The sequence below is a fragment of the Armatimonas sp. genome, assembly GCF_964826245.1.
In genome coordinates this window covers 1-56585 of record NZ_CBAYMC010000002.1, presented here as the reverse complement: position 1 = coordinate 56585, position 56585 = coordinate 1, and the positions used below count along the sequence as shown (strand labels likewise).

Sequence of the window (56585 nt, the reverse complement as noted above, 5' to 3'; positions counted from 1 at the left end):
GATCGGCGGGGCTGCCTGGCTTAAAGTGCAGAGTTTTACGAGCAAGGGAACGGTCTCGGTGCCAGCACAGGGCATCTCGGGGACGATGGAGATTCAGGCACAAGCGCCCAATAAGTTCGTCATGAAGCAGAGCCTCAAGGGCATGGGGGACTCGTCGAGTGCGTTTGATGGCACGGTGGGCTGGTCAAAAGATCCCTTCACCGGTCTACGGACACTCGCCGGGGCGGAGCTTGCCTCGCTGAAAGCCCAGTCGGCGCTCTCGATCCGTCCTGCCGATTGGAAGAGTGTCTATAGCAAAGCTGAGGTTCTGGGAACGGTCAAAGTCGCCGGTGCTCCAGCCTACCGGGTGCGCCTCACTCCCAAAGTGGGCAACCCGGAGACGCAGTACTTTGATGTGAAGACGGGGCTACAAGTCCGCAGTGACCAGACGCTGGAGACGCCCAATGGCAAGATCGCCGTCGAGAGCTACTTCTCCGACTACCGCACCGTGAGCGGCATCAAGATGGCCCATAAGATACGCCAGCTCGCGGGACCGACTGAGGTGGTCATCCTACTCTCCGACGTCAAGATCAACGCCCCCGTTGAGGCTAGTGCCTTTGCGAAGCCTAAAGAATAATGATCCACGTTGAAAATCTGAGCAAGACCTTCACGGATAAGAAGCGCGGCGAGGTATTTGCCGTGCAGGGGGTCTCTCTGGAGGCCAAGCCGGGGGAGATCTTTGGGGTTCTTGGCCCCAACGGCGCAGGAAAAACCACGCTCCTTCGCATGCTTGCCACGATTCTCACCCCGACTTCGGGCACGGCAAGCATCGGGGGCTATGATATCGTCCGCGAGCCCGAGAAAGTCCGGGCGCAGCTCGGCTATCTCACAGGCTCTGCCGGGCTCTATGAGCGGCTCACAGGCCGAGAAGTCCTGCGCTACTTTGGCGCACTCTACGGCATGGCTCCTGAGAAAGTCGAGGCACGAATCGGAGAGCTGACACGCGAGCTGGACATGTCCGAGTTTCTGGATGGCCGCTGCGACAAGCTTTCTACGGGCCAGAAGCAGCGCGTCTCGATTGCTCGCTCGGTGCTCCACGATCCGCCGGTGGTCTTCTTTGATGAGCCGACCAGTGGGCTGGATCTGATGGCGGCCCGAACCGTGGTGCGCTATATCCGGCGCTGCAAAGAGCAAGGCAAGTGCGTGGTGTTTTCCACACACATCATGAGCGAGGTCGAGGCGCTTTGTGACCGGATTGCGATTATCTACGACGGCAAAGTGGCGGCCATTGGCACGCTCGCGGAGCTACGCGCGAGAGCGGGTGCGGAGTTTTTTGAGACCGTGTTCCTACGTCTCATTGGTGTCGAGGAGAACTAAGTGATGACGATGTGGCAGATTGTCTTTAAAAAAGAGTTCAAGGAGATCTTCTCCGACTCACGGACGCGCTTTAATGTGGTTGTTAGCCCGCTCTTGATCACCCCCTTGATTCTTGCCTTGGTCGGGAGCATGGCGCAGCGCCAGGCCAAAGAGAGCCGGGCTGAGACGATTAAAGTGGGCGTGGTGGGGATGCAAAAAGCGCCCCAGCTTATGGAGGAGCTGAAGAACGCGAATAAAATCGAGCTGGAGCCGGTGGCGAGTGTGGAAGCTGCCGAGGCGAAAGTGCGCGATCGTAGCCACAAAGCCGCGATTCTCCTGCCCGAGGACGCCGATGAGCGGCTGGGAAACGGCGACTCTATCTCGATTCCCGTGGTGCAAGATGCAGGCAATGAAGCATCGGAGCAGGCGGCAAAGCGTGTGAAAGATCTTCTCAGTGAGCGCGGCGACCTGCTCGCGGCAAAGCGCCTGCAAGACGCGGGCCTCTCCAAGCAGCTTGTCAAGCCATTTCTCCTGGGGGATAAGAAGCTTGTTGGCAGTGGAGGGGCAGGAATGCAGCTCCTTGCGATGTTCTTGCCCTACACCCTGGCGCTCTCGGCACTCATGGGGGGGATCATGGCCGCGACCGACTCGGTGGCGGGGGAGAAAGAGCGTGGGACACTCGAAACGCTTCTCGTGGCTCCGCTCTCGCGAAGAGACATTGCGCTGGGCAAGTTCTGCACCGTGACGGCCACCGCTCTGGTGAGTAGCCTGCTCTCGGTGGTGGGGCTGTTCTGGCCGTTTTATGTCAAGCTGCCAATGTTTAACTGGATGACCTCCGATGGACTCAGCCTGGGGCCCGCGGCCTTTGTTGCGATTTTGTTAGTACAGGTTCCGCTTGCCGTGCTGGGCTCCGGCGTCTTGCTGGCAGTCTCCACGATGGCGCGCAATCAGAAAGAGATGCAGACACTCACCGGGCCCATCGTGATGGTGGGGCTGGTGTGCTCGATGATGGCAATGCTGGTGCGTGCGGATGCGGCGCTCTACTGGTCTCTCGTTCCTATTGCCAACTCTGGCCTGGTGCTCAAGCAGGCGCTTCAGGGAATGCTCAATCCCACTTTTGTGGCCCTCGCCTGTGGAACCTCCGTGGTCTACGCCGGTATCGCCGTCGCCTTTGCCGCGAGCCTCTTCAAACGTGAGAACGTCCTCGCCCGGTTTTAGTCCCCTCGATCAGAACGAGGGGACTGGAGAGCCTTTGGCTACAAAGGCCGTTCCGGCCATCCCAATTTCTTATGGCCGGGACGGCCTTCGTAGCTTTAGCTCTCCAGCCCCGCCGCTCTAACCGGCGGGGGAACCTTTTGGCTCTGTTGAATGTATAAAGAGGCACGATGGGCGAGCAACTAGACAAAGAGGACGAAATGAAAACAGAAGAGACAATCGTAATCGCGGGTGGCTGTTTTTGGTGCATAGAGGGCATGTTCACGCTGCTCAAGGGCATCCTAAAGGCGGAGTCGGGCTACTGCGGGGGCTGGGTTCCCAACCCCACCTATGAGCAGGTTTGCAGTGGAACCACGGGGCATGCGGAGGCGGTGAAGCTTACCTACGACCCTAAAATCATCACGGCGCGTGATATCTTGTCCATCTTCATGACGGTTCACGACCCGACCACTCTCAACCAGCAAGGCCCCGACAAAGGCACGCAGTACCGCTCGGCGATCTTCTTTAAGAACCCCGCCGAGAAGGCACTGGCCGAGAAAGTAATCGCGGAGGTTGTGGCACAAAAAGTCTGGGGCCGCAAGCGGATTGTCACGACTCTAGAGCCACTGACGGTCTGGTATGTGGCGGAAGAGTACCACCAGAACTACTTTGACAAGTTCACTAAGGCAGACTATGCCAAGAAAATGAAGATGAACGCGGGCTACTGTCAGTATATTGTCGCCCCACATGTGATTGAGTTTCGCAAGAAGTTTGCCGACCGGCTGAAAAAATAGCCTTGGCGGAGCGCATTCTCCTCCTCGGGGCGAGCGATCGTGGCAAGACCTACACGGTTCATCAGCTCGCCCGCGAGGCCGCCCGCACCCATAAAGTCGCGCTGATTGATGGCGACACGGGCCAGTCCGAGCTAGGGCCGCCAGGGACGGTGAGCTGGGCGTGGATGCAGCCCGAAGGGCCGCAGCGGGGCGGGACGCGTTTTGTGGGGGCACTGAGCCCGGCGAGCGCCGCACTGGAGCAGATTATCGCCCTCACGGAAGTGGTACGTCAGGCAGAGACAGCGGGGGCGCAGCTGCTCTTTCTGGATACACCGGGCTACGTCGCCGGTCCCGGAGCACGCCGGTTTCTCGCGTCGCTGGTGCAGGCGCTCACTCCCAATCGAATCCTGGTTCTCGAAAAAGACGGTGAGCTCGGGAGCCTGCCGAGTCTACTGGCAACCTTGAGTGGAGCAGAGCTAAGCCCGCTGCCGGTCGCCGATGCTGTCGTACGCAAGTCTCCCAGTGTTCGTGCCACCCGCCGCCTCACGCGCCTTGCACGAGCGCTGGAGGGGGCAACCGAGCACCAGCTTGCTCTGGAGGGACTCACCACCCTGGGCGCGACTCTGGGAACGGGAGCGCCCATCGCGCCGCACCTTGCACGCTGGGCAGGTACCGCGCTTCGGCTCAGCTGCGTCTATGGGGAGATCGCCGAGGGAACCCTGGCACTCTTTGTCAATGGCCCGCTCCGCCCCGGCTGGGAGTCGCTGGTCGGGCTCACTCTGGATCACTTCCGCGTCACCCGTGTCCGTGCGATCTCCCTCACCTCACTCGAAGGCGTGTGCCTAGGCCTCCACGATGAAAAAGGCCGCTACCTGGGAATCGGTCGCTTTCTAGGCCTCGACCCCGAGACCCAGCGCCTCAAGCTCTCCACCACGGTTCCCCCGGAGTATCTCGCCCTCCTCACCTTTGGCCGCTTTCGCATCACCGCCGATGGGCAGATGCTCGGGGAACTCAAGCCTGGCGAGCTATAATGGGCAATGCGCCCCAGACAAGCCGGTTTACCTCCCGCAGATACCCTTGCTACGTTTCTTGAGCGGCTCTACTGGAACCCGGTGGAGCGAGGGCCGTTGCTGATCATCGCTCCCGAGTACTACCGCCGACAAACGCAGCCAAATGCTCCACCACCGAGCTTTAGCCGTGGAGTCCCTGCGACGACCGAGGCAGCGACGAAGACAGCTACTTTTGCGGAAGGCGGGCCGCTCAACCCCGCGCAGATACTCCCAGAGTTTGGGGCGCAGGTGCTGCGCTTTGAGGGAATCAGCGTGGTCGCTCCTGAGCGGATGCTCGTTTTCCATCCGCGACCTTTGCCACTGAACGATGGGAGTAGGGTTGATTTCTTAGGCTTATCCGATCTTGGGTGGCCGTTTCTTGCCTCGCTGAGTGCGGAGCAGTGCCAGGCGCTAATTGGCTCGGGGCTGGCTCTCTCGCGGCTAAAAGAGGATCAGAAAGCACTCTTGATCAAGCTGATCCCAACGCAGGGTCGGCTTCAGTTCACCGGAGTGTCGCCTTTTCCGTCGGATGCGAAAGAGACTCCCGTCTTGCCGCCTGACGTTCTAGAGAGTGGCCTGCTACAGCTCCGTCAGACCCTGAGCCTTACGAGCTTTGCAAGTGGGAAAAAAGACAGCGAGATCGACTTCCAAGACGCGACACCGACAGAAGTGACAACGCACGCCAGGCAACAACAGGTGGTGACCCTTCGGCCTGGCCCGGATCTTCGTCGCTGGCAGGAAGCGGATAATCCTTTTGAGGTCGCTCCCGCACGCACAAAGCCCCGTGCTTTGAATCTGGACACAAGTGCACGGGTCTTGCTGGAGGGGGCCTCTGATGTGCAGACGCTGGTGCAGCGCTTGGCCACGGCAACACAGCTTCCTCTGCTTTGTGATCGCCGTTTGGGTGCGCACTCGGTTGTGGTACGTGGTGGCGGGAGCGTGCGGGCAGGCGAACTACTCAAGGCACTCTGTCGGGGGCTGAACGCGAGTGTGCGCCGGGTCGGGTCTGTGTTTTTATTTACGGAGGATCAAGAGACCACGCGGGAGCTGGAAGAAAAACAACTGCAAGTTCGTGTGCTAAACCGCGAGAAAAACGCTTCGGCGAAGTTTCTGCAGACGGCGCTCGACAAAATAGACGCTCGTCGTAAGCTGATCCAGGGTAAGTTTCTCAGCACGGTGCCTCGCAAGAGTGGCTCGCTGGCCCCGGAGTCGCTCTGGAAGCTCGCCTGGGAGCGGGGGGCAGCTCCGGCTGACTCTGAGGAGGACGAGGACAAAGATCCTCCCTCGCTTGCGATGTGGCTTTTGCCTGAGTCGCTTCAAAAAACACTGTTGCAGCGCGTTCAGCGGGAGGAAGCCGCCGCACGTCAGCGAACGCCGCCTGCGCTTGAGCCGATAGCCATGCCGGATCGTGTGAGTGCGACGCTAGAGCTGGAGCTGAGGGTGAACCTGCCCACGCTGGGGGCACACTTCACCGTGAGGAAGTTCTCGGCTTCGGAGATCCACCCCGACAAGAAATTTGCCTCTGGGGAGCCGGTAGTTTGGCCCGAGGAGCTGAAAACGCGTGCACTACTGGTGCAGCTGCCTAAGAGCCTAATAGAGATTGAGTCGCTTGTCGGGCTTGCGAAACAAGCGCAAGTGACGGAGCTACGGGTGCCCGTCGGGGTGAGCGAGGAGCAAGTTCGGATACTGATGGAACTGGGCAAGAAAGCAAAAACTGCCGGGTTTGGCGTGCGCCCCGTCCTCTCGCCGCTGACTCCGCTCCAGCCTACGACACCGCGTGAGACAAGCCTTTTAGGCCAGACTCTGGTGCAGTATGCGCACTCCGCAAAGGCAGGCTACGAGAATGATATCCTGATCGAGCGTTTAAGAAAGCTTGACATGGCAATCCCCGAGCTTCTTGACCTTCGCGCCTTTGCCGAGCGTGCCCACCGCTTGCGTGCGCTTCCGGGCATCACAGGAATTAGCCTGCGCGACATCGCTTTCGGGCTGGGAGGGCGAACATCTGGCTGGGAAGCCTCGGGGGGCCTGGCGCGCCGCCTTGCCTTTTTAAAGCGCGAGCAGCTCGATCTGGCTGATCTTGACGATGTCCGGGGGGCTTGGACACTCTCAAACCAGCCGTCTGCTCCCGTCCAGGCGATGCTTCGTACGCGCTGGGAAGCTCTCCAGTTTGAGCGACGTACTCTGTTTCTGACACGCTTGCACAAGGCGCTGAAAGAAGCGGGTTTAGAGGCCGTGGATGCCGAAAAAGGCCCTTTTCAGGTAACCCGACGCTGGGAGCAGTTTCGGCCTGGTTTCTTTTTGCCGGGAGACGATAACCTGCTGGGCATCGCACCCTTGGTAGCCGCGGGGCGTCCCGCACTGGGAGTGGTGCAAAAAACACTCTGGCCATTCTTTTGGCAATACGCTCCCAGCGGCACGGAGCTGCTGGACGAGGTCGGACGCCTGCGCTTCTTCCTGAACCAATCGCTACGTGACCTTCTGAAGGAGGAGAAAGAGAAGAAGCTCGCCGGAGCGATTCTCGATCTGTCCGATCAACCACTTCCTGAAGCACTCGCGACTCTGACGAGTGCCTTTGGAAAATCCCCGCTCCTCAAGTAGCGCCTACTGGTTGTCTTTAAACTCCTCGTACCACGCCATCTGGATCGCTTCCAGCTTAGCTTCATTGGAGGCCAGTGGGTCGTCGGCAAAGTCCGGGAGTGCCACGACCATTTTGTGCAGATCCGTAAAGCGCACGGTCAGCGGATCGGTGTCCGGGTTCGCATCGTAGAGCTCAATCCCAATATCTTCTGCATCGGTCCAAGTCATTTTCATAGCCTGAAGTGTACCCGCCCACGCAACTTTTGGGAGTTTACGGAGACAAATACCCATGCAACAATCTCAACAGTCGCTCCCCAATATTCTCACAGAGACCGAGCGCACACAGCTCCGGCAAGCTTTCTTTTCGGGAGCAGGGCCACTGGGAATCGCAACACTTGGGCTCAGGGGGATTGTTTACTTCCTCGGAGGGCATTTCGAGAGCACCTTACCCATACGTCTCTGGAACGTGCTGGGAGAGCTCTGGGTTGTTGTCTTGCTGGGGATCGCGTTTTTGCTGGGGCGATGGCGTGTCAAAGAAGCCGGACTTCTGCGGGAAAGCGCTAGTGTAGAGGTTTGGAGCCGCACTCCACGCTCGTATGCGCCCAATGGATCACAGGAGCTTATCTCGCAGCGGAGCCTATGGCAGCTTGCCATGGTACTGCTTCTGATAGGCATTCTGGTGCCGATCTTTTCCTATTTGTGGTCGCATGCCAAAAATCTCCAGGGAGCGTATCTGGCCGCTCTTTTGTGCAGCATTCCGGGACTGCTGTGCTTGGTAGGACTACTGCGTTTTTTCTCGAAAGCATCTCAAACACTGGCCTCTTTGGACACCAACGGGGTGACATTTGGCGAGAGACAGGTGCTTTGGGAGCATATCGTCAGCGCTGAGGTAACGCATACCCCACTTTTTCTAGGGCACGATACCCAGCTCACTTTTCGTTTAACCAACACCGAGGGACAGCTTCATGTTGGGAAACTGACGAGTGATCCCACCCAGGCATTCTGTCGCATGGAGTAGCTCCAGGATTTCTACGGGGCGCTTCGAGCCACCTTTGACCAGCACAGTGTCCTCACTCATACATCGTCGCGAAAATGATGCAGAAACAGCGCACCCGCCAGAACCTCTGGCTCTTGAAAACCGCCTACTGGCTCGGCTATGGAAGTATCCCTGGGCTTGGGGGGCTTATCTACTACCTCTACCACGCGCTGCTCGCCGAATGGGGGCAAAATGCTATATTTTTCTTCTTCTACACTCTCCATCTCCTTCTGAGTCCGTATCTGGGAAATACGCTGGCGGGAGTCACGGGGGACTCGCAGGCACGGCGGCACAAAGAAGTCTGGACGCGTACTCCTGAGGCGCTTCCTACGTTTCCTACCCTGGAGATTTTGAGTGACGCGGCCTTTGCAGCTCGAATTCATCGCCGCGATTTTTTGGTTGCGTGGCTGATTGCTCTTGGAGGCATTGCCTATACTGCACTTTCGACACCGACCTACCTTGTACGCTCGCCGCTGCTGTTAATCTTGCCGCTCGCTGTCTATCTCCTGCGAGTGTCTTCCTCCAAGGCCATTGCCTGGGCGGGGGGCGAGGGAATTCGGGCCAGTGACCATGCCAGTGCCTGGTTGCCTTGGGAGGAGATTGCTCGTGTGGAGGTACGCCTGGAGTACGACTACCTCGGGGATCCGAAGCTACTCGCGCTCAGCTTCTTCGATGCGTTTGGAAAAAGCCTTGAACAAGTCTGGCTAGATACCGAGCGCTCCCAGCGCCCCGAGCGTGCCTCACTGGAGAACTTCTACGGAACCCTACGGGCAGCATTCGAGCGGCACGAAACGCAGGCAACGGAGACGCGCTAGCTTGCATACAGCTCTCTTGACTGGTACAAAAAGTTATGCTGCGGAAGCAAAATCACGTTCCTACACCACTGACACCTCAGGAAAAAAGGCAGCTTCAGTGGTCGTATTGGTTCGGGACAATCCTTACTGCAGTTCTTTGCCTGCTGCTCTTTTCAGGCTTTAGCTTTCTCAAGGGCGCCTTCCCCGATGCGCTTCCCAAGTGGCTCTGGAGTTTGCTTAAAGCGATCTTTTCTTCAGGGCCGCTCTGGGTGCTTCTTGCACATGCACAGGGCCATCGGCGAGTGAAGGAAACAGGACTCTCCCGTGAGGCAACTCTTCAGGAAAGCTGGAGCCGAAAGCCCCGCTCCCATCACGTCCGGGAGCCCGTCGCCGTGCTACGTCAGCTAGGGAACCCTGCGCGATTCGCGATCGGGTTTGGCGGGCTCTTCTTTGTGGGTCTGGGAACGATTGCGCTTTTGTTTGTCTTTAACCGCCACTGGCTCTCTTTTGTACTCACAGTGCCCGTAATTTTTATGGGGCTGGGCTGTTTGTACTATGCTGTCTTTCAGCAGCGAAACAAGCTCTTAGCTCTCCTCCAGAGTGATGGAATTGCTTTCAGCGCTGACGAAGTGCTACCCTGGAAAGAAATCTGTCATGTGGATGTCACACGGCAGTTTGATTACCTAGGTCGGGAGACAGAGCTAACCTTGGCGTTCACGGACACAAACGGCAAACTCTCAACGTATTCGATGACGACATACCAGCAACAAGAGCCAACGACCTCGGAGCAGCTTCAGAAGTTCTACGAAGCACTTCAGGCGGCTTTTGAGCACCGTGAAAATATTACATAGTAGAGCCTTTTTCACGAATCGCTCTCGCCGCCCCCTCGAAGGGGGCGTCTGCAATGGCTTCGTTCCTCAGCCGCAAAGCCCGTGCCGGGCTACCGAGTCCGTCTCCCCAGCCCGGCACGGGCTTCGCGGCCGCAGGCCACCCAGACGCCTCATTTCATGGGGCGGCGGAGCGATTCGTGAAAAAGGCTCTGTCAGAAAGGGGTTTTTTTCGGGGGAGGGCTCTTGCTGGGAACTCCGACGCGATATAATCTATACTAAGTTGAGAAACACCACGCGGCTTTGACCCGCGCATGGAAAGGACACGAACTAAAATGTCACTAACACTTGAAGCCGGTAAGGCTCTGGAGATCCTGGCAGATCGCGCCTGTCCTCTGACGCTCACCGAGCGGGCAGTACAGGAAGTGAAAGATATTCTTGAGCAGCAGGGAAACCCGGAAGGCGTCCGCCTGCGCGTCTACATCAGCGGCGGTGGCTGCTCTGGTCTTCAGTATGGCATGGCGCTGGACGAGACCGTGGACGAGGGCGACGAGGTCTTTGTGGATAACGGCGTCGAGGTAGTGCTCGCTCCCATGGACATGCGCTACTTGGTCGGAGCCGTTGTAGACTACGTCACCACCCCAATGGGCGGCGGCTTCAAGGTCGAGAACCCCAACGCGGTCAAGACCTGTGGCTGTGGCTCTAGCTTCTCCGCCGAGGACGATACCGAAGGACGCACCATCACCGGTGGCTGTGGCTCCTGCGGAAGCAACAAGTAAACGCATAAGAAGGCCCCGGCACCAGCTCGGTGCCGGGGCTTTTGGTGTTTTATGACTCGAACTGCATTTCTACTCACGCTTTCTTTGCTGGCGGCTCAGGTGCATGCCCAGCACCTGCCCCTGCGCACTCCCGACCTAAAAGCCCCCAAGCTCTTTGATGGAATGCCGAACTTCTCGCTCCGTCCCAGTGCCACGGCGGCGCAGAGTGGCGCGTGGGGTGACCCGCGAACCTGGGAGGGGGGGAGCATTCCCAAGCCCACCGAGAGCGTGCTGATTCCTCCAGGCCTAAAAGTCACCGTGAGTGGCACCGAGACGGCCAAAACGGTCGCGGTGCGTGGCGTGCTAAGCCTGGTGTCGGGGGCACTGACGGTCAATACCCTGCAAGTTCTCCCCGACGGCTACTTAGAGCTAGGCAAGAGCGGCCAGCCCGTCACGGCAAAGCTGGTGCTCGGTGGGGAGCGTCTGCTCAAGGCGGATGATCCCGAGCAGCACGGTGCGGGCCTGCTGGTTCTCGGGCGGCTGGTGGCGGTAGGGGAGCAAAAAACGAGCTTTGTGCGCCTCGCAGCTGCGCCGAGCGCGGGAGCCAGCACACTGGCTCTGGGGCAGGCCGTGAGTGGCTGGAAAGTTGGGGACAAGCTTGCGATTCCTGACACGCGCTCACCGGCACGGCGTGGCAAGAGTGCTAGCCAGAGCGAGACGGTGGCTCTTTCGGGCATCTCCCCCGATGGCAAGGTTGTCACGCTGAGCACCCCCCTGAAGTTTGCGCACGCGGGTCAAGAGCGCTTCTTGCCACATGTCCTCAACCTCAGCCGTAGCGTGACCGTGACCTCGAAAAACGCCACCGTTCCGGGGCATGTATTTCTGGGGGAGTCGGCCAGCACAGAGATTGCCAATGTCGCCTTCATGGGCCTGGGTCGCACGACCACCAGCCTGCTGGACCCGGACAAGAACCATGTTGCCCGCTACGCCTTTCACTTTCACCACGCGATGGGGCCGTTTGTCGGGGCGTGGCGTGGCAAGCTCTCGGGGTGCGCCTTCGATGGTAGCCCGAAGTGGCAGCTTGTTCTGCACGGCACCACGAAAGTCCGGGCTGAGAACAACGCGTTCTGGGGCGCACGCGGAGCCGCTGTCGTGGTGGAAGACGGCCACGAAGCCTTCAATGAGCTCGTGGGAAATATCGCCGCCAGCTGCCCCGGTGTCACTCCCGCTGAAGTAGAGCCCGGACAGCGCACCGATAAAGAAGATGTGGGCTCCGAGGGCGTGGGCTTCTGGCTCGCCAACGCGGCTAATCTCTGCACCAACAATATCGCCGCCGACTGCGCCCTGGCGGGGATCCTCAAGTTCCCGCGGCCAGAGCGCCCGCTGCGCGGCACCTTGAGCTACTTTGCCTCACCGACGGAGGAGTTCGCTTCGCGTGCGCTGCGCTTCCCTTGGGCGGACAACATGCCCTACCCGGTGCCTTTTGCCAATAACGAGGTCTATGGCTCCCTGCACGGCCATGAGTTCTGGGAGGAGTCCGCCTTCACGGTGCGCGACTCGGTTGCCTGGAACTGCCACCAGGGTCTGGTTCCGCGCTTCACGGAGCCGATGATCGTGGATGGCTTAATTGTCCGTGGCGACTCCGGGGCACTCGGCGATGAGAGCGATCCGACCATCGGTGTTCCCAACCGCTACTATCCTGTCACGGGGCGTCTCAAGCGCTTAGACATTTCGGGGATGGCTATCGGGGTCAAGCAGCAGACCCCGCGCGGCACCAACGAGCCGGGCGGACAACAGTTCGATGTGCTGATCGAGGACAGTGTCTTCGCCTGCCCCGTCGGGGTGCGCGTAGACGGCGACCTGCACTACAAGCGCGATGCCGTCGGTCAGAGCCGCACGCTGCTCAAAAACTGCAAGTTCAGCCCCCTAACCCCCAATAATGGGGGAACCCGTGCTGTAGACATGATCCTCGACTTTGGCAACGACATCAATGCGCTGGCTGCCGACGAGGTCTATGTCGAGAGCTTCCAGGGCAAGCCCGGCGCGAACTTCCGCCTCTACTACGATATTCAGGCCCCCAGTGTGATTGTTCCTTTTGCCACCCCCGACAGCGGCATCCACAACCTCCCCGCCGAGCAGGACAGTGCCCGCTACCACGATGGCCAGGACCACTTTCGCATCCGAGGGCTCAAGGAAAAAGGTCTGACCAATGCGCAGGCATGGGCAAAGTACAAGAAAGCCTGGGCGGGGAGCGTTGCCCCCACGACGGCCAAGAAACACCCCACGCTGGGCGGCCTCGTCCTGCCGATTGCCACGGTTCCACCGCTCTTTGTCCAGCCCCGCGCCCTCACCGGAATCCAGCTAGACGGCGATAGTAGCGCCTGCTGGGGGGCAAACCACGACTGGCACCTGCTCTGGGTACCGCTGGAGCTAGAGATTCGCGTGGACGGCAAGAAGATCGGCAGCATCCGCGCCGATCAGTACAACGCCACCAGCCGCCGCACCGACGGCTTCCGCTTCCCGTTTCCCAGCAGCATCCGTGATGGCCAAGAGCATGAGATCGCCGTCGTGGTTGCCGGAACCAACGAACACCTCCCCGGCTCCCCGATGCGGCGTGTCCTTCGGTAAATCCTCCTCCCAGGATTGGGAGGAGGGCCCTACTTCAGCCCGAGCTTGGCGAGAGCGGCTTTCATCCCGGCTTCGTCAAAGCCGACGGAGCTATAGACGACATTTCCTTTTGCATCCAAAATATAGTTGGTGGGAAATGCTTGGATGCCGTAGGCGCTGAGGGTTGCAGGGACGGCCTTCACCACAGGGAATGTCAGCTTGGCGCTTTTCAGATAGCTGGTAATGGACTTGCTATCGTCGCCCTGGTTGATCCCCACCATCCCAAGCCCCTTGGCCTTGAGAGCGACGTAGAGTTTTTGCAGCTCGGGATGCTCCGCCCGGCAGGGAGGGCAGCCCACAAACCAGAAGTTGACCAGCACCGCCTTCTTGCCCACCAGTGCCTTCGCGAGTGAGAGCTTGGGGCCCGCGGGAGTCGCCAGGTTGAACGCGGGGGCCTTCTTGCCCACTTTGATCAGCTTGGCGGACAGCTCGTCCATTCCTTGGCTGCCAGGAGCCTTCTCTTCCTCAAGACCGGTTGGAAGGGTCAGGCTGGCGGTGGCGATCTCACCATCGAGCTGGACATGGGAAAGCGTGAGCTCCTGCCCCAGCGCCTTTCCCTCAATTGTCATGGACATCACAAAGCGCTGGATGAGCTTCTCGGGGCTGACAAAGAGGCGCAGGGTCCGAGGGCCTTCTTTCATCTCCAGAACATCAAAGCTGATCTCACCGATTTTTTCCACGCCAACATGGTTGAATTTCTTGGGGTCGGTGCCAGGCACGCCGGTCAGAAATGGCCAGAGAGAGGTAGGGGAGACAGGCTCTTTCGTGTATTTTTTTCCCGTGATGCTATAGGCGTACTTGCCATCGGCGATCACCAGGACACTCTCGCCTTTTTCCGCTTTCTCGGCTTTTTCGGAGGCTAGCTCGACGCGTCCCTGGTTCGGGTTCTTGATCAGCAGCTTACCCGTGAGTTTCTGAGGCTGTGGGCCGGTCATGAGCATCGTCATCTCTGCCGAGAGACTCTTGAGAGACTTGCCTTTAGCAGCGACCTCAGCGAGAAGCGCGACAGCTTTCTCATCATAAAAAGCAGGGGCCGCCAAGATAAGCGCAGGGGCCACCAGAAAGGGAATGGGCACGGTTTGTTTCTCCTGAGAAATATTCTACAGCCAATGCCCTCTCTCTGCCGAAAATACAGATGCCTGGTATGGTTACTAGGAACACTCACGATGAAAGCCATGATTCTTGCCGCTGGGGAAGGCACACGCCTGCGCCCCCTGACTCTCACCCTGCCTAAGCCCCTGGTACCGGTCGCCCATACGCCGCTTCTGGTGCGCACCGTAGCGCTCCTCCAGGCGCAAGGCATCTCTCAGATCGCGGTAAATCTCTACCACAAGCCCGAGGCGATCCGGGCTCACTTCGGCGATTGCCTCGCGTACTCAAACGAGGCGCAGCTCTTGGGCACCGCCGGTGGGGTAAAGCGTCTGGCGGGCTTTTTGGACACGACCTTTATCGTGCTCTACGGCGACAATCTCTACGACTTCAAGATCGCGCCACTGCTGGCTGCGCATCGCGCGAAAAACGCCTTGGCGACCATCGCGACCTTTGAGAGCCCCAACCCGACTGCCTGCGGCCTGGTCGTGACAGACTCCAAGGGACGTGTCACGCGCTTCCAGGAGAAGCCAAAGCCGAGCGAGGTCTTTACCAACACGGCCAATGCGGGAGTTTATATTCTGGAGCCGGAGGTGCTGGAAAGTATCCCTGAGGGGATCGCCTGCGACTTTGGCAACGATACCTTTCCCAAGCTGCTGGAGCGTGTGCCAGGCCGTATCGTTGCCTTGCCGCTCGGGGGCTATCTGCGCGACACAGGCACGCCGGAGAACTACCGACAGGCCAACTGGGATTTGTTAGAGCGTGGTGAGCCGGGTGTTCATCCCCACGCGCAAGTCTCTCCCGAGGCGACTCTCACAGGGCGCAATGTGATTGGGGAAGGCTGCCAGATCGCTGAGAAGGCTCAGCTCTCAGAGAGCATTCTGTGGGAAGGCTGCCAGATCGGCACGGGGGCACAAGTGCAGGGTGCTATTCTAGGGCGCGGCGTGATCGTCGGGCCGGGAGTGATGGTGCCGGTGGGAGCCATTATCGGTGACGGAGAAAGACTACGATGATCATTGTACAAACACCCCTGCGTATCTCGTTTGCAGGCGGCGGGACGGACTTTCCCGACTACTACGAACGTGATGGAGGCTGCGTCGTCTCCACCGCGATTGATAAGTACATCTATGTGATCATCAAAGACCGCTTTGATAAGAGCATTCGTATCGGCTACTCCCGCACCGAGCTCGTGGCCAGTGTGGACGATATCGAGCACGAGCTGGTTCGTGAGGCGATGAAGAAAGTCGGGGTCCACTACGGGATCGAGATTGCCACCATGGCCGATATTCCCTCGGAAGGCTCTGGCCTAGGGTCGTCGTCGTCGGTGACTGTGGCGCTACTCCATGCGCTCTACACGTTTAAGGGGATGCTGGTGACGCCGGGGCAGCTTGCCCGCGAAGCCTGTGAGATCGAGATTGATATCCTCGGCAAGCCCATCGGCAAGCAGGATCAGTACATTGCGGCCTATGGCGGTCTGCGCCGGATTGACTTTCAGGCTGATGGGACTGTCAAGGTGAGCTGGATCGCCATGCCCGAGGAGCAGAAGCGCCGCTTTAGTGAGGGGCTGATGCTCTTCTACACCGGGATCACCCGGAAAGCCGATCCAATCCTCTTTGAGCAGAGAGACAATATCGAGGACAAGCGCACCACGTTGGACAAGATGAAGGTCCTGGCAGACGAAGTCCACAATGCGCTGCTCGATGGCAACCTCAACCGAATTGGTCGGGTGATGGATGCCGGGTGGCGGCATAAAAAGCAGCTTGCCACCGCGATCTCAAACAGCAGTATCAATGCCTACTACGAAGCCGCACTAGATGCAGGCGCTATTGGGGGAAAAGTGGCAGGTGCCGGTGGGGGAGGCTTTCTGCTTCTCTTCTGCCCCCCCGACCGTCAGGCCACGGTTCGTCACGCTCTCGCTAGCATGCAGGAGCTTCCCCTTCAGCTAGAGCGTGACGGCACCAAAGTGATCCTCAACGCGCGGCGCTAGCGTACCTAACCCAGCGAGGTGATTGCGCGCTGGTAGGAGAGGATCTGGAACTGCTTCTCCACGGCGGGGAAGGCAGGGGGCGGAGTGTCCATGACCCGCTGGTCGTAGTTGCGGTTCGTCAGGAAGCCATTCTCCACCGTACCGTTCGGGAGGGCGCTTCCAAAGGTCCCGTTGTTCTTGACGATGTAGCCGCCGATGAGGCTGAAGACACCCGCCGGACGGGTCGAGGGGTTGGTGGCGTTGAAGGTTCCGTAGGCCATACAGATCGCATGCACCGAGACATTGGTCAGGGGCGTCCCCCCGTCATCGCTATCCGTAACCCGTATATTGCCTGCAACAAGACCCATCATCCCACAGGCGGCCGACGCAGACGCCGCTGTAGAGAGTAGGTTGTTGGGGTTGGCGCTATTGCTGATGAGTGTCTGGTAGACAATCCCCCCGTTGATATTGACCCCCATGGTCTGCTCCGTGGCGATAGTCATGCCCCACTGCCGGGTGACATTGCCATTGGTATCGGTGATACTATTGGCGACTGCGCCCGTGAGTCCTCCACGTAGCGAGCCTGTCTGCTCCCCGATATTGCCATTGACATAGATAACCCCATTGGGCACACCCGAATAGTTCGTGACGGAGTCTGTTGCGAAGCCGGTCGTATCGGAGATATTCCAGGCGGCGGTGGTGTTGCTTCGGGTCCGCACGTGGACCTGGGTGGTATCGGCTACCGGGTTCATGGTGATGACGGTCCAGCGGTCCTGCTGGTTCGTGGTGTCGTACTGCTTAACATCGATGATCTGGGTGGTGTTGTTACTCCCGGAGGTGGTTAGGTTCATGTCCCGGACATCTCCGTTGATGTAGATACCCGCACTTGGAGCAGCAGTGCCAGGAACCTGGATTCCCGTGGTGGTAATCGCCGTTGTGCCCCCCAGCGCCGCGACTCTCTGGTTGGTGTTGGCCACAGGCATCGTCACGATCGGAATATCGGTCTTGGGCGGACGTTTGGCAGCGGTGATGTGCTCCCAGATAGGATACCACCAGTTTGGATCGTAGAACATGGCGCCACCTGAATAGCTATACTGCCAGTTGATCTGGGAGTAGCTCATCGAGGTGGTAAAGTAGTCCTCGTCAGGATACGTGAATATCCAGTCGTTCCGGTAGGGAGGGGTAAAGTCGAGATACTTCCAGAGGATATTGAGGCGTGCGGCGGAGTTGACCGCGTTGCCTGTCGCGTCCACACCATTGACATGGACGGGGCCTTGGAAGCGTGTCAGGCCCGCTACCCAATAGGAGGTCGGACAGACGTCGCTGAAGTAGGCGTAGCGCGCAAACGAGCTCTGGCGGACAAAGACGCGGCTGAGGAAGACAAAGCCCATGTACTCGCCGCGGCTCTCGATCGCGTACATCTTGCGCGACCCGGTCGCGTTGCTCGTGAAGGGGTAGAAGCGGACATAGATATCACCGGACACCTGCGGGATGTTGGTGAGCTGAGTGGTGCTGGGGCCTTGGCTGAGGGTGATCTTGGTCCAGCCTGACGACTCCGTCCCTCCGTAGAAACTGGAGACACTACCCGGCGAGAAAGCACTCGTGTTGGTAGGAGCGGTGGTTCGTTCGACAAGCCACTGTATCGACAGCCGGATACCGGTCTCGGAGAGGACCTCCGCTTGGTAGCGATTTCCCACCTGTGTGGACTGGGAGAGCTGGTTGTGGGATTCCTCACTCAGGCTTCCATTGAATACACGGGCATCGCTCAGTGACTTGAGGGTTCCGACGATCACCACGGAGGTAATGCCGAGGAGAACGAGCATGGTGCCCACCATCGCCATTCCGTTTTCTTGTTTTTGGGGCGAGCGACGAGATTGTTTTTTGGTTAAGTACGTCATTTTCGTTTTCAAATCTTCTCTTTAAAGACTAGCCAATCGGAACCGGTGTTGGCTTAGGCGTCGGCGTTGGCGTCGGTGTAGGCGTCGGTGTCGGCGCCGGGGTCGCGGTGGGCCTAGGCGTCGCCGTCGGTACAGGTGTCGCGGTGGGCACGGGCGACGGTGTCGGTGTCGGTGTCGGTCTAGGCGTCGCTGTCGGTACAGGCGATGCTGTCGGTACAGGCGTCGCGGTGGGCCTAGGCGACGGTGTCGGTGTCGGTGTGGGTACGGGCGTCGCTGTGGGCACGGGCGTCGCGGTGGGCACGGCCGTCGGTACCGGTGTGGATGTCGGTACCGGTGTGGGAATCGGGGTCGGTGTGGGAACCGGGGTCGCGTTGTTGGGCTGGGGGATCAGGTTCGCATCCGTCGGGTAGGGAACGGTCACCGACGAGTAGAGCGCGGAGTTTGCCATGTAGATCGTGCGTCCCGAGACCAGGTTGACCCGCTTGATGCCATCGGAGCTATCGTTGGTCTGCTCTCTACCGGCGTAGGAGTAGTCGCCACAGACCACCTTGATGATCACACTACGCTTGGAGCCGGTCGTTCGAATAAACGAGACCGCGTTCCAGGCAGTGGAGACATTGTTGGTCAGTAGCAGCTGCGCCGTGCGGGCGCCATTGACATAGCGCCAAAGCCACAGACAGCTGCCGTAGCTCGCATTGGCGGTCCCATTGGGGTTGCCCCGGAAGATCAAGGAGGTATTGGTAATACTCGTGACCGAGCGGTCCATGGGCTGGAGTGCGCCACTGAGCGTGACCGTGGTACCTGTACCACTCTGAACCGAAGCACTCCCCGAGGCCGGAGCCATGACATACATCGCGGTATTGAGCTGGCTTGACCAGCCGGCCTCACTCGTGGTGTTGTTGGTGATGTAGTTGCTGGCTGCTCCCAGGGCACTGTTCCAGGTCACTCCTGCCACAGCGGTGGTATCGAGTGGCAAGATCACGCCATAGGACTCCTCAATCTCTAGGCTCAAAAACTGCTGGATTCGGCTCGCTTCGCGGGAAGCGATCAGCCCCGAGCTGAGCTTGGCGACCGTGCGGCCGGAGATGACAAAGAGCTGTATGGCGGCCGTGAAGATTAGCGCCATCAGAGCCGACGAAAAGCCCACCTCGATAAGGGTGAAGCTTTTCTTGGCCTTTTTAAGAGAAAATAATAGATGTTTTTTCATTATTGCACGAGAGTTTTTGAGATAAGAGTACTGGCTGAGTAGTGGTGCATCTGGGTAACACTGCCCCAACCCCACCACTGGACCACGATGGTTACACGGATAAGGCTATAGGTAGTAACGCCTCCTGAGGTCGTGGCACTGGGGGTAAAGGGCTCGATAAAGATGTAGCCTCGGGGACGGGTTGCACTGGTCGTGTCCTGAGCACCTAGGGAGGTCATCCCGCCTGGGAAGTACCGCCAGAGGTTGTCGGTCGTGGTGAACTCGACGGTTGCAGAGACATCTCCATTGGAGTTATTGAGAGGAGAAGTGCCGGTCCCGTCAATAATCTTGAGATTATTCTGGTTGAGCTTGCTACCTTCGATATTGGAGTAGCCTGCCTCTTGGAGCTGGGCGATTTTATGCATCACCAGCATCTGGGCTTGATTAAACTCAGAGGCATAGCGTACCGAGCGGGCCATGACCGGCAAGGTCGCACCTATCAGGATGAGCATTGAGCTCAGGATTATCATTGCCAGCATTACCTCGAAAAAGGTAAAGCCACGTCGAAGACGTCTTGTTCTGGGACCATGTGGTGTTCGGATAGCCATGTTCGTATTGTTAATTTTGGGAGAGAATGGGTATTTGGGTTAGGGCTATTTCGCCTTGGCAGAATACCTGTTTTTGGTAAGATTACGGGCTATTTTGTGATGTGTTGTAACTATTTGTTAAATACTGTTGATATTTAATGGAGCTTTAAGGGGGTGAGGAAAGCGCATGGGACGCAAGATTTGGTACAGGGGAGGTATCATAAAGGTATGAGTGATATCCTTCCTGACACGAGCCTGGGCACCCCCGCCTACGTGTCTGACTACCTGAGCAAGCTGGCGGCACTGCTGGCTACGATCGACACGGCACAGGTGGCGACCACTGTCGAGCTGCTCTTTGACTGCTGGCAGAACAACCGCCGCCTTGTCTTCTGCGGCAACGGCGGCTCGGGAGCCACGAGCACCCACATGGTCTGTGATTTTCAGAAAAATATCTGGCTAGAGGGTGGCAAGCCCTTTGAAGTCGTCTCCCTCACGGACTCCCCCGCGCTTCTACTCGCTTGGGCCAACGACACGGACTTCTCCAATGTCTTTGCGGGGCAGGCACGCACCTGGCTGCGCAAAGATGACATCCTGATCGCGATCTCCGGCTCGGGCAACTCCCCCAATGTCTTAGAGGTGGTGAAAGTGGCACGTGAAGTGGGCGCGATCAGTATCGGGCTCTGCGGCTACGGCGGTGGAAAGCTTGCAGAGCTTGCCGACCATGCGCTGGTGGCGGATCTGAGAAACATGCAGCTTGTGGAAGACATTCACATGATCCTCTGCCATATTTTGTTTTCCGCGCTCCGTGATCGGATCAAAGGGCTCTTAAGCGCGTGAAGCGAGCCGTCTTTTTAGACCGCGATGGTGTGCTCAATGTCTACCTGCCAGGCGACTACGCCAAGACCCCCGACGAATTGGTGCTATTGCCTGGCGTCGGGGTGAGTGTCCAGAAGCTACGGGACGCGGGCTTTCTGACCGTTCTGATCTCCAATCAGCAGGGGGTTGCGAAAGGCCTAATGACCCCATCCGACTTAGACGCGGTCACCGCAAAGCTCCGCGCCGAGGTAGCTCTTGATGCGGTCTACTACTGCCCGCACCTGAAGTCTGAGGACTGCACCTGTCGCAAGCCCAAGCCGGGGATGTTGCTCCAAGCGGCACAGGAGCACGGCATTGATCTCACCCAGTCGGTCTTTATCGGCGACACCCCCACCGATGCCCAGGCCGCTCTGGCCGCCGGAGTTGCTTTTGTACTCGTCCTCAGTGGTCAGTCCAAGACCGCCGAGGGCTTTTTACCCGCACCCACGGTTGCTGTCGAAAACTTAGATGCCGCCGTGGAGTGGGTGCTCTCTTGATCGCCCCGCTCTCACCGGGGCGGTACAATAGCGCATGTCTGCGCCGATTCGTTTTTGGGGAAGGGTGATCTCGCTTCGCCCTCGGCTCGTCCTGACCAAGTTTGAGGGCGCGACGGAGGCAAGCTGTCCCGGCTATATTCTGACACTCGAGGGGACAACAACCGAAGGGGCAGAGCCGCCTGTAGGAAAGACCTTCACGGTGGCGATTGGCCCGGCGACCATGCAGAACCGCGAGCTCGCTTTGGGGGACCTGCTACGCGGCGATGCGCACTATGTTCCTGAGGGCTTGCCGGACACGCCTGCGGAGCTCTATAAAGTGGGGGTGCTACGGCTCATTGCCCGCACCGAGACTCCCATCACCCCCGACCTGCCACGCACCGATCCGCCGCTCAGCCCCGATGCCGTCGAGAAGGCTCCCCGGCGGGCACTGGCGATCAAGTGTCTTCTCTCTGAAAAGGGAAGCTGTCGAGACTGCTCGCATGCGGTGCTCGCCTGTGTCGTGCGTCTCACCGACCCACGCAACTACCGCACTGGGCGCTGGACACAAGTCCCCGCTTGTTTAGGCCCCGAGGACTGTCGCCACTTTATTCCGCGTGAGGATTAGGGTACAATAGGACGATATGATTGGCAGTGCCGTTTACAACCTGACATTTAACCGCGAGATGATGGATACCCCGATCCTGGGGACAATCGCGCGACGATTTCGTATCTCGCTGACTATTCGGCGGGCGAGCCTTTCCGAAGAGGGGGGAGTCGCCGAGGTCTTGCTCTCGGGGCCGTCCGAGGAGATCGAGCGAGCCATTGCGGACTTGCAGACCTTTGGAGTCACGACGCAGGGGCCACTGGAGACGGTCGTGGGAGCTGCCACGGGGGCGATCCAGAACCCTGGCCGTGGAACCTAGAGGGAAAAGAAACATTCAGAAAGCCGGGAGTCTCTCTCCCGGCTTTTTCTTTTTATAAAAATATTTCATGATATTATATGAGTCTGGAACGCTCAAGTAAATTAGGATGTATAAAGAACTGAAGCCATGACAAGATTTACCGAAGAAGCACTACGGGCCTTTCTCGACAACCAGGGAGGAATCTCTCGGTTCTGGCAGCCCGCCGCCGATATTCACGAAACGGGCGATACGCTCGTTATTAGACTTGAGGTCGCCGGGACCACCACCGAGACTCTCTCCGTGATGCTCTCGGGCGATGGGCGACACCTGACGGTCTCCGGCTCACGCGGCGAGGGAAGCAGTGAAGAGAAGCTTCTCTGTCACCAGCTAGAGATCTACTTTGGCCCCTTTGAGCGCACGTTCGAGGTGCCCGAGGACTTTATTGCGAACCGTGATGGGATCACCGCGACACTGAAAAATGGCTTTCTAACGATCCGACTGCCCGAGCGAAAATCTACACCCTTGCCGACTCGGACGATTCCGATTGAGATGGAGTAGTAAGGAGTAACAAAGAAAATGGAAGAGAACACCGATAGTTTAGCCGATGAGCTAGAGAATGTCTTTGATCAGCTCAATACCGAGACACAAGAGACCCCCCCAATCCCCGAGGAGCTAAACCTGCTCCCGCTGCGTGATGCCGTGATCTTCCCGGTTCTCGTGGCCCCGATTGTGGTGGGGCGTGATCCCTACATCCGCCTGATCTCCGACTCCGTGCGCGATGGCAACCGCATGATCGGCATTGTCACCCAGCGCGAGCCGACCACGGAGCATCCCGGCGCAAAAGATGTCTACCCCACAGGTGTTGTGGTCACCATTCGGATGATGAACCGCAACCGGGATAGTACCCAGCTTCTGGTGCAGGGAATCCAGCGCTTCCAGATCCAGCAAGTGCTTCAAGAGGAGCCGTATCTGCGAGCGAAGATCACGCTGATTGATGATGCCGTGGTGCTAGACGACGAAGAGAAAGTCCAAGTGGAGGCTCTTCGGCGTGAGCTGGCCGCCACGTTTGGGAAGATCGTCGAGCTCAGCAACGACATGCCCGATCACTTCAAGGAGATCGAGCAGGTCACACCCGTCTGGACCATGACCGACATGATCGCGGCCCATGCGCATCTCTCCACGACCGAGAAGATGCAGATCCTGGAGACACTGCCTCTCATCGAGCGCATGCAGACCCTACACTCGTATTTAGTGCGTGAGTCGCAGATCATGGAGCTGGGGGCGAATATTCATAGCCAAGCTGCCAGTGAGATGGGCAAGGCCCAGCGCGACTACTACCTGCGTGAGCAGCTCAAGGCGATTCATAAAGAGCTAGGTGAGGGCGATGAGCGCGGCCGCGACATCGACGAGCTCCGTGAGCGCCTCGATGCGGCACAAATTCCCACTGAGGCCCGAAAAGAGGCCGATCGTGAGCTGGAGCGCATGAGCCGCATGGCCTTTGGTGCCCCCGAGTACACGGTCGTCCGAACGTATCTGGACCTGATGGCGAGCCTCCCGTGGGCAAAGTCTACCGAAGATAACCTCGACATTCCGCACGTGAAAGATGTCCTCGATGCCGACCACTACGGCCTCGATAAGATCAAAGACCGCCTGCTGGAGTTTTTGGCGGTGCGTAAGATCAAGCTAGAGCGCGGCGAGCCCGTGCGTCAGCCAATTCTCTGCTTTGTCGGGCCTCCCGGAGTGGGCAAGACGAGCCTAGGCCGCAGCAGTGCCCGTGCAATGGGCCGCGAGTTCTACCGCCTCTCGCTAGGCGGTGTCCGTGATGAGGCCGAGATCCGGGGCCACCGGCGAACCTACATCGGGGCGATGGCGGGGCAGATTATCACGGGGCTGAAGCGGGCGGGCACCAACAACCCGGTCTTTCTGCTCGATGAGATTGACAAGCTTGCCCACGACCACCGGGGCGATCCGAGCTCGGCGCTCTTGGAGGCACTGGATCCGGAGCAGAACGTCACGTTTCGAGATAACTATCTCGACACGCCTTTTGATCTCTCCAACGTGCTCTTCTTGACCACGGCCAATAGCTTGGACACCATCCAGGGGCCGCTACGAGATCGCATGGAGATTATCGAGCTGACCGGCTACACAGAGCAGGAGAAAGTGGCGATTGCTCGCCAGCATCTCGTGCCCAAGCAGCTCGGAGAGCACGGTCTCACGGCGGAGCAGGTGACGATCACCGATGATGCTCTGATGGCTCTGGTGCAGGGCCACACCCGTGAGGCGGGAGTGCGCAGCATGGAGCGCCAGGTCGCGGCGATTTGTCGCAAGGTCACACGCCTCTTTGCAGAAGGCCGTACTGAGCCACTGGTCGTGAACCGAGGCAAGGTTGCGGAGTTTCTCGGGGCACCCCGCTACGAGTTCGAGGAGCTGGACGATCGCACGAGTGTCCCCGGTGTCGCCGTTGGTCTCGTATGGACTCCTGTAGGCGGCGATGTGATCTACATAGAAGCTCAGAAGATGGAGGGATCCAAGACTCTCCAGCTTACCGGGCAGCTTGGCGATGTGATGCAGGAGTCTGCAAAAGCGGCGCTCAGCTACATCCGTGCCCATGCCAACGAGCTGGGAATTGCCGCAAATTTCTGGAGTGAGACGGAGATCCACATCCATGTCCCCGCCGGCGCTACCCCAAAAGATGGGCCGTCAGCGGGGGTTACCATGACCACGGTGATCACGAGCTTGCTGACCGGGCGACGGGTAAAGCCGCGCTTGGCAATGACGGGCGAAGTGACTCTTACGGGCCGTGTCTTGCCGGTCGGGGGAGTGAAAGAGAAAGTCCTAGCGGCCAAGCGCTCCGGGGTCACCACGGTGATCTTGCCCGCACGAAACCGTAAAGACCTAGAGGAAGACATTCCCGCCGAGCTGCGCAAGGGCATGACGTTTCACTTCGTGGACTCGGTGCGCGATGTGCTCGACCTTGCGCTGGAGCCGATTGGCAAGCCGCGCCGGATTCGGGTGAAGACTGGTACGGAGACGCAGCCTACCGCCATGACACCACCACCACTCCCGGAGCCCCTGCAGCAGCCCAGTGTCCCCCCTGCGCGGGCATAGGACATGGAAAACAGCCCCCTTCTTACCAAGCGTGAGAAGGGGGCTGTCTTTTGCGGAAAATGCGGTTGCCATCTGTAAAACACGTGATATACTGCTCTTGGAGTAACCTCAAGGTTTGTGGTTTACTTCATATTTCAACTCTCCCCGGCGAGTCCTTCTTCACGCATTCAGCGCGTTTCGTCGTTTCCCTCGCCGATTACTTCGCCCTCCCGGAAAGTCCGCATGCCCAGACGCCGTTTGACCACGCCCGCCGACACTGACAGTACCGAGCCTGTGACCAGCTCCGCTGATATAGCCAGCCCTGCTGAGAGCGTGCCTGCAGCACCTGCTGCTGAGGCTCCTGTCTCTGTCCCTTCTCCTCCTCCCACCCTCCCTCTTACTCCCGCTCCCGAGCTTGTCGCTGCTGCGGAAGCCCTCTTAGGCTCCTCGGCTCTGCCTCCTCCCGCACCACCCTCGCGTCGCCGACGCTTGCTCCAGAGTAGCGCCCCGCCGCCCCTTACCCAGCAAGAGGCGCTAGAGCTTGTCGCCGACTTACCTGAGCGCGTCGCCGAGCCTCTGCCTCCCCCCCGCTCTGAGCGTCCAGAACGCTCTGAGCGTCCGGAACGCGCTGAGCGTCCCGATCGTCCCGAGCGCCGTGATCGTCCGGGCCACAGCATGCGCCCCGCCCGTGGAAATAGCGGCAATAGCGGCGGTGGCAACTACAGCGCCCCTCCACCTCGGCGCAGTAGTGGCGCCAGCCTAGGGCCAGGGAGCGACCTGCGCGATCTCGATGAGGCAACCCTCAATGGGGAAGAGCCGCTGACGGGCGAGGGGATTCTGGAGCTTCACAGCGAGGGCTATGGCTTCCTGCGGCGGCACAATCTGGTCGCCAGCAACGATGATATCTATGTCGCACAGGCACAGATCAAGCGCTTCGCCCTTAAAACGGGAGATCAGGTGCTCGGGTTCGTACGTCCTCCCAAAGACACCGAAAAGTTCTTTGGGCTGCTGCGGGTGGAGAAGATCAACGGCTTTGACCCCGATGTCGCACGCCTGCGGCCCAACTTCGATGAGCTCACGCCGATTTTTCCGGACTCCAGAATTACGCTGGAGCTAGACCCGAAGAGCATCTCCATGCGCTTCATGGACTTAGTCTCGCCCATTGGCAAAGGCCAGCGTGGTCTGATCGTCGCGCCTCCTAAAGCCGGTAAGACGATTCTTCTCAAGCAGATCGCCAACTCGGTGGCAATCAATCACCCGGACATTCATCTGATGGTGCTGCTGGTTGATGAGCGCCCGGAAGAAGTGACCGACATGCGGCGCTCCGTTCGGGGGGAAGTGATTGCCTCGCCCTTTGATGAGCTACCGGATAACCACATGCGGGTCGCGGATCTCACTCTGGAGCGGGCCAAGCGCTTAGTCGAGATGGGCCGGGATGTGGTGATCTTGCTCGACTCGCTCACCCGATTTGCACGCGCTTCAAACCTGACCGTGAACCCTTCAGGGCGCACCCTCCAAGGTGGTCTTGACCCCGCGGCGATCTACCGTCCTAAGCGCTTCTTTGGCGCGGCTCGTAACATTGAAAACGGGGGCTCACTGACCATTATCGCCACCGCGCTTGTTGAGACGGGTAGCCGCATGGACGACATTATCTTCGAGGAGTTCAAGGGCACGGGAAACATGGAGCTGCGCCTGGATCGCTCACTGGCAGAGCAGCGCATCTTCCCGGCCATTGACATCAAGCTCTCGGGAACCCGCCGCGATGAGCTCCTTCATGGCGAGGATGACCTGCGCAAGATCTGGCAGGTGCACCGCATTCTGGCCAACTTGGGCAACAAAGAGGCAACCGAGCTACTTCTGGATCGCTTAGGCCGAACCCGCTCCAACCGGGAGTTCCTTGCCGCGATCGGTGCCGCCCCGACGGTCAGCAAGCCGGAGTAAAACGGGGGATGTCCAGCCCATACGATGAGACTAGCGAGAACGAGAACCGCCAGCCCCGCGCTCTTGAGGAGAAAGAGGTGGAGGTTCTCGGGCTCTGGGAAGCGCACGCCGAAGGCCAGACCGAAAACTCTCCGATTAGTGACGTGATGCTGATGCTGCGCGATGGCCATGGCCGCCGCTTGCCGGTGCACATTGGGCCCTTTGAGAGCATGGCGATTCAGAACGCGCTCCAGAAAACGGCTCCTGAGCGGCCCCTCACCCATGACCTGCTCCGCAATCTCTTAGACAAGCTGGGAGCATCTCTGGAGCGTGTCGTGCTCGATGACCTCTGGCAGGGGACATTTTATGCCAAGCTCCACCTTACCCGCGAGAAAGCGCCTGCCTTAGAGATAGACTGTCGCCCCTCGGATGCCATTGCTCTCGCTTTGCGTGTCCGCGCTCCAATCTTTGTTGCCGAGCGTGTTCTGCTTGAAGCTGCGCAGCAGGATTAATGGCGACTCCTCGGCTGCTTCTTGCGGTTCTCTGTTGCACCGCGATGCTCCTCTACTCCGTCTATTTAGGCGCTTTTGGGGTACTTCTTCCGTATCTGGGGACGGCATTCTCACTCGGCGTTGAGGCGCAAGGGCGGCTCTTTCCCGCCAACTTCGCGGGCTTTGTCGTGGGTGTGCTGCTCTGTGGCTATCTCTCAGATCGCTGGGGACGCAAAGCCGTCTTACTGATGGGGCTAGCGGTCTATGCTGGTGGGCTGGTGCTCTTTGGGAGCGCAGGTAGCTATGTTCTGGCGCTGGCGGCGGCGCTGCTGGTGGGGGCGGGAAGTGGGGCGATGGAGGTGGTGGCCAATGCGCTCGCCGCTGATCTCTACCCCGAAAAACGCGCGTTTCTGCTCAATGCCCTCCAAGTGGCCTTTGGTGTCGGAGCTGCCGCCTCCCCAACCCTCTGTCGTTACTTACTCACGCATGGCACCGATTGGCGCTGGCTGTACTTTGGGCTAGCCGCGATCAATCTCGTCGTGTTTGTGATTCTTAGCGCCTGCCGCATTCCCAAGAGCGCCGCACCCGAGGCGCTGGAGCTCTCGGCGCTTCGGACGGTCTTACAGAAGCCCAGCTTTGCGATTCTGTGCGGGATGCAGGCGCTCTACGTGGGAGCCGAGGTGAGCTTTTTCTCCTGGCTCCCGACGTATTTTGAGAAGCAGCTAGCCGGTGGTGCCGCCTGGGTGGCGGGTGTGGGGACACTTTTCTGGATCACGATGACGATCGGGCGCTTTGCTTTGGGGGGGCTGCTCGGGCGCTACCCTCTGATGCGGCTCACCGCGCTCTGTGCCGGGGGGGGCGTGTTTTTTGCGGCACTGGCACTGCTCCTGCCGGCACTACTGCCCGTCTTGGTCTGCGTCGCTCTTACGGGGCTCTTTATCGCGGGTATCTTTAGCCTGGTACTCGCCGAAGCAGGTGAGCGCTTCCCGAGCGTGGCGGGCACGGCTTTTGGGGGCGTGGTTGCTGCCGGAGGAGTCGGTGGTGCCGTGATTCCCTGGGGGATTGGCGCACTCGCCTCTACCAGCCTTGGCTGGCAAGGGGCACTGGCGCTCGTGCCCCTTGCACTGATCGGGACGCTCTTGCTCAGCCTACGCCTACAGCGCCGCGTCCCCAAAAATTTCTAAAAAATTCTTCCCTTTGGGGAGGTATCTTGGGCTATCTTGGCAAACATCTGTTTATAACGAGGATAACCCAATACCGCGAGCTCTACGACTACGAGAGAGACGCCAACGATAAGATGCTGACCATGCTGGAGTCTGTGCCCGAGGCCAGCCGCACCGACCCGCGCTTCTCGCGTGCATTAACCATTGCCGCCCACCTGGCTGCCTGCCGGGAGAACTGGCTGACCTGGATGGCGGGGGAAGACCGGCCCATTGGGTGGTGGTTTGAAAAAGACGTCACGCTAGAGTCGCTGCGCCCGCGCTACGCCGTCTCGGAGGAGCGCTGGGTTGCCTACCTCGCCGCCCTCACCGACGACGACCTGGAGGTGACTTTTAGCTTCAAAGAGGGCGATGGCAACACGTATCGTGTGGTGCGCAGCGGGCAGCTCACCCAGCTTGAAGGGCATGCGTGCTACCACCGGGGGCAGGTTGTGCTGCTCGTGGACATGCACGGCGGCACGACCGTGGACACCGACTACATCGACTGGGTCTACCCCCGTGATCCGCGCTACGGGGTGGTTGCTTAAGAGGGGCAACAGCGGGCTCATTTATGTGCCCGTCTGAATCCGCATCTACGCGTTTGTCGTCATCTTGCCCTTGTCGGCGGCTTGGGCATTTTTGCGCGACTCTTCCTTGGCAGCGGCCATCTCCTCAACGGTTTTGGTGTGCTGGCGCGCGGTGCCCTTGAAGCCGACCATGCGGTGCACGCGCGTTCCGTTGGCAGTCTGTGCTTCTAGCTCGACTTGGGCGGCGGCTACTGCACCGCTGGCGACGTACTGTGGGAGCCACTCCGACTGGGCGACGAGCATCTGATCGGTCATCTGCCAGATCTCCTCGGGATCACAGACCGCGCCGGTGAGTGGGTCGTGGAGCATGGCTTGCTTGAGCAGATTTCGGTCGCCGGTGAGTGCGGCGTGTACCGACATGCGCTGGACATTGATCGAAGCCGTGCAAGTCGCGGCACAGGCAAGCGGCAAGTCCCCGACGATCGGGATATTGATGCCGTTGCGGTCCACATAGCCAGGCACCTCCACAATCGCATCGTCGGCAAGATTCGGGATCGCGCCGTTGTTGACCACGTTGAAGTGCCCCCGGTAGATGCGGCCTGTCTCCAGCGACTCGATAATGTAGCTCCCGTGCTCCTCGCTGCGCTTCTCAGCCGTAAACTGCGGCGGGTCTTGGGCGAGCCAGTTGGGGAAGTCAGTCTCAAACCAGTTGCGGCCCTCGGTGCAGACTCTCAGATAGCCGCCGGTCTCCCCATTGATCCAAGATGACAGATCAATCCACTTGGTGACTTCATCGAGGCGCTTACGGTACCAGGGCAGGTACTCAGAGAGGTGCCCGTTGCTCTCGGTGGAGTAGTAGCCAAAGCGCTTGAGCGCATCGATACGCACTTTCTCTGTGGTGGGGTATCTATCGTGGCCCGTGAAGAGCTCGTAGAGCTTGGGAATCAGATCGATCCCGCGCCAGAGAGCCTTGACGCACCAGGTCTGGTGGTTGATCCCCGAGAAGACAAAGTCAATGTCTTTTCGATGCACTTTCTCGCCTTCGGTGAGCATTCCCTCGCGCTTGGCCCACTGCTCGACGCAAGAGGCGATCTGATGCTGCGCGCCCTGGACGCCGTGACAAAGCCCCACGGTGTTCACACCGCCATAGTGGTTTGCGGCCCAAGTCAGCATGGCCATCGGGTTGGCATAGTTCAGAAAGAGCACGCCCGGCTTGGCGACTTCGCGGATGTCTTTGCAAAAATCCAGGGTCGCGGCGATACCGCGCTGGCCGTACATGATCCCGCCCGCGCAGAGCGTGTCGCCCACGCACTGGTCAATGCCATACTCCAGCGGAATATCAATATCATCCGCAAACGCTGAGAGTCCGCCGATGCGCACGGTGCTAATCACATAGTCCGCGCCCTCTAGGGATGCTCTGCGATCGGTCGAGGCGCCGATGGTCGCGGGTAGGCCATTGCCCTTGATATCGCGCTCGGCGAGCTGCTTGACCATGTCTAAGTTCTGGGCATTGAGATCGTGAAACGCGAAGTGCATGTCCGCGAACTCGGGTACGGTGAGTAAATCCGCCATCAGGCGACGGGTGAAGCCGATACTTCCGGCTCCGATCATGGCAACTTTTAGTGGCATGAGCTATTGTAGCCGCTTCACCCGCACGATGGCAATGGGGCCACCGGAGAGCCCGACGGGAACGGGGTAGATTGCGATAGCCTCGCCGTTGATCATCATGGCCATCTGCCCCACTTCCGCTTCCAAGCCCTGCTGTACAAACGGTAGGGGCGCACCAAACGGACGCTCGACCAGGCTAGCGTTACAGGGGCGTTACAGGCGCGGCTTTACTCCAGCTTCCCTTGCCCGTCCGCTCCACAACCGTACTCGTCTCCCCGACCACAAAAGTCAGGCGCGTGGTGGAGGGAGCAATGGTTTCGTAGTGGATATCGGTGGTGCTGCTGGGAGCCGAGACAATGCTGGCGATCCTAAGAAAGTCACTCTTGCCAAAGAAGAGCCCCGCCGCGCGGTTGGCTCGCAGGTAGGTGTCGAACGTGACGGCAAACCAGCTCTGGTCGCCATCTTGGTTGAGAAAGTGCACGGCATTGGCATCGAACTCCTCAAAGACCGAGTCGAGGTCACGGACACCTGTCGCGAGCTTACCCGCTTTCCAGCTAGAGAGCCAAGGAGCATCGTTGCTGATGGCGAAGTGGAGCTCATACGCATTAAAGCTGGGGGCAGCGTGGATCTCTTTCAAGTCCGGAAATGCCTGGCGGGCCGAGCGCAGCTCACTGTCACGGTCACGAACGGCCTGTATGGGGACGACATAGCCCTGAACGGAGCGAGCCGCGATCAGGAGCGCATCGGGATCAAGGCTGGTCTCTGAGCGCGTGGTGACGATCTCATCGCCCGAGCTACGGCCTCCGCACCCCGAAAACAGGCACAGAGCAACCACAAGAGTGACGAAAAATGTCTTGGAGCGTCCCATGGCGCTATGGTACCGTATTTTTGCTCCCACTGGAAAGAATCGCCGCGCAGAGGCTCTCCACCCACTGATCTAGCGTGGCACTCTGCTCGATCCAAAGTCGAGCATTTTTACCCAAGCTCTGCCGGAGCTCGGGGTCGGCTTGCAGGCGGCGGATCGCGTTTTCCCAGGCTCCTGAATCGCCTACGGGCACGTAGAGACCGTTCTCCCCATCAAAAATGGCATCGGTCTGGCCCTCGGTTTGGGTCACAACCACCGCTTTTCCACAGGCCATCGCCTCTAAGATCGCGGTAATCCCTGCCTGGAAATCGTTCTCGTAGAGCGGGACGGCCACGATTGCCGAGGATGCGTAGAGCTCGCGCAGCTCGCCATACTCGTAGCGGCGAGCCGAGACATTGGTGGGCATGGTGCGCTTGTCTGTCTCGTTGTTGTGCTTGGACCAAGGCGAGGCGGCAGCGAGGGGGAAGCTCGTGTCGGGGAGGCGCTCAGCGGCGGCAAGTAGCGTCGGGTAGTCGCGCCACTCCAGCCCGGCAGCGCTGACTTGCTTCTCGTTTTCCGTCACTTCTGGTCGCGGTCGCCAGAAGCGTGTGTCGGCGTGAAAGGGAATTAATCTCAGGCGCTCTGCCGGAATGCCCAGCACGCTCACGCCATGCTTTTGCTGCGTCGTGGCATAGACAAAGACCGTGTCCATCTCTTGCCAGAGCTTGAGCGTCCCAAAAAACAGCTTCTTCTTGCCCGTCGAGAGCCGGTGCCCAATGGTCACATGGCCGGGGCGCTTCTTCCCCGAGAGCCGCAGGAGCAGTGCCAGAAACAGCCCGACATTCTCGCCGTTGGTAAAGAGAGTGTTGTAGCGTTTGCGCCGTCGCCAACCCGCCACCGCAAGGGCGATATCGCGCCCGAGCGTCTTTCGTGCCAGCTTGACCAAGGAGTCTGAGTCGGCCTCCAGTGCGCGGTAGTCGTAGAGCTCCGCGCACGTGCCCCGCGACTCTAGGCCCGCAGCGAGGGCATCGTAGTCCATAGTAGGGTGCTGGTCGGCAGAGATCGCGGCGGCAATGTTTTCTTTACGGTAGCTAGGGATCAGGAGCAGGGTCTTCATGATTACCTCCCCCCCATCCCCCGCCCAGCGGGGGGGATAAGAGGAAATACTTTTTTGTCCCCCCGCCCGGCGGGGGTTAGGGGGGCAAGCCCTTTGAGACGGGCGAGAATTTGCGGATAGTTCTTGGCGGCATCGTAGCGAGCGAGTGCCTCCTGGCGAGCCGTACTTCCCAGGCGCAGGCGCAAGCTCTGGTCGGTGAGGAGGTGCTCCAGGGCAAGAGCAAGTGCTTTTTCATCTCCCACAGGAACCAGCTTGCCCGTCTCGTTCTCGATCACGGCCTCTGGGATCGCCGCCACAGGGGTCGTGATGACCGGAAGGCTGGCGGCCATGGCTTCCAGAACCGCTTGGGGCAGACAGTCGGCGCGGGTGGGAAAGACAAAGATATCCGCCTCGGCAAAGAGCGTGCGCAGGCGCTCCGAGTTGGGCGTGACACCGTTGTGCACCGTGATGTTTGCTGTGGGCGCAAGCTCCGTGGCCTGAGTGACCAAGTGCAGGTGTGCCGCTCGACGAACGGGCTCAGGAAGAAGATCAAACGCTGCGAGAAGCGTGTCGCCGCCTTTTCGGATAAAATCTCCCCCCACAAAGAGCACGTTGAGCGGGGCATCGACAGCACGGGGTTTTCGGAGCGCACGGGCGGAGTCCCAGGCAGCGATATCCACACCTGGCGGGATCACAAAGATCTTGTCACCAGGCACGCCATAGTCGCAGATCAGGGAGTCTTTGGCCCACTGGCTCCAGGTGAGGAGCCCGCGCGCCGCCAAGAAGGCTCGCTGGTTGAGTCGAGCTTTCAGCACTTCGAGCCGCGAGTTTCCCGGTGTGTGGCCGTAGTGCGCCCCCAGCCGGTCGTACTGAAGTGGCGTGGCATCCAGCGAGATCAGTCCCGGCGTCTTTTTGAGCATCCCCGAGGCTAAGAGCGCGGTGACTTGCGTGTGAAAGAACAGCGCATCGAAGCTCTGACCACGCAGACCAAGAAAGGCACCTAGCGAGGCGCGGAGCGACCAGTTGGAGCGCACACCAGGGAGCCTTGCCCAAGCTCCGGGTGTGTTGTGGTAGGGCAGCTCGATTAGCTCTGGCTGGACAAAGAGATCCTGGGCCAGAGCTGCCTGGAGGTTTCTCGCGTGAGTTGTGTGGCCCAGGGAGTGCTCTAGTGCGAAGCCAATACGAAGAGACGCAGACATTAGGCCCGAGGATTTGTGCCGGTGAAGTTCTCAAAGGCTGCGGCGGGCTCTTCCAGGGGGGCGGAGCCAACTTCGTCGCGGGTGAGTAGGTGGGTGATGAGGTGCTCCAGACGGTGCTTTGGGAGGCGGGCCGGGGCGAAGATAAAGACATTCTCGTCAATTTGCAGCAGGCTCATGCGGCGACGCTCCGTAGTTAGTCCTAGAAAGGTATTAGGAGCAATCTCGCGGCAGATAATCTTGCCATGGCTGGTGCGCACCAACATCTGGCGGTCGTTGGTAATGGCATGTGCATGGTTGGCGGCAGCCTCGTTGATCTTCCCAATCGGATACTCAAGATCCTCCAGATCAACCGTTGTCGTGACAACGATTTTTTTTGAATTGTTCACAGTGTGTCTTCCTTAATTTCTACTTCTACTTCAATTTCTATTTCGGCACGACAGCTTCTGAAGGCTCTGCAGGTGCGGTTGTCATGTTAATCCGCGTCACGAGGGGACGTGGCTCTTCAATTAGCGGACGCGGTTTGGGCTTTTTTAGTCCCAAGCGGAGTAGACCTGCCTCGGTGACCAAGTGCATCAAGAGGGGCAAGTCGCGACCAATATAGCGGTGGTACAGACGCTTCGGATCCTGCAGGAGCCTCCAGACCCACTCCATTCCGATGCGCTGAACCAGCCGTGGAGCACGAGAGACCATGCCCGCTGCCATCTCAAAGCTACCACCAACCCCAATGCTCACGGGAACGCCTAGCTGCATTTTATGTCGGGCGATCCACTTCTCTTGCTTAGGGGCACCCAGACCAACCAGTAGAATATCCGGGTTCGCCGCCTTTAAAATCTGCGCGATCTTTGCCTGCTCCTCAGGGGTATCAAAGGCCTCTTTCGGAGGGCAGTAGGTACCACAAACTTGCACGCCCGGGAAGCGCTCCTCCAGAACCTTCTTCGCTGCCTCCGTTGCTCCAGGAAGGCCACCTAAGAAGAAGAGCTTAAGGCCCGTCCAGGCCGAGGCGCGGCAGAGCTCATAAAGTAAGTCGCTCCCTGCCACACGCTCGACTAAGTTGGCTGTATCGGGGCGAAGTTTTGAGAGCCAGACAATGGGCATACCATCGGCGAGTACCAGAGCCGCACTGGAGTAGATCGCCCGAAACTCGGCATCTTGTTTTAGCAAAGCCAGGTGATCCATATTGCCTGTGCAGATATGCTGGGGGACGTTAGCCTTCTGCACGAGCTGCAAGATGCACTCTACAGCCTGCGTCATAGTTATATTGTCAAACCGGGTTTCTGCAATAACAACTTGTTTATTAAGAGGCGGCATTTCTATAGTTCTCCGAAAAATTACTGAGGGGGAAGCCAAGCAAATTCCATGCCGAAGGGACAACAAAAGTGCTAAAGTTAAAAAATCTAATAAAAACTAGTACGCTCCATCTCCTTTAAGGATCGCAGGGATCGCTCGTAGGAGAATCGAGAGGTTTAGCCAAAAAGAGCGTGTCCGAACATACTCCAGATCTAGTGCGATCCACTCCTCGAAGGTGAGTGTGGAGCGGCCCATTACTTCGCGGAGGCAAATGAGCCCAGGAGTGACGGAGAGTCGCTCTATGGGGTAGTTGTCATAGCTCTCGATCTCGCTTGGAAGATGCGGGCGTGGCCCCACCAAGCTCATATCGCCACGGAGAACATTCCAGAGCTGGGGCAGCTCGTCTAGGGAGTAGCGTCTCAGAGTCCGCCCAATTCGGGTAATGCGGGGGTCGTTCTTCATTTTGAAGATGGGACCCGTGGCCTCGTTTTGTGCCTGGAGGTTCTTTTTTAAGGTTTCCGCATGGGGAACCATGCTGCGAAACTTATAGAAAGGAAAGCACTTGCCCCCTTGGCCGACACGCTGTTGGGAAAAGAGAATGGGACCACGATCCTCTACCCAGACGAGGGCAGCAATGGTTCCAAAAACCGGAGCCAGAACAAGCAGTGCTCCTGCGGATACCACAATATCCAGGGCACGGTTCAGGGGCTCGCCCTTTTTCACGCTCTCTTTCGAGGGAATTTCCATAACCACAGACAGCTTAACCATTCGTCTTAACATTTCTCCTAAGTTTTCTCCGCGACGAAGGCGGACGGAACTAAACCCCTACCGTTTGTGTGCCAAAAATGAGGTGGTAACCCAAAACTGGTATTTTTTCGGATAACGAATTTGTATATTTTTGTCTTGAATTTTACGTATTTAATTGTAATGTTAGATGTGTAAGCTGGGTAAATTACGAGGTGATGGTGATATATTTACGGGTTTTTAGTTGATTTGTGCGTAAATCACTAAAATGAATCTGAGAATGCATAGTGCTTTGATCCGATCTACTAGACGTGATCATTTTGGTAAGAGAGAAATTTAGAAATTTATTCTGGTTGCAAGAGAAATGGCACGGTGGTTGCTTTAGTACTCTGAGTAGCTGTGCCGGAGTATTTCGCTCAAGCACGAACAATTTCACTCAAGCACTTGAAGAATAGGGAGTTTGCAAAATGAGAAATAAACAAGCAACACGTTACATGATCGCACTGGGAGCCGTTGTCAGCAGTCAGTCCGTGTGGGCCAGTGGGATTGTCCCAAGCTCTGCCGTTATCCCCATCGTGCTTGGACAGCAGGCGCTGCGTAAACCTGAGTCACGCCCCGTGCTCCTCCCTTCAACTCCTGTGTCAAAAAACACGGCCCCTTTGCCCGTGGCTCCTGTGCGCTACAAAGTACGCTCTGGCGATTCCCTTGAGATCAAGATCATGGGACGACCAGAGCTGACCCAGTCCATGACCGTCGCCCCGGATGGCACCATTATCTACCCCTATGTCGGTGAGGTCGCCGTGGCAGGCGACTCCGTGATGCAGATCATCAGCAAACTCAAGATCGGCCTGAAGCGCCAGTTCGAAAATCCTCAGCCTATCGTCTCCGTGCTCAAGCGCCAGATGGGAGAGGTCTCTATTCTGGGGCCGGTGAAAGAGCCCGGTAAGAAAGAGCTAGGAGATGACTGGCGTGTGCTCAATCTGATTGCCGAGGCAGGTGGGATGACAGTCGAGCGCACGGAGTTCGTGACGATCCGCTTGGTGCGCCGTGGTGGGCAAGTGACCTTTAACGTGGATCCTGTCCAGCTCCTTGGCTCGGGCGATCCTAATCTCAACTACCTGCTTGAAGACGGTGACCTCTTGGTGATTCAAGAGCGCGACAAAAACGAGACCATGGTGCAGGTTCTGGGAGAAGTGGGCAAGCCCGGCTATGTTGTCGCACCCCGAGATGGCTCTCCCCTTGCAGCCTTGGCGGCGGCAGGTGGCTCCAGTAGCAAGGCTGCTCTCTCCCGAGCAAGCATCCGCCGTGGATCGGGTGGCACCCCCATTCCTGTGGATCTCACGAACCCGGATCGCCTTCCGCAGAGCCTCCAGCTTGGCCCTGGTGACACCCTGGTGATTCCTGCCAATGTCAGCCAAGTGTTCCTGGCGGGCCGTGGCGTCATCCAGCCCGGCAGGGTGGAGCTACCCGACAAAATTCAGCCCACGATCTACTGGGCGATCCAGCAAGCGGGTGGCACGACTCAGGAGGCAGATCTTAAGAACGCCTCAATCACACGCCTCGCACCCAACGGAGCTCCGATTACAGAGAAAATTGACCTGGAGAAAGTGATGAAGAACCGCACTGCTCAAGGTAAAGATGCCGAGGTCGCTGCCCGGCTGAACCGAATGCTCATGCCGGGTGACATTCTTGAGATTCCCACAAAAAGACGGCGCTCGGGTGGCTTTCGGTTAGGATTCAATGAGCTGGCACTGGGGCTCTCAACGTTTCTGATGCTCCGTCAGGCGGGTAATTAGTATGTATCGTCGGACAAACATTCTCTATCGCGTGGTAGATGCCCTCTTTCGGAACCGTAACTTGGTTCTGATCACGATGCTCTGTGTGGCAGTTCCGGTGGCGCTTCTGCTGATCTTCAAGGCCAAGGGGTACACGGCCACAGCGGCGATTCGCATTGCTTCCGAGGGTGATGGGATGAAGACTCTCGCCGGAGGTGGACTCAACACCGATCAGCTCGGCTGGAAGAGTCCTTCCGAGGTCCATGTCGCTAACCTCACCACCTTGTTGGTAGATGCCAAAGAGGGGGGATTTGTCGACGATGTCTTCAAGCGTGCGGCACTCACGAACCCTATCTCACTGGCACCGGGCGTAGACGATAAGCGTGTGGGAGCTTTCTTAAAGTCCATCTCGATGAAAAACGAGCAAGATAAGCTCTTCTCTATCAGCATGACCTGGGACAATCCTGAGGAGTGTAAAAAGCTTGTTCAGGCAGTCCAGGAGCAATATATCGACGAGCAAGTAAAGGCAAAACAGCGAGCGTCCGAAAGCTCTGCACTGTTTCTGAAGGGCCAGATTGATCAGCAAGAGCAGCGAGTTAATGCGGCAACCATGGCGCGAGAGATCTTTCGTAAGAAGCACCCCGAGATTGGCCCTACTTCTCACGAGCAGGCACTCGACTATATCCAGATGCTCCAGGAGCGTCTCCGCCGTGACCGTGCCATTGTCGCAGAAGGCGGCGAGGGCGCACTGCTTCCCCGAACTGAGAGCAAGTACATCGAGAGCGAGGGTGACCCCGCTCCCACCTTCAACCTGGGGGATACACCGGCACAGAAGCACCTGATGGAACTGCAAGACAAGCGTAACCTGCTCACCAGTGGAGCCGGAGCCATGCGGAAAGATTCAGATGAGGTGCGTGCGCTGGATCGCCAGATTGACCAGGCGCGGCTTGATCTTGCGCGAGAGCGCCGCCAGAAGCCTGTCGGAGGGGGCACCAAGCGCCGTGTGCTCAACCCACTCTACGCGGAGATGATGAGCGAGTCTAATCGCTCCAAGCTCACCACACGCTCGGCAAAGGCAGAGATCGCGGAGATCACGAAGCAGATCGCGGCGTTGCAGCTCCAGCTCAAAGAGCTACCCAAGCTTCAAAATGAGATGGAGAAGCTCGATATCCGAGTCAACTCGGAGCAGGACAGCCTTGGGGTACTTCGCAAGAGCTACAGCGCTGCTCTCTCTACCTCCAACTTGGAAAAAGAAAAGGCCAGTCAGAACCTCAAGCCTGTGGGTCAGGTGGTTGCCGTCAGCCTCTCAGGAACCAAGAAAAGCATCACCATGGGGTTTGTGAGCCTGCTGCTGGGAGCCGTTGTGGCGGGCCTAGTCGTGGCGCTACGGGAGTGGTCTGATCCGACGATTCGCTATGAGACGGACATTGAGCAGGTGCTGGACATCCCTGTCCTAACAGGCCTGCCAGATACCCGCGCGGTCCTCGCTCCCAAAAGCGTAAACAGCAGGTCGAAGAAAAGTCGGGCGCTTCTGCCCTCACTGGATAACTAAGGAAGACGAGAAGAAAAACGTGATTATCCGTAACCCCGATACCCATCCGCTCCCTAAGGACGAAATGCTCGAATCTGGAGCGATGGAGCGAGGCGCTGTCTCGCTGGCTCCCAACGTGACTGTGGTACCCTCTGAGGCGCTACGACGGGTTCATGTGGCCATTGAGCGAACCGATGCCGACTTTGCACAGCTCCATGCCGCCATGGAGTGGCAGCTTGCCGAGTGTACTAATACCAACCACTGGGACGATGCCGCGGAGCACCTGACCGACCCGCTTCGGGACATAGATAATGTCTTTGGGATCACCAGCGCGGTGCCGGGCGAGGGCAAGACCACGATTGCGATGCACCTTGCGTTTAGCATCGCACGGAACAGTGGCCGAAAAGTCTGCTTGATTGATCTGGGGCTTGGCGACAATGAGATCTGCCGCCGCATTGGTGTGCGCACTGAAAAAGGGCTCATCAATGTGCTTGAAGGAGACGACTACGTTATCCGAACCCTTCAGCTCTCGGACTGCGGTGACCTCTCGGTGATGCCTGCCGGGAAGCTCCCTCGCAATCCCAATAAAGCCGCACGCTCCGCCGCTGTCACGGAGATTATCGCGGCGGCTCGTGAGATCTACGACACGGTTATTGTGGACCTGCCTGCCGTCTCGACGGGCAACGCTCTGCCGATTGCCGAGCATCTCGATAAAGTGATGCTGGTTGTCTGCTCAGGAGTGACGCCCAAAGATATCGTCCAGCAGGCCGTCGATCGGCTCGGACGCAAGCGGGTGCTTGGTGTGGTGCTGAACCGCATGAAGTCTTCGATGCCCTACAAGATTCAGCAGTTCTTCCGAAAGGTCGCTTAGGAATCCAGAATGAGTGAGCTTTATACGGCATTTACCTATACCTGCCTCACAGGCTGGATGGTGCTCGGGACCGCAACCCTAGGAAGCACTGTCTACTTGTCGGAGCTGATGGGCCGTGCCGCTATTGTGCAAGACCGGCGACAGCGCACGACGGCCTGTCTCTTAGCAGAGCAGCAGCCTCGATTGGTTATCGTCATTCCCGCTCACAATGAGTCGGTTGTGATCCGCTCCACGCTGGAGAGCCTGCTGGCGCAGACCTACTCGGCCTTGCACTTTGAGACCGTGGTAGTGGCAGACAACTGCTCCGATAACACAGCGAGCCTAGCTCGTGATGCAGGTGCGACCGTCTTGGAGCGCTGCAATCCGGAGGAACGAGGGAAAGGCTACGCCTTGGAGTGGGCCATGAAGCGGCTTTGGACACGCGAGCAAAAGCCCGATGCGGTCGTGATCATAGATGCGGATACAAAAGCGGCTCCCAATTTTGTTGCCGTGATGGCACAAGAGCTCTTTGGCGGCGTGGCTCCTGAGAGCTGGCCGACGCATCGCAAGGCAGTTCAGGGACGCTACGGGGTGCTCAATGGCGCGGAGTCATGGCGGGCAGCGCTCATGGAGGGGGCTTTTGAGCTGGTGAACCATGTCAAGCCTCTGGGACGGAGCCATAAGGGATTCACGGTTGGCCTGAAGGGCAACGGCATGGGCTTCACACGAGCCGTGCTCGAAACCACTCCGTGGAGCGGCAGTAGCATCACCGAGGATATCGACTACGGCCTCAACTTGCTTCTCAAGCAGGGGATTGTGGTTGACTATGCCCCCCAAGCCATTGTGCGAGCCCAGATGCCCAACACGAGCCAGCAGGCGACCTCGCAACGAGCGCGCTGGGAGCAGGGACGCTACCGGCTTTTGCGGCAGCGCGCTCCCCAGCTTTTTCTCGCGGGTCTCCAGAGACGTGATGCACGTCTTATGGATGCTGGACTTGATCTCCTCATTCCCCCACTTGCGGAGCTGGCGGCCTTTCACGCCGCCTGGGCAGGTCTGACTCTCCTCTGTCTGAGACTATGGATTCTGCTGCCCGTCTGGGCACTGCTGGTGCCTTTTTCCTTGGTGCTCTACGGTCTCTATATCTTTGGTGGGCTCAAGGTCTCGGGAGCACGCCCTGAAGTGTATAGCGCACTGATTCGTGCGCCTTTTTATGCTCTCTGGAAGTTTGCTCTCTATAGTTTCATGAAGCTCAAGGGGGGGAAGAAGACCTCCCAAGAGTCACCGGAGTGGGTGCGAACCGAGCGGATGCCAATAGGCGATGAGTCTCAGCGTCTGCTGGAGGATGCCGCGTGAACCTGGTGATCGGAATCGTCTTCATGACGACTTTGATGGGGCTCTTTGTGCCACGCTGGCAGACCCGGCACTGGGTTTTTCTAGGCGGCTGGGTGATCCTGATGGTGGCGTTTTCTTATCTTAAGTCGCGTTAGATTCTTTAGGTTAGGTTAAGTGAGATGTTTACAACTATGGCAGCAACTCCCGTTCGAGAATTAAGTGAGGAAGATCGTCGCCGCCGTGCTCAGGCACGTGCGGCACGTCGTCGTCGTGAGGAAACAGATAAGAAACGTCTTCGTAAAGAACGAATCACCTTTGTTCTTCTGGGAAGCGTCGGGAGTGTCGCGGTTTTAGGGGCTGTCTGGGGGATAAAGAAAATCCATGCGGGTGGTGGCGTGCGCGAGACTGCCAAAGGTATCGTCAAGAGCTTTGCCGCCACAACAGGAATCGGCCCGCAAGGCATGGTTCCCGTTGCACCCACCGAGCGTGCCGATGAGCCTATTCTGGTCTACCGCGATGGGCTTGGCGAGGGCTGGGAAGACTGGTCTTGGGCCACTCATGATAAAGCCTCAGTGGCAATGGCCGCTAACGGCATCAACGGTGTCTCGATGACTCTCAAGGGGAGTGAGGGGCTCTACTTCCACCACACGGCACTCCCTGCCAATGGCTATGGCACCCTGGAGTTTCTCTACAAAGGGACCCCCAATGCCGTGATGGTGACGGTCTTTGATGAGTCCAACAAGCCCCGCCGTCAGCTCACGCTGGATCAGTATATTGTCAATGGTGCCGAGGGGCTTAAGCCCAATTGGCGCAAGATCCGGGTTCCTCTCAAGGCAATGGGAGTGGGCAACGGAGAGAAGATAAGCGGTGTGGTTTTCCAGTGCGCTATCTCGACGGCAAGTGGTGAGGTTGGCTTTGATGATATCTACCTGATGCCCGATACCAGCTTGCCGGAAGCACCCAAAGCCCTGACAATTCCCGTTGCGGTTGATGCGCAGGCAGAGAAGCGCCCCATCAGTCCGTATATCTATGGCGCTGCCCATGCGAGTAAACCGGAAGCGGAGGCACTGGGGCTGACCCTCAACCGCTGGGGAGGTAATCCCAACTCGCGCCACAACTGGGTGAGCAATTTCTGGAACTCGGGAAGTGACTGGGAGTTTCGCAATCACGCGGGGGAGAAAGCGTTCACGACACCCGGTGGGGCTGCCGATGGGTTTGTACAAGGCAACCGTGATCTAGGGATTGCCAGCTACCTGACCGTGCCAACACTGGGCTGGGTCGCCCGTAGCGGTGATACTGCCGCTAAATCGGAGAACGTTCCCTGGAACACGGGCCCTGGTGTCTCGGGCTGTGATGGCCCGGTTGCAGGCTACGACCCGGCAGCAAATCGCCAGCGTACTAGCGTGCGCTCCATGGCACGCAAGGGGCGGGCTTTTGAGCAGAATCCCAAGCCTGGTACCACGGTCTACCAAGACGAGTGGGTGGCGCACTTGGTCAAGGCCCATGGCAATGGGGCAGGCAGTGGCGTGCGCTACTACGCCATGGACAACGAGCCCGATCTCTGGTCTTTTACCCACCGTGATGTTCACCCTGCACAGATGGGCTACGACGATGTGTTGAAGAACTTCACGGAGTATGCCACCGCTGTGAAAGACGTCGATCCGACTGCTCTGGTCGCTGGGCCTGCGGTCTCGGGATGGACTAGCTACTTCTACTCAGCGCTCGATAGGGGCAGTGACAACTTCCGTACGGGAGCGGACCGTCAGGCACATGGGGGAACGGCCTTTATCCCGTGGTTCCTCAAGCAGGCGCGGGCATTTGATGTCAAGCGTGGCAAGCGGACACTGGATGTCTTAGACATTCACTACTACCCACAGGGCGAGAATATTTACAGCGATGCCAAAGATCCCGCGACCCGTAACCTGCGAATTCACTCTGTGCGAAGCCTCTGGGATGCGAACTACCGCGATGAGTCCTGGATCGCTAACTCGGGTGATGGCCCCACGGTCAAGCTGGTACCTCGGATGAAAGAGTGGATCGCGCAGAGCTACCCTGGGACAAAGCTCGCTATCGGGGAGTGGAGCTTTGGAGCTGAGGGCGATATCAGTGGTGGCTTAGCGGCAGCCGAGGCACTTGGGGTCTTTGGAAAAGAGGGTGTGGACATCGCCTGCTTCTGGACACGCCCCAAGGAGTTCACGCCTGCCGCCGCTGCCTTCCAGCTCTTCCGACGGCCCGCTCCGGGGCAGTCAGGCTTTGGGGACATGGCCTGCAAGAGCACCTACGAGCAGAACGAGCGTCTGGCAGTCTTCTCGGCCATCGAGAGCAAGACGGGCGCACTGACACTGGTGCTCATCAATAAAACTCCCCAAGCGACGATCACGGTGCCTCTGAGCCTTCAAGGGCATGATGGGGGCGCTACCAAGCTCTGGCGGTTCTCCGCAGCAAAGCCCAATCAGCTTACGGAAGAGCCTGCTCCAAGAATCAAGAGCGGAAAAGCAAGCATGAGCCTGCCACCCTACTCCGCGACTCTCCTGCGAATCGGGGGGAACTAGCGTGGTGAAGAGACGACGACAGGAGCAGGTCTACCAGCCGACAAACGTCCTAGGCCTTCGTGAGACAAAGAGGCGGCAGCATCTTCAGCAGACCCTTTTAGGGATTTTTGCAGGACTACTCTCACTGAGTGCAGGAGTGTCCTATGTGTTGGTTGAGCCAACGACACTCTTGGTACCTATTCTGATACTGAGCGTGACTCTTCTTCCTGCAATCCTATGGTACTACCCAAGGCTGGCCTTATATGGATTCTTTAGTTCTGCACTTCTCTTTGAGGTTTTTCAGCAGATAAAAAGCGGGGAAGGCTTAACCGATGCTGTTCCCTTTTTCTGGAATATCAACACGATGTTTCAGAGCTATCTTGGCACGAATCCTAAAGTCGCTCCGATGAATTTTTTTGAGCTGGTTTTGATGATCTTCGCGGGAGTGACTCTACTTCGTTTTGCCACACATCAGCGAGTTCATATTCGTTGTGGCTCTCTATTTTGGCCGATTCTAGGGTACTTGGGGTTTGTTGCTGTTGGCTGGCTCAATGGAATGGCAACAGGGGGTAACTTTAATGAGGCTCTTCAGGAAGTTCGTGCACAGGTCTATTTCGGGGTTGCTTATTTTTTGTCTGTTAATGCTGTCAAGACAAAAGAAAATATTGATAAATTGATATGGATTACTTTCTTATGTATAGTTTTTAAGGCATTTAATTATATTTATCGTCACTTGATGATATTTCATGGTGAAATACAAGATGGTGGTGTGGGTTCACATGAAGAAGCTTTTTTCTTTGTGTCATTTATTATGCTGTTATCAGTATTGTCAATTTCACGTGTTCAACAGAAATTACAAATACTAATGTGGGCTCTGGTACCCTTGGTTCTGTATGCAAACATAACGACAAACCGCCGTACTGCTTATGCCGCAGTGGTTATTGCGTTACCTGTTTTGTTTCTATCTGCTTATAAGGGATTTCCTAGTGCTAGAAAAAATATTATTCGCGTATTGATGGCGATTATTGTTATTTTTCCTCCATATTTTATTGCTTTTAGAGATAGTAGTGGTGCTATAGGAGGTCCAGCGCGTGCTATTAACTCGGCAATTGCGCCTAATGAGCGAGATTCTAGCTCTGATATTTACCGTCAGTCAGAAAATTATGACCTGATGTTTACAATGCGATCTTCTCCTGTCTCAATGACTATTGGTTATGGGTATGGAAAACGATTTTTCACTCCTGCTTCGTTGGACTCTATTAAGGATATTTATACTTGGTATACTTTACTTCCTCATAACCAAATTCTTTGGGTTTGGATGCGTCTTGGAACGATAGGATTTTTAGTATTCTGGGGTATGATCTGTGCCATAATTGTCTATGCATGTCGGATTATTCGTTTTAAAGAACAAAAAATCGGTGAGAATGCGGATCCTTATCCCCGTTTTGTGGCTCTCTATACACTAGTACTTGTGGGGCTGTTACTTGTTTTTGGCTTGCTTGATCTTCAGCTCTCCAACTTCCGCAACATGATCTTCGTGGCCATATGGATAGGGGCAATGGTTGGAATCACCCCCAATGCAATGACACTTAATGATCCCAAGAAGCGACGCTATCGCCCTGGAGTGGGGGGGCAGGAGCCTGAGCGTAGCCCCAAGCCTACGCGACACCGACCTGCAGCGTCACATCTCCCATCAAGGAGCGCACGATGAGTGTTCAAAATGCCCGTGTGGCGAAAAACATGGTAGGTATCTTGGTGACTCAGCTCTTTGCCTGGGCGATGAGCGCTCTGGTGACCTATTACCTGCCGCGCTATATACACGATAGCGGTATGGGAAAGCTTGCCATTAGCTCCGCGATGGTGATGCTGATCGGTGTCATTGTTCCATTGGGCACCTCACAGGTCTTGATTAAGGAAATTGCTCGAGACCGTAGCCGTGCGGGCTCGCTATTTGTCTCCGCATTTACTCTACGTTTAGTCCTAGGAGTTATAGCAATTCCTCTCGCTTACCTTGCTGCCTGCTTGATGGGATACTCTCTAGAGAAGCGATTGTTGATTTTGGTAAGCATCCCTGGCATGGTTGTCTTCGTGCTAAATGATGTTTTTGCGAGTGTTTACCAGGGATTCGAAGAGATGAAGCGATTTAATCGGGCTACAGTGCTTGATAAATTTGTATTTGGAATTGCAACTCTCTTGTTGATCATACTGCATGCGCCACTTTGGATGATTGCCGCAATCTCTGCGGTTACGGGTCTTGTGACCTTTATCTACTATGTTTCAGGGATGGGGGAACTGCTCAAGACGATCAGCCTACCTAAGATTGCCGACATGAAGGCTCTAGCCATGGCAAGTTTGCCATTTATGGGTCTTCTGGTCTTTCGTACCCTCTATGGTCAGACTGACCCCATCATTCTTGGGGCTGTGGCAACGGATGCGGAGGTGGGCTGGTATGCCATGGCATTTCGGCTCGTCGGAACCGCGATGTTCTTTCCCATGGCTCTCGTCATGACACTCTTACCAACCCTGGCTCGGCTACATGGGGCGGGGGATCGAGCAGGCTTTGCGAGCCTCGCAAGGAAAGCCCTTGATATCACGCTACTGGTTGGCCTGCCCATTGCAGCTGCTGCGATCTTTCTGGCAAAGCCCATCGTCAATCTTCTTTATGGCTCTGCAAATGCAGGGGCGGTGCCTGTTCTCTCGGTTGGTGGAATCGGAATGCTTCTGTATTTTGTAACAGCAGTGCTGGGGCTTCTCGTCATGGCAATGGATCGTCAAGCCGTGCAGATACGTGGCTCGATCATTGCCTGCCTCTTTGGGATTCCACTCTGCATCCTCTTTTCCTGGGGGGGGCATCGGCTCTGGGGTAATGCTGCCCTAGGTGCGATGATCTCGGATGTGGTTGTCGAGGTCTATCTGGGAGTCGTTTACTGGCGTGCTCTTCCGCGTGGACTATTTAGTGGGGGGCTTGCATCACAATTGATGCGCTATGTCTTTGCTGCAGTGCCGATGATTGTGGGGCTTTTTCTCTCTCTGGGAACGAATATGGGGCTCTGGGCGGTTTTTCCTTGTGCCCTGCTCTATCTTGTTGCCTGTGTTCTCTTGCGCTGTTGGAGCCTGACTGACCTGAAGGCGCTTCAGGGAATGCTGGTGCGGCGTACTGCCTAAAAGCTGGTAGTCGCTTTACATAAAGACATTAACCTTGGCACAGAACTTGTAAGGTTGAATAGATATGAAACACAAGCTTCAAACAGCATGGGTGCTCTTGACCAGTCTCTTCAAGACACGCCGTTGTTCGCAGCGTGGCACTTGGATCCGGGTCTGGGGCAAGCTTCAGATTGAAGGCGATGTGAGGCTTGGGAAGCGGGTGCGGATTCGAGCCACCCACGTGCCTGTCGAGCTGGCTGCAGGCCCGGGAGCTCTCATTGAGATTGGGGAGCAGTGCTACATTAACTCGGGGGTCTCCATTGGGGCGCAGCAGCGCGTGACTATCGGCAAAAACTGCGCTATCGGTAACTACTCCCTGATCATGGACTCTGACTTTCATAGTACGGATGATCATACGAAGCCCGGGATTGCTGCTCCTGTGGTGCTTGAAGATGACGTTTGGCTGGGGGCGCGGGTGACGGTGCTTAAGGGCGTTCGCATTGGCCGAGGGGCAGTGGTTGCGGCGGGGGCTGTCGTGACACGCGATGTTGCTCCTTGCACCCTCGTGGCCGGGGTACCTGCACGATTGATTCGTTTTCTGGAGAAGAAAAACAAGTGATGGAAAAAGTGATCTCACAGCAAGAACCAGGACATCACCGTATCCTAAATGCCTTGGGGGACGAGCTGGGACTGAGCTGGGTGCCCTGGCGACTGATGCTAGCCCATGCACTAGTACGGCCTTTACCCGAGGATATGGCAGGACGTTGGCGGCGGATTGTCTATCAGAGTGCCGGGGTCAAGATCGGCCCAAAAACGATGATCCGTGGAGTACTTTATCTTCGTGGGGGGCGGCATGCGGTGCGCAACCTGACTATCGGACGTGACTGCTTGATCTATCCACCTAGCTCGATTGACTGTTGTGCGCCCGTGACCGTGGGCAATAATGTGACATTTGGGCCCGGCGTGACTATCGTCACAGGCACACATGAGATCAACGATCCGTGCCATCGGGCAGGATCGCTGCTTCCTCGCCCCGTAGTCATCGAAGATGGGGTCTGGCTCTGTCTGGGAGTGATGATCCTGCCGGGTGTGACCATTGGTCAGGGAGCGGTGGTTGCCGCAGGAGCCATTGTCACCAAAGATGTCCCACCACACACACTGGTGGGAGGAAACCCCGCTCGGGTGATTCGCACTCTAGAGATGGAGGTGCGGAGATGAGCCTGATGACAGATGCGAAACGGGTTCTCTTTTTACAGTCCCAGACGTTCTTTGGTGCAGACTCGGCAATCCATGCACAGCTGATGCAGCACCTCAATCCTAAAGAGGTGAAAGTATATGTGGCTTGTAATCATCGGCCCGACCCCAATGCTCCTATGACCGTGATAGACCGCATCGAGAAAATCCCAGGAATCTTGGTTCGTCCCACGGAGTTTGGCCCCTCGTTCTTCTCGCGTTCCCTTAAGGAGCGGCTCTGGTTGGGCCTCACACAAGGGCCACGTCTGCCACTGAGCCTTCTGGCGCTGGCACTCTATATTAAGCGTGAGAAAATCCAGATGATTCACTGTACGGAGAAGCCACGTGATGCTTTCTATGGCGTGCTTCTGGGCAAGCTCACCGGAGCTAAGAGTATCATTCACATGCATGTGCGCCATGCCGGTTGGTTCAGCCCGATGGTACGCTGGGCGCTCCGTCATGCGGATGCTGTAATTGGGGTGTCGGAGTTTGTCTCGCGGACAGTTGTGGAGGCGGGTATCCCGGCAAATCGGGTGCACACGGTGGTCAATGCGCTAGACAACCATGATGGCGCCTGGAACCCCCGCACCGATGCGGCGGAGGTTCGTCAAGAGTTTGGAATTGCCCCCGATGCCGTTTTAATTGGAGCCTGCTCGCGCCTCTTTCGCTGGAAGGGCCAGCGGGAGCTCTTAGAGGCCGTGGCGGAGCTTCTGCCGGAGATTCCCAAGCTTCACGTGATGATCGTCGGGGAGGATGATACCGGTGCTCACCCCGGAGGCACGAGCTTTCTGGCGGAGCTTGAGCTTCTGGTGGCGGAGAAAGGAATCGCGGATCACGTGACCTTTACGGGGTTCCGACGCGATATTCCGCGCCTGATGAACGCCTTTGATATCTATGCCATGCCTAGCTTTGAGGAGCCCCTGGGAATGGTGTATCTAGAGGCAATGGTACTGGGAAAGCCCGTGGTGGCCTACAACAATGGGGGTGTCCCCGAGATCGTCGAAGATAACATTACTGGTTTATTAAGTGAACCCTACGATATTGCTACACTGGCACACTCGTTGCGTACTCTAGCACTGAACCCGGCCCTGCGTCATAAGATGGGGGCAGCCGGAAGGGAGCGTGTCCTTCGCGAGAGCACTCCCAAGCAGATGTGTACTCGGATGGAGCAGGTCTACCGAGCGATCCTGAGCGGGCAGCACGAGACGGAGAGCACTTCTTCCAAAACGGTTGAGGTTCGGTAAGCGAGAAGGTAACGAGAGTTTATGCCCTTTCTAAGTGTGGTGATCCCCACGTATAACCGTTGTGAGAGCCTGCGTGTCACTCTCGAGGCACTCAAGCGCCAGGAGACCGTCGAGGGGGGCTTTGAGGTGGTGGTGGTCTCCGATGGCGCCCCCGATGCCACCGATTCACTGCTGGTAGGCTGGGCAGCGGCGACTCTGCCTTTTAAGGTTCGCCCGATCTTTCAGGAAAACGCAGGCCCGGCGCGGGCTCGCAACCGGGGAGTGGAGGAGGCAATCGGTGAGGTGATTGTTTTTTTAGACGACGATGTCGAGCCGCAGCCAGGGTGCTTAAGGGCTCATGCGGAGCGTCACCGGCAAGACCCTAAGCTGGTGCTGATTGGGCCGATGTCGCCCGATCCTCAGCGGCAGCCCAAGGAGCCGGTCTGGATTGCTTGGGAGCATGCGATGCTTCAGAAACAGTACGACTCCTGGAAGAATAGAGTCTGGGCCGAGGACGAGTGCGGGCCGCATAACTTCTACACGGGTAACGCGTCGGTGCGACGGGAGTATATTCAGGCGGTGGGGGGCTTTGACGAGGGCTTTACTCGCCAAGAGGATGTCGAGCTGGCGGCGCGGATGGAGCGCACCTGTGGGGTGCACTTTCGCTTCGACCCGACTCCTGCGGCGCTGCACCGGCCTCTGCGGACATTTGCCTCGTGGCTACGGGTTCCTCATGCTTACGGGACACTGGATGTGATCCGGGCCCGACGCGGCGATGCAAGCTGGGACGTGGTGCGCCAGGGCTATGCCTCACGGCAGAAGGCCACGCGCCTGATTGCGGACCTTGCGCTGCCTCATCAACCGCGTGGGATATGGATACAAACCATGCTGCGCCTGCTGGCGCAAGCAAGCTATGCGCTGCCAGTAGGAGCAGCGCGACGCGCAGGGCTAAGTGCTCTGAGCGCTCTTTACAACCTTCATTATTTAGAGGGAGCACGAGACGAGCTGGGATCGTGGGATGCTCTCCAACAGGTGTTACGTGCAAGCACTACTTCGACCTACGAAGATTCGAAAACGGAAGTTAAAGAGAGAGCAGCATAATGACAAGTGGTATGACAACGATGAGTAATATGACGGCAGGTGTCCTGAGCAAAAAGATGTCGGATACGGCATCGGACTGGCGCGAGGGACGACGTCTGCGAGCGCTGGAGCTCTACAAGCAGGGCTGGAAGCAGAAGCATATCGCTGAGGCGCTTGGAGTAACCTGCGGCGCGGTGAGCCAGTGGGTAAAGCGCATTCGGGAAGCGCCGGATGAGAGTGCGGTTGAAGTGCTCCGTCGCCGAAAGCCTACAGGCGCTCCGTCACACCTCACTAGTAGCCAGCGCCAGGGGCTCTCGCAGCTTCTGAGCCGGGGCGCACGGGAGTGGGGCTATAGCGACGATGTCTGGACGTACCGGCGGGTCGCGGAAGTGATCGAGCAAGCCTACGGCGTGCGCTACCATGAGAGCTATGTAGGCCGCTTGCTCAAGGCCTGTGGCATTGAAGTGCGCCACAGCAGCCAAGTGCAAGTCGAGCTACGTGAGCTGGTGTAGCGACTCTTTTTTAAACCAATGCCCCTAGCACTGCTCTGTGCCAGGGGCATTTTGTGTTGTGGATGAGGGCACGCTTGGGGCACGAATCGTTTGCCGCCTCATTTCATGGGGCGGCGGTATATAGATTTTGTGTAGAAAGTAGGTTAAGTCTCCGCAATTATAGGGCATAAAGCAGTGTGATCCTTATGACGAGCGACAATCTCTTTACAAGACTTCCGCAGAACACCTCACGCGTGATGCTGGATAAAATGTCATACTTTGTGGGCTTACTCTCGCCTTGCGGAGGGGTGCTCGACCTCAATGTCGCCGCGCAAGAGCTGATGGGGCTGACACACGACGAGGCACTGGGAAAGAAGCTCTGGGAGCTACCTCTCTGTCCCCCTGAGCGAAGCGCACTACTGAGGCGGGACTTTTTTTCCGTGGTCAAGCAGCAGCGCAACTCAAACTACGAGGTGGCACTCACCCGTGGCGACGAGACCCCGATCTTTGTGGACTTCTGCCTGCGCCCCCTTACCGATACGCAGGGAAGGGTCAATGTCGTGCTGGCCGAGGGCTACGAGATCACGGGCCGAAAGCACCTGGAAAACGAGCTCCTGGAGGCTCAGAGCCGTCTTCATGAGGCGCAGGCCGTGGCGCGCATCGGCTCCTGGGAGCTAGAGCTAGCAAGTAGTCAGGTGACGTGGTCCCCAGAGACCTTTCGGCTCTTCCACTTTGACCCGTCGCAGGGAGAGCCTGACTACGAAACCCACCTGAGCCGCCACCACCCCGACGATCAGCCACTCGTTACCGCTGCCATTCAGGATGCGATTCACCATGGCATCGCCTACGACTTGCAGCTTCGCATTGTCCTACCGAGCGGCGAGCTGCGCTGGCTCCAGTGCCTAGGACGGGCGGTTTATGGCAGTACGGGTGAGCTCCTGAAACTCGTCGGAACTTCGCAGGATATCACGGACTGGAAGCGTGCCGAGCTAGAGCGCGAGCGCCGTGAGCGTGCCCTCACGGAGGTGCTAGATGTCATGCCACACCTTGCGATTCTGGTAGACCCACGTGGTCGGGTGACCTACTACAACGGCCACTTCTACGACTTTACCGGAGTCGCCCGTCAGCGTTCTATCTTAGGAGTGAACTGGCGGCTGTGTCTTGCCAACGACGATCTGAAGCTTGTCATCAACGAGGTTCGCTCTCTCCCGACGCGCCGAGAGCCCTTCGAGTTCGAGGTGCGTATCCGTCGGCACGATGGCATGCTGCGCTGGCACTTGATGCGAGTGGTTCCCATCTTTGGGGGAGGGCAAGAAGTCGAGCGCTTTATCGTCACCGGCACCGATATCTCCGAGCGGCGCCATCAAGAAGAAGTGCTACACCGCGCCAACACCCGCCTTGAAGTGCTCGCCAATACGGATGCGCTCACCCGAGTCAGCAACCGTCACGCTTTGGATGAGCGCTTGGCGCTAGAGTGGGAAAAAGCCAAGCGAGAGGGCAGTCCGCTCTCCGCCGTTCTGTTGGATGTGGACTACTTCAAGTCCTTCAACGACACCTACGGCCATATCTGCGGCGATGTGATCTTGCAGCAGCTAGGTCAGCTCCTTCTGACCAACACCCGCAGCTCCGACCTTGCGGCCCGCTATGGTGGGGAGGAGTTTATGATTCTCCTTCCCAACACCGATGCTCCGGCGGCGGCTCGCTGGGCGGAGCGGCTGCGAAGCAGTATCGAGAGCCGTTCCTGGCCCAACCGCGCCATTACGGCAAGTTTTGGAGTCACCACCTGGAATGCAGGAATCCTAGCTGTCAATCAGGAAGTGCTGACACCCGCCGGACTGGTGAACGCTGCCGATGAGGCTCTCTACCGGGCGAAAGCCCGGCGCAACTGTGTCTGTACGTCGTTTTATGGGGAGACTTTGGAGAGCACGACGACCTCGATCTTAGGGTCGAGTGAGTCCGCCACTGAGCAGTAGCGACGCACCGCTAGCTCCGCTGCACGCTCAAGAGCCGCCAGATCTACCGGGCCGTGGGCGGTGAACGTGAGGGTAATGTGTGTGTAGGGAGCGGGAGTCGCCTCGACCCGAGTCCCTTCCGCCTCGATGGTCAGCCCGCGCACATCCTGCCGCTGTCGCGCGAGAATCAGCCCGAGGTCCAGCGCGCTACAGCCCGCGAGTGAGATCAAGAGAAGGGCCATCGGACGAAACCCCGGCCCTGAGTTCTCTCGCGTTGGCAGCGTCTCCGGGAAAATACTCGGATCGGGCAGGCGCTCCCGAATCTGCTGATCCAGCTCCGCCGACCCTGCCAGCCGCATCGTATTGCCCAGCACATCGGTCGCATCGTAGGCACATGGCCCCACGCGTGTGATCGAAACGTTCACAACACTCATAAAATAATCTCCAGCTCACCGAGCTCCGGGTGGCCATCGGCGAATAGGTCCGACGAGAGATAGCGGTCGCCGCGATCACAGAGGATGGTGACGATCAGGCCCGTTTGAAGCGCGCTCGCCACTTGCTGCGCCGCCCAGAGTGCGCCCGAGGCGGAGACTCCCGTGAAGACACCCGTGGTCGCCGCAAGCGTACGGGCTGTGGCCTCCGCGACACCTTGGTCAATATCAATCACCCGATCCACACGCTCGCGCTCAAAGATCTTGGGGAGATACTCCGGAGCCCAGCGGCGAATTCCGGGGATGCGCGAGCCGGGGGTCGGCTGGCAGCCGACGATTTGAATCTCTTCGTTCTGCTCTTTCAAGTAGCGTGAGACCCCCATGATCGTCCCCGTGGTGCCCATCGCGGAGACAAAGTGCGTGATCTGGTGCTCGGTGTCTGTCCAGATCTCCGGGCCGGTGGTCTCGTAGTGGGCGAGCCAGTTGTCGGGGTTGGCGAACTGGTTGAGCATTAAATACCGCCCTGGATGCTCTGCCATACGGGCATGGGCAAAGTCAATCGTCCCCTCCATCCCGCCTTCCGCCGGAGTCAGCACCACTTTCGCCCCCAGCGCACGCATGGTCTGCACCCGCTCCGCCGTACTGTTGGCGGGCATGACCAGCTCTAGTTTATAGCCCCGCGCCGCCGCGATCATCGCCAGCGCGATCCCCGTGTTTCCACTGGTCGGCTCGATCAGAGTCACGCCCGGTTTGAGCTCCCCGCGCTCCTCTGCCCGGCGTATCATCGAGAGCGCGGGCCGGTCTTTGACGCTCCCGCCAGGATTATTGCCCTCCATCTTACCCAAGATCGGGACATTGGGATTGGGCGAGGGAAGCAGCACCAGTGGCGTGTTACCGATACGGTCAGTAAGAGTGGGTAGAGTCATGGCTTGATTGTACCTGCGACGAAAACTTTTTCTTTCTGATTTTTGAAGGTATGCTAAGACGCAAGGATCAGAAATATCATGAGACGAAAACTTTTATTTATGGGCGTTTTTGTGCTTTTAGCGGGTTGCTCTGGCGGATCGGGGACGCTTCAGACCAACTTGCCGACGGTGGCGCAGCTACGGGCAGTCCCACTGAGCTTAGGTGTTCCTGGGGCGACATTAGTGGGGAGTACCAATGTCTGGCGTAACATGATGCCCACCGTCATACTTGCGGGTGAGCCTGCGCCTAAGACTGGCGTGATTGTCTCCTTTACCGCTCGTGCCAGTGACAATGCTCCCATTCCGGGGGGGCTGCGTGCTGAGAAGATCACCGTGACCAATGGCGATGAGGTCTGGGCCTCGACAGAGGTTGAGATCCGGAACGATGAGGCTACCTTTGGCGGCACGGTTCGAAATGGCCCCGAGTGGCCCATCGGCTCGGCGCTGGATGTCGTGATTGACTTCCGCGATAGCACAGGAGGTGCCTACCAGCTCCGTGCCGTTGGCCAGGTTCTCCAAGGCGCGTACTAGCCGTATTTTGGTGTGGGTGGGTTGCTCTCCGGTACGCGTGTGACCAGGTAGGCTGCCGCTAGCATTCCAACAAGGCTCATGGCGATAAACATGGTGTCAAAGTTGTAGGTGTTGGCAAGCCAGCCACAGACCGCCGGGCTGACCGAGAGGGCAATCCCCGATGTCGCGGTCATGGCCGCCTGCGCCGTGCCGCGCTGGGCATCCGTCACACAGTCGTTGACATAGACCACGGCGAGTGTCCCCACAATCCCGTAGTTCAGCCCGTGGAGCGACTGGATCGCCATCACCATCGCCGGTGTTGTGGCGGCAGTGTAGAGCAGCAGGCGCACGGGCATCAGGCAGAACGCTAAGATCAGCGCAGGCCTGCGTCCGTTCTTGTCCGTCCACTTTCCCACCTGGGTCATCACCAGAACCTCACAGAGCACTCCCGCCGCAAACATCAGCGAGATCTGGCGCGGCATCGCCCCCAGATGCTTCATAAACAGCGAGAGATACGACGATGCCCCATAGAGCGCGAACTGGTACAGAAAATACGCCACAAAAAAGTGCTTCAGTCCAATGGGAATCGCCGTTCGCCCCGCCGTCACCCGCCCGACGGAGGAGCCCGAAGGGAGCTTCACATCGGGGACGAGGAGGGAGACGGCGGCGATAACAAAGAAGAGCAAGGGGCCGTAGGTGAAGACCGGCGCAAGGTCGGCGTGGCTCATGCCCGGATGTGCGGGGAGCAAAAAGCCGGTCGTGACCCCGATACAGATATAGCCGACACTTCCCCAGACACGGTACTTGGCATACGCCGCCCCGCCTTCACCTGCCCGCGCCAGCCGCCCGACCAACACGCCACCGACCGTATTTAAGTACTGAAGGCCACAGCCCCCTAGTGCGGTCAGCGCCAGAAATCCCCAGAAGCTGCCCGTGAAGCGAAAGAGCAAATAAGCCGTTCCCGCCAGCAGTCCCGCCGCCAGCATCAAGGGGCGCCGCGCATCGAGCTTGTCGGAGAGTTTTCCGAGGAGCGGCTGCAGCAGCACCGCAATCGCCGTCCCCAGTCCCGTGATCAGCCCGATCTGCGTCTTGTCCAGCCCCGAGGCGGAGTAGTACGGCGATGTAAACGGCTGCAAGAACCCAAACGAGCCTGTGATCAGAAAGAGGCACAGTGCCAAAGCAATTTTTCGCCAGCGGGGAATAGCTACCAAAGAATCAGGGCTCAGAAGGTGGCTCCTTCATGGCAGGACGTGAAAACATTCGGAAGAAAAGATCGTGTGCCTTGAGCGATGGCTTTGCCTGTTGTTGAAGAACGACTTCCTGACGAGCTTGCTCAAGTCCTACATTGAACTGCGAGAGTACTTGTCCTGCAAGACCATTCTCCTCACGAAGAAGTCCCAACATAAGATGTTCGGGTTTAACATCATTGTGACGAAGCTGGCGGGTTTCCATAAAGGCAAGGTCAATGGCACGTTTGGCTTTATCCGCCAGTTGTAGCTCTGGGCCGCTACGATTTGCCTCTAAATGCATCTGTTTTGTGAGCTCCATACATACATCGGCAGGTGA

Annotated in this window: 55 protein-coding genes (1 of these 55 running past the window's edge); 38 read left to right on the top strand and 17 right to left on the bottom strand. The window is 58.0% G+C overall.

The window, feature by feature from the left end; translation table 11 throughout:
• The 6 genes from AC1XOS_RS00675 to AC1XOS_RS00650 all read left to right on the top strand — a co-directional run.
• Window positions 1-616, top strand: the 3' portion of a protein-coding gene (locus tag AC1XOS_RS00675; RefSeq protein WP_481960287.1) for a LolA family protein. Its footprint begins 107 nt before the window's first position; 616 of the gene's 723 nt are visible here — the last part of the coding sequence; its start codon lies beyond the left edge, outside the window; the stop codon is at window positions 614-616.
• Window positions 616-1356 carry an ABC transporter ATP-binding protein gene (locus tag AC1XOS_RS00670; protein ID WP_481960286.1) on the top strand — a complete coding sequence of 247 codons (741 nt, stop codon included), beginning with the start codon at window positions 616-618 and terminating at the stop codon, window positions 1354-1356. Before AC1XOS_RS00675 ends, AC1XOS_RS00670 begins: the two co-directional genes overlap by 1 nt.
• Before the next feature lie 3 nt (window positions 1357-1359).
• Complete coding sequence (locus AC1XOS_RS00665) at window positions 1360-2553, top strand: ABC transporter permease (protein WP_481960285.1); 1194 nt, start codon at window positions 1360-1362, stop codon at window positions 2551-2553.
• Between the two features lie 167 nt (window positions 2554-2720).
• Window positions 2721-3323, top strand: a complete 603-nt coding sequence (msrA, locus tag AC1XOS_RS00660) for a peptide-methionine (S)-S-oxide reductase MsrA (protein WP_481960284.1) — start codon at window positions 2721-2723, stop codon at window positions 3321-3323.
• A gap of 2 nt (window positions 3324-3325) precedes the next feature.
• Window positions 3326-4333, top strand: coding sequence for a Clp1/GlmU family protein (locus AC1XOS_RS00655; RefSeq protein WP_481960283.1), 1008 nt, complete (start codon window positions 3326-3328; stop codon window positions 4331-4333).
• A gap of 6 nt (window positions 4334-4339) precedes the next feature.
• The gene (locus AC1XOS_RS00650; RefSeq protein WP_481960282.1) at window positions 4340-6949 is read left to right on the top strand and encodes a hypothetical protein; all 2610 of its coding nucleotides are present in this window, start codon (window positions 4340-4342) and stop codon (window positions 6947-6949) included.
• 3 nt (window positions 6950-6952) lie between these two features.
• Here the strand turns inward: AC1XOS_RS00650 and iscX are convergent, their stop codons facing one another.
• Window positions 6953-7162 carry a Fe-S cluster assembly protein IscX gene (gene iscX, locus AC1XOS_RS00645; RefSeq protein WP_309719013.1) on the bottom strand — a complete coding sequence of 70 codons (210 nt, stop codon included), beginning with the start codon at window positions 7160-7162 and terminating at the stop codon, window positions 6953-6955.
• A 55-nt stretch (window positions 7163-7217) separates the two neighbouring features.
• Here iscX and AC1XOS_RS00640 point away from each other — a divergent pair, with 55 nt between their 5' ends.
• The 5 genes from AC1XOS_RS00640 (at window position 7218) to AC1XOS_RS00620 (ending at window position 12971) form a co-directional block, all read left to right on the top strand.
• Window positions 7218-7946, top strand: coding sequence for a hypothetical protein (locus tag AC1XOS_RS00640; protein WP_481960281.1), 729 nt, complete (start codon window positions 7218-7220; stop codon window positions 7944-7946).
• 74 nt (window positions 7947-8020) lie between these two features.
• A complete protein-coding gene (locus AC1XOS_RS00635; RefSeq protein ID WP_481960280.1) occupies window positions 8021-8779 on the top strand; it encodes a hypothetical protein in 759 nt (252 codons plus the stop codon).
• Between the two features lie 35 nt (window positions 8780-8814).
• Window positions 8815-9609, top strand: coding sequence for a hypothetical protein (locus tag AC1XOS_RS00630; protein ID WP_481960279.1), 795 nt, complete (start codon window positions 8815-8817; stop codon window positions 9607-9609).
• Between the two features lie 311 nt (window positions 9610-9920).
• Window positions 9921-10364: an iron-sulfur cluster insertion protein ErpA gene (erpA, locus tag AC1XOS_RS00625; RefSeq protein WP_481960278.1), complete on the top strand. Its 444-nt coding sequence runs from the start codon at window positions 9921-9923 to the stop codon at window positions 10362-10364.
• 51 nt (window positions 10365-10415) lie between these two features.
• Entirely contained in the window at window positions 10416-12971 is a 2556-nt protein-coding gene (locus tag AC1XOS_RS00620; protein WP_481960277.1) for a G8 domain-containing protein, read from the top strand.
• A gap of 29 nt (window positions 12972-13000) precedes the next feature.
• On the opposite strand, the gene AC1XOS_RS00615 is transcribed toward AC1XOS_RS00620, so the two are convergent.
• Window positions 13001-14086 carry a redoxin family protein gene (locus AC1XOS_RS00615; protein WP_481960276.1) on the bottom strand — a complete coding sequence of 362 codons (1086 nt, stop codon included), beginning with the start codon at window positions 14084-14086 and terminating at the stop codon, window positions 13001-13003.
• A gap of 90 nt (window positions 14087-14176) precedes the next feature.
• On the opposite strand from AC1XOS_RS00615, the gene AC1XOS_RS00610 reads away from it, so the two are divergent.
• Together AC1XOS_RS00610 and AC1XOS_RS00605 are read left to right on the top strand one after the other, a co-directional pair.
• On the top strand, window positions 14177-15112 hold the full coding sequence (locus AC1XOS_RS00610; protein WP_481960275.1) for a nucleotidyltransferase family protein: 936 nt from the start codon (window positions 14177-14179) through the stop codon (window positions 15110-15112).
• The gene (locus AC1XOS_RS00605) at window positions 15109-16086 is read left to right on the top strand and encodes a GHMP family kinase ATP-binding protein (protein ID WP_481960274.1); all 978 of its coding nucleotides are present in this window, start codon (window positions 15109-15111) and stop codon (window positions 16084-16086) included. Before AC1XOS_RS00610 ends, AC1XOS_RS00605 begins: the two co-directional genes overlap by 4 nt.
• 5 nt (window positions 16087-16091) lie before the next feature.
• Here the strand turns inward: AC1XOS_RS00605 and AC1XOS_RS00600 are convergent, their stop codons facing one another.
• From AC1XOS_RS00600 to AC1XOS_RS00590, 3 genes are read right to left on the bottom strand one after another with little or no spacing between them, the layout of a single operon-like run.
• Window positions 16092-17963, bottom strand: a complete 1872-nt coding sequence (locus tag AC1XOS_RS00600) for a hypothetical protein (RefSeq protein WP_481960273.1) — start codon at window positions 17961-17963, stop codon at window positions 16092-16094.
• A 28-nt stretch (window positions 17964-17991) separates the two neighbouring features.
• Window positions 17992-19170: a PulJ/GspJ family protein gene (locus tag AC1XOS_RS00595; RefSeq protein ID WP_481960272.1), complete on the bottom strand. Its 1179-nt coding sequence runs from the start codon at window positions 19168-19170 to the stop codon at window positions 17992-17994.
• Entirely contained in the window at window positions 19170-19661 is a 492-nt protein-coding gene (locus AC1XOS_RS00590) for a hypothetical protein (RefSeq protein ID WP_481960271.1), read from the bottom strand. The genes AC1XOS_RS00595 and AC1XOS_RS00590 overlap by 1 nt, the downstream gene beginning before the upstream one ends.
• Window positions 19662-19964: 303 nt before the next feature.
• On the opposite strand from AC1XOS_RS00590, the gene AC1XOS_RS00585 reads away from it, so the two are divergent.
• The 10 genes from AC1XOS_RS00585 to AC1XOS_RS00540 all read left to right on the top strand — a co-directional run bounded on the left by AC1XOS_RS00585 (window position 19965) and on the right by AC1XOS_RS00540 (window position 29214).
• Window positions 19965-20573 carry an SIS domain-containing protein gene (locus tag AC1XOS_RS00585; RefSeq protein WP_481960270.1) on the top strand — a complete coding sequence of 203 codons (609 nt, stop codon included), beginning with the start codon at window positions 19965-19967 and terminating at the stop codon, window positions 20571-20573.
• Complete coding sequence (locus tag AC1XOS_RS00580) at window positions 20570-21088, top strand: D-glycero-alpha-D-manno-heptose-1,7-bisphosphate 7-phosphatase (RefSeq protein WP_481960269.1); 519 nt, start codon at window positions 20570-20572, stop codon at window positions 21086-21088. The genes AC1XOS_RS00585 and AC1XOS_RS00580 overlap by 4 nt, the downstream gene beginning before the upstream one ends.
• Window positions 21089-21122: 34 nt before the next feature.
• On the top strand, window positions 21123-21692 hold the full coding sequence (locus AC1XOS_RS00575) for a hypothetical protein (protein WP_481960268.1): 570 nt from the start codon (window positions 21123-21125) through the stop codon (window positions 21690-21692).
• A 16-nt stretch (window positions 21693-21708) separates the two neighbouring features.
• Complete coding sequence (locus AC1XOS_RS00570) at window positions 21709-21990, top strand: NIL domain-containing protein (RefSeq protein ID WP_481960267.1); 282 nt, start codon at window positions 21709-21711, stop codon at window positions 21988-21990.
• 126 nt (window positions 21991-22116) lie between these two features.
• Window positions 22117-22527 carry an Hsp20/alpha crystallin family protein gene (locus tag AC1XOS_RS00565; RefSeq protein ID WP_481960266.1) on the top strand — a complete coding sequence of 137 codons (411 nt, stop codon included), beginning with the start codon at window positions 22117-22119 and terminating at the stop codon, window positions 22525-22527.
• Window positions 22528-22545: 18 nt separating this feature from the next.
• Window positions 22546-25077, top strand: coding sequence for an endopeptidase La (gene lon / locus AC1XOS_RS00560; RefSeq protein ID WP_481960265.1), 2532 nt, complete (start codon window positions 22546-22548; stop codon window positions 25075-25077).
• A gap of 222 nt (window positions 25078-25299) precedes the next feature.
• Complete coding sequence (rho, locus tag AC1XOS_RS00555) at window positions 25300-26997, top strand: transcription termination factor Rho (protein ID WP_481960264.1); 1698 nt, start codon at window positions 25300-25302, stop codon at window positions 26995-26997.
• Window positions 26998-27005: 8 nt separating this feature from the next.
• Window positions 27006-27488, top strand: a complete 483-nt coding sequence (locus AC1XOS_RS00550) for a bifunctional nuclease family protein (protein WP_481960263.1) — start codon at window positions 27006-27008, stop codon at window positions 27486-27488.
• On the top strand, window positions 27488-28651 hold the full coding sequence (locus AC1XOS_RS00545; protein WP_481960262.1) for an MFS transporter: 1164 nt from the start codon (window positions 27488-27490) through the stop codon (window positions 28649-28651). The genes AC1XOS_RS00550 and AC1XOS_RS00545 overlap by 1 nt, the downstream gene beginning before the upstream one ends.
• 26 nt (window positions 28652-28677) lie before the next feature.
• Window positions 28678-29214 carry a DinB family protein gene (locus tag AC1XOS_RS00540; protein WP_481960261.1) on the top strand — a complete coding sequence of 179 codons (537 nt, stop codon included), beginning with the start codon at window positions 28678-28680 and terminating at the stop codon, window positions 29212-29214.
• A gap of 45 nt (window positions 29215-29259) precedes the next feature.
• Here AC1XOS_RS00540 and melA read toward each other — a convergent pair whose 3' ends face one another.
• The 8 genes from melA to AC1XOS_RS00500 all read right to left on the bottom strand — a co-directional run bounded on the left by melA (window position 29260) and on the right by AC1XOS_RS00500 (window position 35974).
• Window positions 29260-30822, bottom strand: a complete 1563-nt coding sequence (melA, locus tag AC1XOS_RS00535; protein ID WP_481960260.1) for an alpha-galactosidase — start codon at window positions 30820-30822, stop codon at window positions 29260-29262.
• 3 nt (window positions 30823-30825) lie between these two features.
• Window positions 30826-30948: a hypothetical protein gene (locus AC1XOS_RS00530; RefSeq protein ID WP_481960259.1), complete on the bottom strand. Its 123-nt coding sequence runs from the start codon at window positions 30946-30948 to the stop codon at window positions 30826-30828.
• Window positions 30949-31003: 55 nt separating this feature from the next.
• Window positions 31004-31669 carry a hypothetical protein gene (locus AC1XOS_RS00525; RefSeq protein ID WP_481960258.1) on the bottom strand — a complete coding sequence of 222 codons (666 nt, stop codon included), beginning with the start codon at window positions 31667-31669 and terminating at the stop codon, window positions 31004-31006.
• A 4-nt stretch (window positions 31670-31673) separates the two neighbouring features.
• Entirely contained in the window at window positions 31674-32762 is a 1089-nt protein-coding gene (locus AC1XOS_RS00520; RefSeq protein ID WP_481960257.1) for a glycosyltransferase family 4 protein, read from the bottom strand.
• A 2-nt stretch (window positions 32763-32764) separates the two neighbouring features.
• Window positions 32765-33940, bottom strand: a complete 1176-nt coding sequence (locus AC1XOS_RS00515; RefSeq protein WP_481960256.1) for a glycosyltransferase family 4 protein — start codon at window positions 33938-33940, stop codon at window positions 32765-32767.
• Window positions 33940-34326, bottom strand: coding sequence for a hypothetical protein (locus AC1XOS_RS00510; RefSeq protein WP_481960255.1), 387 nt, complete (start codon window positions 34324-34326; stop codon window positions 33940-33942). The genes AC1XOS_RS00515 and AC1XOS_RS00510 overlap by 1 nt, the downstream gene beginning before the upstream one ends.
• A gap of 37 nt (window positions 34327-34363) precedes the next feature.
• The gene (locus tag AC1XOS_RS00505) at window positions 34364-35191 is read right to left on the bottom strand and encodes a WecB/TagA/CpsF family glycosyltransferase (protein WP_481960254.1); all 828 of its coding nucleotides are present in this window, start codon (window positions 35189-35191) and stop codon (window positions 34364-34366) included.
• Window positions 35192-35344: 153 nt separating this feature from the next.
• Window positions 35345-35974, bottom strand: a complete 630-nt coding sequence (locus AC1XOS_RS00500) for a sugar transferase (protein WP_481960253.1) — start codon at window positions 35972-35974, stop codon at window positions 35345-35347.
• Window positions 35975-36438: 464 nt separating this feature from the next.
• On the opposite strand from AC1XOS_RS00500, the gene AC1XOS_RS00495 reads away from it, so the two are divergent.
• The 14 genes from AC1XOS_RS00495 to AC1XOS_RS00430 all read left to right on the top strand — a co-directional run bounded on the left by AC1XOS_RS00495 (window position 36439) and on the right by AC1XOS_RS00430 (window position 53134).
• Window positions 36439-37767: a polysaccharide biosynthesis/export family protein gene (locus AC1XOS_RS00495; RefSeq protein WP_481960252.1), complete on the top strand. Its 1329-nt coding sequence runs from the start codon at window positions 36439-36441 to the stop codon at window positions 37765-37767.
• A 1-nt stretch (window position 37768) separates the two neighbouring features.
• Entirely contained in the window at window positions 37769-39298 is a 1530-nt protein-coding gene (locus tag AC1XOS_RS00490) for a GumC family protein (protein WP_481960251.1), read from the top strand.
• A 19-nt stretch (window positions 39299-39317) separates the two neighbouring features.
• Window positions 39318-40148, top strand: coding sequence for a CpsD/CapB family tyrosine-protein kinase (locus AC1XOS_RS00485; RefSeq protein ID WP_481960250.1), 831 nt, complete (start codon window positions 39318-39320; stop codon window positions 40146-40148).
• A gap of 9 nt (window positions 40149-40157) precedes the next feature.
• Window positions 40158-41480 carry a glycosyltransferase family 2 protein gene (locus tag AC1XOS_RS00480; RefSeq protein WP_481960249.1) on the top strand — a complete coding sequence of 441 codons (1323 nt, stop codon included), beginning with the start codon at window positions 40158-40160 and terminating at the stop codon, window positions 41478-41480.
• The gene (locus tag AC1XOS_RS00475; protein ID WP_481960248.1) at window positions 41477-41614 is read left to right on the top strand and encodes a hypothetical protein; all 138 of its coding nucleotides are present in this window, start codon (window positions 41477-41479) and stop codon (window positions 41612-41614) included. Before AC1XOS_RS00480 ends, AC1XOS_RS00475 begins: the two co-directional genes overlap by 4 nt.
• Window positions 41615-41650: 36 nt before the next feature.
• A complete protein-coding gene (locus AC1XOS_RS00470; RefSeq protein WP_481960247.1) occupies window positions 41651-44011 on the top strand; it encodes a glycoside hydrolase family 44 protein in 2361 nt (786 codons plus the stop codon).
• A 193-nt stretch (window positions 44012-44204) separates the two neighbouring features.
• Window positions 44205-45701, top strand: coding sequence for an O-antigen ligase family protein (locus AC1XOS_RS00465; RefSeq protein WP_481960246.1), 1497 nt, complete (start codon window positions 44205-44207; stop codon window positions 45699-45701).
• Window positions 45698-47155: a flippase gene (locus tag AC1XOS_RS00460; protein ID WP_481960245.1), complete on the top strand. Its 1458-nt coding sequence runs from the start codon at window positions 45698-45700 to the stop codon at window positions 47153-47155. The genes AC1XOS_RS00465 and AC1XOS_RS00460 overlap by 4 nt, the downstream gene beginning before the upstream one ends.
• 64 nt (window positions 47156-47219) lie before the next feature.
• Entirely contained in the window at window positions 47220-47753 is a 534-nt protein-coding gene (locus tag AC1XOS_RS00455; RefSeq protein ID WP_481960244.1) for an acyltransferase, read from the top strand.
• Window positions 47753-48352 (top strand): acyltransferase, encoded by a 600-nt coding sequence (locus AC1XOS_RS00450; protein WP_481960243.1) that lies wholly within the window; start codon window positions 47753-47755, stop codon window positions 48350-48352. Before AC1XOS_RS00455 ends, AC1XOS_RS00450 begins: the two co-directional genes overlap by 1 nt.
• Window positions 48349-49611 (top strand): glycosyltransferase family 4 protein, encoded by a 1263-nt coding sequence (locus AC1XOS_RS00445; protein WP_481960242.1) that lies wholly within the window; start codon window positions 48349-48351, stop codon window positions 49609-49611. The genes AC1XOS_RS00450 and AC1XOS_RS00445 overlap by 4 nt, the downstream gene beginning before the upstream one ends.
• 21 nt (window positions 49612-49632) lie before the next feature.
• Window positions 49633-50691, top strand: a complete 1059-nt coding sequence (gene epsD / locus AC1XOS_RS00440) for an exopolysaccharide biosynthesis glycosyltransferase EpsD (RefSeq protein ID WP_481960241.1) — start codon at window positions 49633-49635, stop codon at window positions 50689-50691.
• Between the two features lie 11 nt (window positions 50692-50702).
• A complete protein-coding gene (locus AC1XOS_RS00435; protein WP_481960240.1) occupies window positions 50703-51182 on the top strand; it encodes a helix-turn-helix domain-containing protein in 480 nt (159 codons plus the stop codon).
• A gap of 185 nt (window positions 51183-51367) precedes the next feature.
• Window positions 51368-53134, top strand: coding sequence for a sensor domain-containing diguanylate cyclase (locus AC1XOS_RS00430; protein WP_481960300.1), 1767 nt, complete (start codon window positions 51368-51370; stop codon window positions 53132-53134).
• On the opposite strand, the gene AC1XOS_RS00425 is transcribed toward AC1XOS_RS00430, so the two are convergent.
• On the bottom strand, window positions 53065-53547 hold the full coding sequence (locus AC1XOS_RS00425; RefSeq protein ID WP_481960239.1) for an OsmC family protein: 483 nt from the start codon (window positions 53545-53547) through the stop codon (window positions 53065-53067). The genes AC1XOS_RS00430 and AC1XOS_RS00425 overlap by 70 nt on opposite strands.
• Window positions 53544-54470 carry a cysteine synthase CysM gene (gene cysM / locus AC1XOS_RS00420; RefSeq protein ID WP_481960238.1) on the bottom strand — a complete coding sequence of 309 codons (927 nt, stop codon included), beginning with the start codon at window positions 54468-54470 and terminating at the stop codon, window positions 53544-53546. The genes AC1XOS_RS00425 and cysM overlap by 4 nt, the downstream gene beginning before the upstream one ends.
• A gap of 78 nt (window positions 54471-54548) precedes the next feature.
• Between cysM and AC1XOS_RS00415 the strand changes: the two genes are divergently transcribed.
• Window positions 54549-55040, top strand: a complete 492-nt coding sequence (locus AC1XOS_RS00415) for a hypothetical protein (RefSeq protein WP_481960237.1) — start codon at window positions 54549-54551, stop codon at window positions 55038-55040.
• Here AC1XOS_RS00415 and AC1XOS_RS00410 read toward each other — a convergent pair.
• Together AC1XOS_RS00410 and AC1XOS_RS00405 are read right to left on the bottom strand one after the other, a co-directional pair.
• The gene (locus AC1XOS_RS00410; RefSeq protein WP_481960236.1) at window positions 55037-56197 is read right to left on the bottom strand and encodes an MFS transporter; all 1161 of its coding nucleotides are present in this window, start codon (window positions 56195-56197) and stop codon (window positions 55037-55039) included. The two genes, AC1XOS_RS00415 and AC1XOS_RS00410, sit on opposite strands and share 4 nt — an antisense overlap.
• 37 nt (window positions 56198-56234) lie before the next feature.
• Window positions 56235-56585: Clp protease N-terminal domain-containing protein (locus AC1XOS_RS00405; protein ID WP_481960235.1), on the bottom strand; the 351-nt coding region annotated here is incomplete at its 5' end.

What these genes read in the sequence shown, in the direction of transcription:
- AC1XOS_RS00670 (WP_481960286.1), top strand. Translation starts at nt 616, where the DNA reads ATGATCCACGTTGAAAATCTGAGCAAGACCTTCACGGATAAGAAGCGC.
- AC1XOS_RS00665 (WP_481960285.1), top strand. Translation starts at nt 1,360, where the DNA reads ATGACGATGTGGCAGATTGTCTTTAAAAAAGAGTTCAAGGAGATCTTC.
- msrA (WP_481960284.1), top strand. Translation starts at nt 2,721, where the DNA reads ATGGGCGAGCAACTAGACAAAGAGGACGAAATGAAAACAGAAGAGACA.
- AC1XOS_RS00650 (WP_481960282.1), top strand. Translation starts at nt 4,340, where the DNA reads ATGCGCCCCAGACAAGCCGGTTTACCTCCCGCAGATACCCTTGCTACG.
- iscX (WP_309719013.1), bottom strand. Translation starts at nt 7,162, where the DNA reads ATGAAAATGACTTGGACCGATGCAGAAGATATTGGGATTGAGCTCTAC.
- AC1XOS_RS00640 (WP_481960281.1), top strand. Translation starts at nt 7,218, where the DNA reads ATGCAACAATCTCAACAGTCGCTCCCCAATATTCTCACAGAGACCGAG.
- AC1XOS_RS00635 (WP_481960280.1), top strand. Translation starts at nt 8,021, where the DNA reads ATGATGCAGAAACAGCGCACCCGCCAGAACCTCTGGCTCTTGAAAACC.
- AC1XOS_RS00630 (WP_481960279.1), top strand. Translation starts at nt 8,815, where the DNA reads ATGCTGCGGAAGCAAAATCACGTTCCTACACCACTGACACCTCAGGAA.
- erpA (WP_481960278.1), top strand. Translation starts at nt 9,921, where the DNA reads ATGTCACTAACACTTGAAGCCGGTAAGGCTCTGGAGATCCTGGCAGAT.
- AC1XOS_RS00620 (WP_481960277.1), top strand. Translation starts at nt 10,416, where the DNA reads ATGACTCGAACTGCATTTCTACTCACGCTTTCTTTGCTGGCGGCTCAG.
- AC1XOS_RS00610 (WP_481960275.1), top strand. Translation starts at nt 14,177, where the DNA reads ATGAAAGCCATGATTCTTGCCGCTGGGGAAGGCACACGCCTGCGCCCC.
- AC1XOS_RS00605 (WP_481960274.1), top strand. Translation starts at nt 15,109, where the DNA reads ATGATCATTGTACAAACACCCCTGCGTATCTCGTTTGCAGGCGGCGGG.
- AC1XOS_RS00600 (WP_481960273.1), bottom strand. Translation starts at nt 17,963, where the DNA reads ATGACGTACTTAACCAAAAAACAATCTCGTCGCTCGCCCCAAAAACAA.
- AC1XOS_RS00595 (WP_481960272.1), bottom strand. Translation starts at nt 19,170, where the DNA reads ATGAAAAAACATCTATTATTTTCTCTTAAAAAGGCCAAGAAAAGCTTC.
- AC1XOS_RS00590 (WP_481960271.1), bottom strand. Translation starts at nt 19,661, where the DNA reads ATGCTCATCCTGATAGGTGCGACCTTGCCGGTCATGGCCCGCTCGGTA.
- AC1XOS_RS00585 (WP_481960270.1), top strand. Translation starts at nt 19,965, where the DNA reads ATGAGTGATATCCTTCCTGACACGAGCCTGGGCACCCCCGCCTACGTG.
- AC1XOS_RS00575 (WP_481960268.1), top strand. Translation starts at nt 21,123, where the DNA reads ATGTCTGCGCCGATTCGTTTTTGGGGAAGGGTGATCTCGCTTCGCCCT.
- AC1XOS_RS00570 (WP_481960267.1), top strand. Translation starts at nt 21,709, where the DNA reads ATGATTGGCAGTGCCGTTTACAACCTGACATTTAACCGCGAGATGATG.
- AC1XOS_RS00565 (WP_481960266.1), top strand. Translation starts at nt 22,117, where the DNA reads ATGACAAGATTTACCGAAGAAGCACTACGGGCCTTTCTCGACAACCAG.
- lon (WP_481960265.1), top strand. Translation starts at nt 22,546, where the DNA reads ATGGAAGAGAACACCGATAGTTTAGCCGATGAGCTAGAGAATGTCTTT.
- rho (WP_481960264.1), top strand. Translation starts at nt 25,300, where the DNA reads ATGCCCAGACGCCGTTTGACCACGCCCGCCGACACTGACAGTACCGAG.
- AC1XOS_RS00550 (WP_481960263.1), top strand. Translation starts at nt 27,006, where the DNA reads ATGTCCAGCCCATACGATGAGACTAGCGAGAACGAGAACCGCCAGCCC.
- AC1XOS_RS00545 (WP_481960262.1), top strand. Translation starts at nt 27,488, where the DNA reads ATGGCGACTCCTCGGCTGCTTCTTGCGGTTCTCTGTTGCACCGCGATG.
- melA (WP_481960260.1), bottom strand. Translation starts at nt 30,822, where the DNA reads ATGCCACTAAAAGTTGCCATGATCGGAGCCGGAAGTATCGGCTTCACC.
- AC1XOS_RS00525 (WP_481960258.1), bottom strand. Translation starts at nt 31,669, where the DNA reads ATGGGACGCTCCAAGACATTTTTCGTCACTCTTGTGGTTGCTCTGTGC.
- AC1XOS_RS00520 (WP_481960257.1), bottom strand. Translation starts at nt 32,762, where the DNA reads ATGAAGACCCTGCTCCTGATCCCTAGCTACCGTAAAGAAAACATTGCC.
- AC1XOS_RS00515 (WP_481960256.1), bottom strand. Translation starts at nt 33,940, where the DNA reads ATGTCTGCGTCTCTTCGTATTGGCTTCGCACTAGAGCACTCCCTGGGC.
- AC1XOS_RS00505 (WP_481960254.1), bottom strand. Translation starts at nt 35,191, where the DNA reads ATGACGCAGGCTGTAGAGTGCATCTTGCAGCTCGTGCAGAAGGCTAAC.
- AC1XOS_RS00500 (WP_481960253.1), bottom strand. Translation starts at nt 35,974, where the DNA reads ATGGAAATTCCCTCGAAAGAGAGCGTGAAAAAGGGCGAGCCCCTGAAC.
- AC1XOS_RS00495 (WP_481960252.1), top strand. Translation starts at nt 36,439, where the DNA reads ATGAGAAATAAACAAGCAACACGTTACATGATCGCACTGGGAGCCGTT.
- AC1XOS_RS00490 (WP_481960251.1), top strand. Translation starts at nt 37,769, where the DNA reads ATGTATCGTCGGACAAACATTCTCTATCGCGTGGTAGATGCCCTCTTT.
- AC1XOS_RS00480 (WP_481960249.1), top strand. Translation starts at nt 40,158, where the DNA reads ATGAGTGAGCTTTATACGGCATTTACCTATACCTGCCTCACAGGCTGG.
- AC1XOS_RS00470 (WP_481960247.1), top strand. Translation starts at nt 41,651, where the DNA reads ATGGCAGCAACTCCCGTTCGAGAATTAAGTGAGGAAGATCGTCGCCGC.
- AC1XOS_RS00460 (WP_481960245.1), top strand. Translation starts at nt 45,698, where the DNA reads ATGAGTGTTCAAAATGCCCGTGTGGCGAAAAACATGGTAGGTATCTTG.
- AC1XOS_RS00455 (WP_481960244.1), top strand. Translation starts at nt 47,220, where the DNA reads ATGAAACACAAGCTTCAAACAGCATGGGTGCTCTTGACCAGTCTCTTC.
- AC1XOS_RS00450 (WP_481960243.1), top strand. Translation starts at nt 47,753, where the DNA reads ATGGAAAAAGTGATCTCACAGCAAGAACCAGGACATCACCGTATCCTA.
- AC1XOS_RS00445 (WP_481960242.1), top strand. Translation starts at nt 48,349, where the DNA reads ATGAGCCTGATGACAGATGCGAAACGGGTTCTCTTTTTACAGTCCCAG.
- epsD (WP_481960241.1), top strand. Translation starts at nt 49,633, where the DNA reads ATGCCCTTTCTAAGTGTGGTGATCCCCACGTATAACCGTTGTGAGAGC.
- AC1XOS_RS00435 (WP_481960240.1), top strand. Translation starts at nt 50,703, where the DNA reads ATGACAACGATGAGTAATATGACGGCAGGTGTCCTGAGCAAAAAGATG.
- AC1XOS_RS00430 (WP_481960300.1), top strand. Translation starts at nt 51,368, where the DNA reads ATGACGAGCGACAATCTCTTTACAAGACTTCCGCAGAACACCTCACGC.
- AC1XOS_RS00425 (WP_481960239.1), bottom strand. Translation starts at nt 53,547, where the DNA reads ATGAGTGTTGTGAACGTTTCGATCACACGCGTGGGGCCATGTGCCTAC.
- cysM (WP_481960238.1), bottom strand. Translation starts at nt 54,470, where the DNA reads ATGACTCTACCCACTCTTACTGACCGTATCGGTAACACGCCACTGGTG.
- AC1XOS_RS00415 (WP_481960237.1), top strand. Translation starts at nt 54,549, where the DNA reads ATGAGACGAAAACTTTTATTTATGGGCGTTTTTGTGCTTTTAGCGGGT.